This window comes from Eikenella sp. (assembly GCF_057315495.1).
In genome coordinates this window covers 1-40,820 of record NZ_DBHKXY010000009.1, presented here as the reverse complement: position 1 = coordinate 40,820, position 40,820 = coordinate 1, and the positions used below count along the sequence as shown (strand labels likewise).

The following is a 40,820-nucleotide window of genomic DNA, read 5'->3' as shown; positions in this document are numbered from 1 at the left end:
AAATCATCCATAGTAATTACCTTTGAAATATAACAGTTGAAATCTTTGTTTTAGCAAGCCGTAGCCTGCATCCCCATCAACCGCGTGCGTGGCTACGCCACACACCTTACCTGCGGGCGGCACAAACTTTAAAACCAACGTATAGGGTGTGTGCGGTACGCACGCGTTCTTTGCTTGAGGCAGCCTGCACCTGCGTAGACATAAATACCTACCCTATATTCCCCAATAAAGCAGCCTGCACTTTGAAACATCTCTAAAGTGCAGGCTGCTTTTCTGTTCGCGGCGTTACCGCTTATTCAATAACGACCCGTGCATTCAGCGGCTGTACAGGGCGGTTGTTGTGCGAACCGACGGCGCGGGTGAATTTCTCCGCTTGCGCCTGGTCGATGTGGTCATAGGATTTCAACACCAACCATGATACGCCCTCGGTGCATGGCGGCGTGGTCAGCGAACCGGCGAAGCGGTAGTAACGCAGGTTGCGCGGCAGCAGGGATGCGGCATTGAATGGCTGATCCAGTTTCACTTTTCCTGCCGTCATCGGCATGGCGTTCCAGATGGAAGACAGGCGGTTGTTGGTTCTGCCTGCTTCATACAACACTGCCAATACCAAAGGCTGTTTGTTTTCGTCTAAGTGGACGAAGTGGGCTTCCATTGGGAAGGTACGACCTTTGATTTGGTTTTCGCTCGGCACGTGGAAATGGAACTGTTTCAGGGTGTAGGTGCGGCCGTTCACAGTCAGGATGTTGCCGCCTTCAGGATAATTAACCTGGATGGTATGGCCGTTGTTTTCAACTTCTACGGCGCTCGGACGGTAATTAACTTGAATGGCAGGCAGTCTGCCGGAAACGGTTTCGGTAATGTTTACAGGCGATTGGTTCTTGCCTGTAGAGCACAGGCGGAACTCTTCAGACAGGTTGCCCCAGCTTTCGGGAGAGTCATGTCCGGTGTAGCCCCAATGGGTATGGTCATGAGCGGCAGCGGAAACAGCTGTGCAGGCCAACAGCAGGACAGCGGTCAGGCGCGGTAAAGTGCGGGGGAAACGCGGCATTGCAAGATCCTTTCTATTAAGGAGTGGAAAAAAGCGTTGCAGTGCGTATGTAAATATTTTCATTTTTTTTTGAAAGATAGTTATATTAAATGGTTCGGTCAAGCTTTCCCGGCCTCCAAACTATTAGAGTAATGAAGTTAAAACAAATTCATTTCACCACCACCCTACTTTATTTTGAATTACTATTAGGCAGGCTGCCCTTATATCCGAAAAACCATTAATATCTGCGCCGAAAGTATCCAATTTGATTCAAATTCTGTCGAAATACTAGATAGCGGCAGCATCCGCTACTGCATCTTCCGATACAGCCCCGACAAAATCCTGTATTGTTTCTTAAACGCTTTACCGCAGTAGGTTTCAAACTGGAAACCGACACTCAACGCGATAGATTAAGACAAAATCGGCAGCTTGGCACAGGCAGATTTGCTGTTTCCACGCCATACGCTGCTAGCCTTCCATGCCGATCAATACTGAAAAGGCTACCTGAAACTGCAGGTGGGGTTTTCAGGTAGCCTTTGCCTACAATTGAACATGCTTTAAAACCAATACCTGCCTATATTTCGAACATACCCTGCACCCCAGAGAGCCGCGCAAGCCTCGGGGCAATACTGCTATAATGCGGCGTTTTGTATCGTTATTCCGGCTGCCTGCCCTATTCGGCTTTACCGAAGCCGAGGTTTTCAGGTAGCCCCATCGTTAATATGAGCAATAAACCTTCCCGCAAAGCAAGCAAATCGAGCAAACCTGCCAAACCGAAGCCAAACCGGCACAACCCGCCTACCAAGGCTGCACGCCGGGCGGCCGTGCCTTCAGCCGCGGCGGCGGCTTCGCAATCCATTTCGCTTTTGGCCGACATGCTATGGTTGCTAGTGCTGTTGTTTTCCGTGTGCCTGGCTTTGGCGCTGGCAAGCTTCACCATGGACGACCCGGCCTGGTCGCGCAGCATCCCCACCGGCAACGAGCCGCACAATCTGGCCGGGCTCTTGGGCGCATACACTGCGGATGTGGCCTATTATCTGTTCGGGCTGTCGGTGTGGTGGCTGCTGCTGGCGGCGGTGGTATGGCTCTACCGCAATTTCCGCAGCGTGAAGCAGAGCAGCGAGAAACCGTATCACTTGGGCATGGGCTTGGGCGGGGCGGCATTGCTCTTGTTTGGCAGCCCGCTTTTGGAGGCGGCGGCCTGGTCGGCAGAGTTGCACGACAGCCTGCCGATGGGCGCGGGCGGCTTAATCGGCCAATCGCTCGGCAGCGGCTTTACGCGGCTGCTGGGGGTTTCAGGTAGCCTTTTGGTGCAGGTGGTGCTGATTGTGGCGGGACTCTCGCTGCTGTTGCAGGTATCGTGGCTCACCCTGCTGGAAAAAGCGGGGGCGCAGCTGGAATGGCTGTGGTATCGGCTGATCCGCCAGCCGCACCAGTTTGTGCGCGACATACCGAACGCGAAGTTTGCCCGCCGCATGGTGCGCACGGCGAAAACCATCACCGCCGAAGAAGTGGCAATGGTGGAAGGCGCCAGCAGCAACCGCAAGCCGGTGGCGGTGCAGATTAACCAGTCTGCCAGCCAAGGGCTACCTGAAAAACAAAAAACCGCGCCCGAGCGGCAAAAAGATTTGTTCGCTCCCAAACGGCAAGCCGAAGACGGCGAATATCTGCTGCCGGAATTGGATTTGCTCACGCGCCCGCAGGAACACACGCCGGAAATCAATCCCGAAGCCCTGCAGCACATGGCCGAGCGCATCGAGGCCAAGCTGGCCGAATTCGGCATTCAGGTTACCGTGGTGAGCGCCACCGCCGGGCCGGTGATTACGCGTTTTGAAATCGAGCCGGCGCAGGGCGTGAAAGGCAGCCAGATTACCAATCTGGCCAAAGATTTGGCGCGTTCGCTTTCCATGCAGTCGGTGCGCGTGGTGGAAACCATTTCGGGCAAGAGCACCATGGGCATCGAAGTGCCAAACGAGAAGCGGCAGGAAGTGCTGCTGCGCGAAATCCTGTCCTCGCCGGTGTTTGCCGCCGCGCCGTCCAAGCTCACCGTGGCTTTGGGCAAAGATATTGCCGGGCAGCCGGTGGTGGCCGATTTGGGCAAAATGCCGCATCTTCTGGTGGGCGGCATGACCGGCTCGGGCAAATCGGTGGGCGTGAATGCCATGATTATGTCGATGCTGTATAAGGCCGCGCCGGACGAGGTGCGCTTTATCATGATCGACCCGAAGATGCTGGAGCTTTCCGTATATGAAGGCATTCCGCACCTGCTCTGCCCGGTGGTAACCGATATGCGCGAGGCCGGGCAGGCGCTGAATTGGTGCGTGGCCGAAATGGAAAAACGCTACCGCCTGCTCGCCCATGCCGGCGTGCGCAACCTGGCCGGCTTCAACCAAAAAGTGGCTGAAGCCGCCGCTTCCTGCAAGCCCCTGCCCAACCCCTTCAGCCCCAATCCCGACGAACCCGAGCCGCTGCAAAAGCTGCCCTATATCGTGATTGTGATTGATGAATTGGCCGATTTGATGATGACCGAGAAAAAGGCGGTGGAAACGCAAATCGCCCGCCTGGCGCAAAAAGCCCGCGCTGCCGGTATGCACCTGATTGTGGCCACCCAGCGCCCCAGCGTGGACGTGGTAACCGGCCTGATTAAGGCCAACATCCCCACCCGCATGGCCTTCACCGTACAAAGTCGCATCGACAGCCGCACCATCCTCGACCAAATGGGCGCGGAAGACCTGCTCAAATATGGCGACCTTCTCTTCCTCCAGCCCGGCAGCGCCGAGCCCGTGCGCCTGCAAGGCGCGTTTGTGAGCGACCACGAAGTGCACGAAGTGGCCTCCTTCGCCAAACGCCAGCAGGGCGCCAACTACATCGAAGGCCTGCTCTCCGGCGAAGCCGCGCAGGAAACCGTCAACGCCGTTAACCCCAATGCCGGCAGCGACGAACTATTCGACCAAGCCGTGGCCTTCATTCTGGAAAGCCGCAAAACCTCCATCTCCTCGCTGCAACGCCAACTGCGCATCGGCTACAACCGCGCCGCCAACCTGATGCAGGCCTTGGAAGACGCAGGCATCGTCTCCCCCGCCGACGTAAGCGGGGCGCGTAAGATATTGGCTAGAAAGGATGATTTGTAGGCAGTATTTTTCAGGTAGCCTTCTATCAAACAAATATAAAGGCTACCTGAAACCCTATTCAGCTTTTTCAGGTAGCCCACTAAAAACACACCCAAGGAACCCCCATGCCCCACTTCCAACCCGAGCCGCCGCACGGTGCGCATCAGCAAGCCAGAGTCGGCATCCTGCTCATCAACCTCGGCACGCCGGCCGCACCCACGCCCGAAGCCGTGCGCCCTTTCCTGCGCGAATTTTTGTCCGACCAACGCGTGGTCGAGCTGCCGCGCCTGTTGTGGCAGCCCCTGCTGCGCGGCATCATCCTGCCCTTCCGCGCTAAAAAAAGCGCACACGGCTACCGCCAAATCTGGCAACACGAAGGCTCGCCGCTGGCCGTGATTACCGCCAAACAGGCTGCCGCCCTGCAAGCCGAGCTGCCGCAAGTGCTGGTGGGGCACGCCATGTCCTACGGCGAGCCGGCCGTGGCCGATGCCATCGCCGCCATGAAAGCCCAAGGCATAGACCGCCTGCTCGCCATCCCCCTCTATCCGCAATACGCCGCCAGCAGCAGCGGTGCCGCGCTGGATAAGGTGTTGAACGAACTGCTCAAACAACGCAACCAAATCAGCCTGCGCACCATCAGCCGTTTCTACAACCATCCCGACTACATCCAAGCTATGGCCGCACATATCCGCGCCTACTGGCAGCAGCATGGCCGCGGCCAGCGCATCCTGTTCAGCTTCCACGGCATCCCCGAAGCCGCCGTGCAGCAGGGCGACCCCTACGAAATCGAATGCCGAGCCAGCGCCCAACTGCTCACAGAAGCCCTGCAACTCTCCGCCCAAGAATGGTATATCAGCTTCCAAAGCCGCTTCGGCCGCGCCCGCTGGATAGGCCCGGCCACATCCGACCTGCTCACCGAACTGCCCGCCAAACAGCGAATCCGCGAGCTCGACGTATTCTGCCCCGGCTTCGTGAGCGACTGCTTAGAAACCCTGGAAGAGATCGCCATCCAAGGCCGCGAACAATTCCACGAAGCCGGCGGCCAAACCTTCCGCTTCATCCCCTGCCTCAACGATAACCCTGCCTTCATCGCCGCCCTGGCCGATATTGCACAGGAAAACCTGGGCGGCTGGATATAGTGGTGAGTGAGGCTACCTGAAAATAGATAAAGGCTACCTGAAACACTTTCAGGTAGCCTTTATCTTATCTTTCCGGCACTCAAGCTTTCAGGTAGCCATATACCGTAAAGCAAAACTCGTTCTCCACATACGGAATGGTAAACTGCTCCAAAATCGCGCGGATGCCTTCACTATTATCCACAATTTCCCGCGCAATCAGATGCCCGCGAAACACCGAGCGCAATTTCCGGATTTTCACCCATTCGATATCGAACATCGGATAAAAATGCTCATAGCCCCAATCGCCGATTGCCACCGTCGTTTCAGCTACGGCTTGCTCAACGTCCGCTTCCGATTTTTCATCAAACAAATACTTGATTTCATAGGCCGGCGCATTTTCCCACCCATCCATTGCCTCGCGCAGCTCCCGCCATTTGGTGTTATTCATCGCGCCCACCAGCCTGTTTTGCTGCACAAATTCGCGCACGCGGCGGCGGTAGCGTTCTTGTTTGCTGTTGCGCTCCGTCCTTTCGTCTGTTGGCATCGCCATCTCCATCAGGCTACCTGAAAATCAATCTACTGTTTTCAGGTAGCCTTTTCCCATTCTCACTCAAACAACACCCCGGCCAAGCCCAATGCGTTGTTTACCATATGAATCAAAATCGGGTATTTCAAATCTTTGGTGTGCAGATAGGCCGCACCGAGCACCAGGCCCATGGCAAAATACAGCAGGAAATCGTAATGCACCGGCAGGCTGTGCAGGCTGCCAAAGACGAAGGCAGACAGCACCAGCAGCAGCCAGCGTTTGCCGCGGTTTTCGATGCTGCCGAAGCTTTGAAAAAAAATGCCGCGCAGCAGCAACTCTTCCAAAACTGGCGCAAACAGCACGATATAGGCCGTCATCGTCAGCGGGGCGCGTTGTAGCATTTCCATAACCATGCGTTGGTTTCGCAGGTTGTCCACGCTGCTTTCCATGCCCAGCGCGGCCATCAGCATTTCGTAGAGCGGATTGGTGGCCAGCATCAGCGCAATATAGCCTGCCGCCCACAGCAGCTTTTTGCCGGAAAACCGGCTTTGCCAATCCTGAAAATAGCCGTCTGCCTGCTTACGGTAGATCTGCAGGCACAGCCTGCACATGGCCACGGCGGCAACCGTAAACAGCAGTGCGGCCAAGGCCTGGGCGGCTAGGCTTTTACCCATGCCGCTGAGCAGCAAAACCAAGAGCGGTAACACCTGCATCAGCATCAGCAAGCCGATGAGCCGCAAAACCGACACCAGTCTAGAGCGCACCGCAGCCTCCGGTTTTCGGCTTGCTGCCCAAAATGTTAATCACTTTGCGTGCGGGTTTTTCAGGTAGCCCTTCGTCTTCGTCGTCGCGCGGGGCTTTAAAGGAAACGGTTTCGCTGTCGAAGGCCAAATCGCCGCCGTGTTTCAGGGTCTGACCACGTTGCAACCCCGCGAAATCAAACAGTTCGGTATCGGCCAAATGCGAGGGCACTACGTTTTGCAAGGCGGAAAACATACTTTCGATGCGGCCGGGGAAGCGTTTGTCCCAGTCTTTCAGCATTTCGCTCACCACCTGCCGCTGCAGATTGGGCTGTGAGCCGCACAGATTGCAGGGAATAATGGGGAATTGCTTGATTTCGGCGTATTTAATCAAATCCTTTTCTTTCACATAGGCCAGCGGGCGGATCACGATGTGCTCGCCGTTGTCGCTCACCAGCTTGGGCGGCATGGCTTTGAGTTTGCCGCCGTAGAACATGTTTAAAAACAGGGTGGCGAGGATGTCGTCGCGGTGGTGGCCGAGCGCGATTTTGGTGCAACCCAGCTTTTTGGCCGTGCGGTAGAGGATGCCGCGCCGCAGTCGGCTGCACAGCGAGCAGGTGGTTTTGCCTTCATCGAGCACGCGCTTCACGGTGGAATAGGTATCTTCTTCCACAATTTTGAAGGGCACGCCGATAGAAGTCAGATACTCCGGCAATACGTACTCGGGAAAGCCGGGCTGTTTTTGGTCGAGGTTTACTGCCACCAGCTCGAAATCGATCGGCGCGGAGGCTTGCAGGTGGCGCAGGATGTCTAAGAGGGCATAGCTGTCTTTGCCGCCGGAGAGGCAGACCATGACTTTATCGCCCTGTTCAATCATATTGAAATCGTTAATCGCATGGCCCACGGCATGGCGCAGGCGTTTGTGCAGTTTGTTGGCTTCGTGTTCGTGTTTGGGTTTATTAGACATAATGGTGTGTTGGCAACGTAAAGTGCGGGATTGTAACGCAATGTAGGCTGATTTTATAGCAGGTAAAGTATCGGCCCGGCAGCTGAAAGTATGCAAAGAATACGGTACACTGCGTTTCGTTTTAAACAAAAAGCAGAGAAAGGAAACGAATGTTTGCAAATCGAGTGTTGGCCCTGTTAGCTGCCGTGTGGTTTGGCGCATATCTTTTGGCCGGCTACGGTGTGGCGCCGCTATTGTTCCAATCTCTGCCCAAAGAGCAGGCCGGAAGCCTGGCCGGTGTGCTGTTTAGCGCAGTGAACTATATCGGGCTGTTTGTGTGGGCCATCCTTTATTTGGCCGGCCTCTCGGCGCAGCAGCGCAGCTACGGCCAACGCAGCAAACTCAGCTCGCGCACCGTTGCCCTCACCTGGCTGCTGCTGGCTATTTCACAATTTGCGCTGGTGCCGCTTATCCGTGCCCTGCGCAGCGGGCAGACGCATTGGCTATCCAACCTGCTCGGCGGCGAGCTGTCTTTCTGGCACAGCATGTCCAGCAGCCTGTATGTGTTCATCAGCCTGCTCGGCCTGTTTTTAATCATGCGCCTGTTGCGTTTCGAGTGGCAATAAGTCTGATTGAAAAGGCTACCTGAAAGTTTAGCCGCGTTTCAGGTAGCCTTTAACCGCTTGCCGCCCCATGCCCGCACTTATACAATGCGCCCATCCCAACCCTTCAAAAATAAAGGAAACCCCATGCTGGCCAAACAAATCCTCGACGAACTCGCCGGAAAAATCGGCGGCGCCATCGCTGAAAGCCCGGTGAAAGACGTGGAAAAAAACGTGAAAACCCTGCTCGGCAGCACATTCAGCAAGCTCGATTTGGTAACGCGCGAAGAGTTCGACATCCAACAGCAGGTGCTCATCAAAACCCGCGAAAAACTGGCTGCCTTAGAAGCGCGCCTGGCCAAGCTGGAAGCCGACGCTCCGGCCACCCTGCCCAACCCTTCCGAACAGCAATAGGAAGCGCAGCATGAGTTTGGCGGTGGTATACAGCCGGGCGCTCAGCGGCATGGCCGCGCCCTTGGTGGAAGTGGAATCCCACTTGGCCAACGGCCTGCCCGCGTTCAATATCGTCGGCCTGCCCGATACCGAAGTGAAAGAAAGCCGCGACCGCGTGCGTGCCGCCATCATTCAAAGCGGCTTCGATTTCCCCGCCAAAAAAATCACTGTCAATCTTGCCCCGGCAGATTTGCCAAAAGAATCCGGCCGTTTCGACCTGCCGATTGCCGTGGGCATTCTCGCCGCCTCCGGCCAAATCGCCATTTCGCCCGAAGAATTGGCCAAATACGAACTGGCTGGCGAGCTGGCTTTGTCCGGCCTGCTGCGCCCGGTGCGTGGTGCGCTGGCCATGGTGTGGCAGAGCACGCAGGCGCGGCGCCGTTTTATTTTGCCGCAAGAGAGCGCCGAGCAGGCCGCGTTGATTGAACGCGCCGAAGTATTGGCTGCCGAAAGCCTGGTGGCCGTAGCCGCCCACCTCAACGGTATTGCCGCCCTGCCCCGCTGCCAAGCCCGTGCCGAAGCGGCCGAAGAAGCGCCCTATCCCGACCTGCAAGACGTAAAAGGCCAGCACACCGCGCGGCTCGCGCTTGAAATTGCCGCTGCCGGCGGCCACAGTATCCTGATGAGCGGTCCGCCCGGCACCGGAAAATCCATGCTGGCACAACGCCTGCCCGGCATCCTGCCGCCACTCTCCGACGACGAAATCACCGAAACCTGGGCACTGCGTTCGCTGCTGCACCAGCAACACAGTTTCTCCCGCCGCCGCCCCTTCCGTTCGCCACACCACAGCGCCAGCGCCGCCGCCATGGTGGGCGGCGGTTCCGATCCCAAGCCAGGCGAAATTTCCCTGGCGCACAACGGCGTATTGTTTCTCGACGAATTGCCCGAGTTCGACCGCAAGGTGCTGGAAATGCTGCGCGAGCCGCTGGAAAACGGCCTTATCCACATTTCCCGCGCCAGCCGCCAAGCCACCTATCCCGCCCGCTTCCAGCTGGTCGCCGCCATGAACCCCTGCCCCTGCGGCTACCTCGGTCACCCTGCCAAACCCTGCCGCTGCACGCCCGAAAGCATTGCCCGTTATCGCGGCAAAATTTCCGGCCCGCTCTTGGACAGGATTGATTTGATTATCGAAGTGCCCGCCCTCTCCGCCGCCGAGCTCACCCAAGCCACACCCGGCGAGCCCAGCGCCGCCGTGCGGGAACGCGTACTGGCCGCACGCGAGCGCCAACAGCGGCGGCAAGGCAAAAGTAACGCCCTGCTCAACGTAACCGAGCTAGACGAGCTAGCCGCCATCGAGCCCGAAGCCAAAGCTGCCCTCTCCGCCGTGTTGGAAAAACTCTCGCTTTCCGCCCGCAGCTACCACCGTATCCTGCGCATCGCCCGTACCCTGGCCGACTTGGCCGGCAGCGACACCGTAAACCAGCGCCACGTCATGCAGGCCGTGAGCTTCCGCCGCACCCCGTCTTGAAAAGACGGCTGGCTGTAAGTACACACAGCCAGGCGAACCAATGCAACAGTATGCTCCATTTAGATTCACTCTTTAAAGAAACGGATTTTCAGGTAGCCTCCCCCCGTGCTTCCCCCAGGCTACCTGAAACCGCCCGTCCGCCTGAAAGAACATGTAAAAAGCTTCCGCCGCAGCAAACGGTTTTGATAAAATGCGGCACCTTTTTAGCAATCCATTTCCCCCATGCAAAACAAACCCTACGGTAAAGGCCTTTCCGGCTTTATATTCGGCCTCCTGCTTGCCACCCTCATCATCGGCGTGGTTTTGTATTTCCTCAACAACACGCCCTCCGGCATCAAACAGCCCGAAGCGCCGAAAACCGAAATCCAGCCCGAAATCCTCACGCCGCGCCAAGGACACCAGCCCGAACAGCGCCCGAACGATACCACCACCGCCGGTTCCGACAGCGGCCACTATACCCTGCCGCCCGGCGACATCACCGACAAACCGCCCGTAGCCGCCTCCGTGCCGCAGCAGGCCAGCACGCCTGCACAGCGCCAGGAAGACAAGCCCGCGCAGGAAGACAAACCCGTACAAACCAAACCGCGCGAGCCGCAGCGCAAACCCGAACCGGAAGCCAAGCCCACGCCCGAGCAGATTTTGGAAAGCGGCAACGTAGAGCGTGCCCGCGAGCAAGCCCGCCGCCAGCGGCGTGAAGCCGAAGCCAAAGCGGCACGCGAAGCCGAAGCCAAAGCCGCCGAGCAGCGTGCCCAACGCAATGCCGAAGCGCACAGCGGCGGCAACGGCCGCTATATCGTGCAGATGGGCTCCTACAACAACCCGGAAGCGGCCGACACCCAACGCGCCAAACTCGCCATGCTCGGTGTGAACGCCCGCGTGGCCAGCAGCAAACGCAGCGACGGCCAAACCGTATATCGCATCCAAAGCGGCCGCCTCAACCGTGCCGAAGCCCAAGCCCTCAGCGAACGCCTGCGCGGCAACGGCATCGACACCCTGACTCGCCAAGCCGATTAACCCGCACGTCATCAAACCTCATATAACGAAAGACCAACATGAAACTGAAAGCCCTACTTCTCTCCGCCCTTACCGTCTTTGCCGTCACTGCCGCCCAAGCCAAAGCCGTGGAAGGCACCGACTACATTGTGCGCAGCAATGTGATTAAACCCGTGCAGCCCAATAAAATTGAAGTAACCGAATTCTTCGGCTATTTCTGCATCCACTGCCAACACCTTGAGCCGACTATCGAACAGCAAAGCAAACGCTTCGCCTCCGACACCGTATTGCGCCAAGAGCATGTGGTGTGGCAGCCTGCCCACCAAACCCTCGCCCGCCTGGCTGCTGCCGTGAAATCCACCGGCCTCTCCCGCCAAGCCAATCAGGCCATCTTCAAAGCCCTGATGGACGGCGTTGTAACCGACGAAACCAGCCTGAAAAACTGGATTCAGCAGCAACCCTACGGCAGCCGCCTGCTCGCCGCCTATAACAGCCCGCAGGCCGCCGCAGCCGCCCAAACCATGCAGCAGCAAACCGTTACCTACAACATCACCAAAACCCCGACGGTGGTGGTGGGCGGCAAATACGAGCTGACCGACTCCAAAAACATGGCCGTGATGCAAGAGCTGATTGAAAAAGTACGCGCCGAACGCGGTATGCCCGCTCCCGCTCCGCGCACCATGGTGCGCAGCCGCGGCGCAGCCATCGCCGGCCAAGCCAACCGCTAAAGCGGCGCATCAATTTTCAGGTAGCCCGTACTCCGATACAGGCTACCTGAAAAACATTGACCCCACGTTTTAAGAGTTTGACCAATGAACCTGCTCCTCGCCTTCAAAGCCCTCTTCCTCGGCATCATCGAAGGCCTCACCGAATTTCTGCCCATTTCCAGCACCGGCCACCTGATTGTGGCCGGCAGCCTCATCGGCTTCGATGCCGAAAGCCATGCCGTATTCAACATCGCCATCCAACTCGGCGCCATCCTCGCCGTGGTGTATGAATACCGCACCCGCTTTACCCATGTGCTCACCCATATCGGCAAAGACCGGCTATCCAACCGCTTCGTGCTCAACCTGGCCATCGCCTTCATTCCTGCCGCCGCCATCGGCCTGCTGCTCAACGACTTCATCGAAAAAGTGCTGTTCAACCCCGTGAGCGTGGCTGCGGCGCTGGTGGTGGGTGGCTTTTTGATTTTGTGGATTGAAAAACGGCAAAGCCGCGTGCCACCGAAAGTGCGCAGCGTGGACGATATGCGCCCGCGTGATGCGCTGGCCGTAGGTCTGTTCCAAATTTTGGCTCTGATTCCCGGCACTTCCCGCTCCGGCAGCACCATCATGGGCGGCATGGTATGGGGGCTCGACCGCAAAACCGCCACCGAATTCTCCTTCTTTCTCGCCGTGCCGATTATGGTAGCCGCCTCCGGCTACAGCATTTTAAAAAACCTCAGCGCCTTTTCCTCGCAGGAGCTCGGCCTCATCGCCATCGGCTTTGCCGCCGCCTTCGCTTCCGGCCTCATCGCCGTAAAAGCCCTGCTGCGTTTTGTGTCCAGCAAAAATTTCGTGCCCTTCGCCTACTACCGCATCATCTTCGGCGGCATCATCCTGCTCACTTGGCTGTGCGGCTGGGTTAATTGGTAGAACACCCAATTAGGCAAGGCTGGCTGAAACAGGCTCATTTATCTTTTTCAGGTAGCCTCAAACCCAGCAACCATAAAGGCTACCTGAAATAAGCAACGCAAGTTAAAGCAAAGCTAAAACGGCAACACTATTTTTCAGGTAGCCTCCGCACCAAGGCTGCCGCCCACACTAACCATGAAACACAAATCCATCTTTTTCGGCCTAGCCGCCCTCCTCGCCATTCTGTTCGGCCTGTCCTCCTGCGCCAAACAGGCCTTTTACTATCCCGACCATACCGACTACGGCTCGCCCGCCCAATCCGGCCTGCCCTACGAAAACGTCTCCTTCCAAAGCGCCGACGGCACACCCCTGCACGGCTGGTTTGTGCCCGCACGCGGTGTGGCTGACGCCAAACAAGCCCGCGCCACCATCATCCACTTCCACGGCAACGCGCAAAACCTCACCGCCCACTGGCAGGCCGTGAAATGGCTGCCCGAACACGGCTACAACGTTTTCCTGTTCGACTATCGCGGCTACGGCCAATCCGCAGGCGAGCCCAACCCCGAAGGCCTGTTTGCCGACGGCAACGCCGCGTTGGATTATGTGCGCAGCCGCCCCGATGTAAACCCCGAACGCCTGCTCGTGTTCGGCCAAAGCCTGGGCGGCACCAACGCCATTGCCGTGGTGGGCGCAGGCAACAAAGCCGGCGTGCGCGCCGTGGCCATCGAATCCACCTTCTCTTCCTACTCCAGCATCGCCAACGACAAACTCCCCGGCGCCGGCATCCTGGTGGGCAACCGCTACAGCGCCCGCCGCTTCGTGGCGCAAATCAGCCCCATCCCCCTGCTGCTGATGCACGGCACCGCCGACCAAGTCATCCCCGCCAAACACTCGCAAATCCTATTCGATCTCGCCCAAGAGCCCAAACAGCTGATCCTCATCCCCAACGGCACCCACCTCGGCCTATCCGGCAAAGGCGGCTACGAAATGCAGCTGCTGAATTTCTTCAATCGGCACAGCGAATAGAACCCGCAATCGCGTATAGCGGCACTCCTGTAATTGCAGCCCAGGAATGCCGCTATTTTTCTTTTTCAACATTCCGTTTTTTCAGGTAGCCCTTGCCGCCGAAATCAGCGTAAAATTGCCCCGGCATTACCCTTTCCGTTTAATTGTTCCACCCGATAAAAAAGGAAGACACCCATGTTTCGGCACGTTGAGTTCTACCCCGGCGACCCCATCCTCGGCCTGATGGAAAAATACAACCAAGACCCGCGCAGCGAAAAAGTAAACCTCGGCGTGGGCGTTTATTACGACGGCGAAGGCCGTCTGCCCGTGCTCGAGTGCGTGAAAACTGTTGAACGCGCCCTCGCCGACAGCCCGCGCCCGCGCGGCTACCTGCCCATGGAAGGCCTGGCTGCCTACCGCAGCGCCTGCCAAAACCTGCTGTTCGGCGCCGACCACCCCGCCGTGAAAGAAGGCCGCATCGCCACCATCCAATCGCTCGGCGGCTCCGGCGCGCTGCGTGTGGGTGCCGATTTTATCCACGCCTGGTTTCCGCAGGCCAAGTGCTACGTGAGCGACCCAACCTGGGGCAACCACATCGGCATTTTTGAAGGCGCCGGCTTCGAAGTGGGCAAATACCCCTACTACGATCCCGCCACCATCGGCGTGAAATTCGAAGAAATGAAAGCCTTCTTCCGCACGCTCAAGCAACACGACGTAGTGGTGCTGCACCCCTGCTGCCACAACCCCACCGGTGTGGATTTGAGCCGCAGCCAATGGGACGAAATCCTGCAAATCGTGAAAGAAGTCGGCCTCATCCCCTTTATGGACATCGCCTACCAAGGCTTCGCCGAAGACATGGAAAGCGACGTGTACGCCATCCGCCGAGCCGTCGAGCTCGGCTTGTCTGTTTTCATCAGCAACTCCTTCTCCAAAAACCTCTCGCTCTATGGCGAACGCGTGGGCGGCCTCTCCGTGGTGTGCCCCAGCGCCGAAGAAGCCAAGCTCGTGCTCGGCCAGCTCAAATTCACCGTGCGCCGCATCTATTCCAGTCCCCCTGCCCACGGCGGCTTTGTGGTAGACGGCGTAATGAACAATGCCACCCTGTTCAAACAATGGGAAGGCGAAGTATACGAAATGCGCGACCGCATCCGCGCCATGCGCCAAAAGCTGCAGGAAGTGCTCAGCGCCAAAGTGCCCGGCCGCGATTTCAGCTATTTCACCAAACAACGCGGCATGTTCAGCTTCACCGGTCTCTCGCCCGAACAGGTAGAACGCCTGCAAAAAGAGTTTGCCGTTTATATGGTGAGCAACGGCCGCATGTGCGTAGCCGGCCTGAACGAGCAGAATATCGACTACGTGGCCAATGCCTTCGCCGAAGTATTGAAATAAACGCAGGCAGGCTTGAATAAGAAGGCTACCTGAAAACGGTGTAGACCGATTTTCAGGTAGCCTTTCCCCAAAGCGCCCAATCTCACCGAGAAAACCATGAAGAAACCCGCCAGAAGCCATATCAAACTCTTGATCAAGAGTTTGCTGATAACCCTCATCTTGCTGATATTAGCAGGCTATTTCCTGATTACTCTCACCCAAAGCAAGTATTATTCCATCAACCTGCTGCACAACAACCAATCTGGCACCCCATATCTGGAAAAACTCGAAATCAACAATAAAACCTACATCATCAACCAAGACATACCGCCCGACAGCACCCCTTCTCATTTCGATGAGAGCAGATCGATCCTGGATTTTAAAGGAAAAAGCAGGCTGAATATCACCTTCACCATCCGAAACAAAGAAAACCATCAAATCATCACACCATCTTGCAGCGTAACATTTGAAGCAGAGGTGAATTACTGTTTCCTGCACGCATATTTGAAAAATGATCAAGTGTTCTGTATTTGCAATTTCTAGAGCAAGCTTCACGCCGCCAGTGCCAACTATTTTTCAGGTAGCCCCAAGCCGCGCAAAGGCTACCTGAAAACATCCCGCCTCCCCTCATCAGAAAGCCCTGCCATGCCAGCCATCCGACGCATCTACGGCTACACGCCCTCTGCCGTCCCCGCCATTTTCTGCGACCGCCTCTACCCGCGCGGCATCCGCAAAGAAACCTTCGCCGCCGTGCAGTGGCTCAAAGACATTGCGCCTTCCGCCGAGCTGCGCCGCTGGTATCACGCCGCACCGCAAGAGCGTTTCCCCGAATTTGCCGCGCGCTACACCGAAGAGCTGCAAAGCGGCAGCGCCCATGCCGCGCTGCTGGCTCTGAAAAAGCAGCTTACCGCCGCGCCGGATACCGTGTTGCTCACCGCCGTGCGCTGCCCGCAGCAGAGCCATCTTTCAGTATTGGCCGAGGTGTTGGGCTGGAAAAAGGTGGATTGGGGCGATGGCGCTTGAGGCGTTTGAACTGTTTTAACTTCGTTGAAGCTCACACTTTCAGGTAGCCTCAAACGCCGCATTCTCGGTAAAATAGAGCTTTCATCCCATTCACACACGCACAGCATGAATATTTTCGACACCGCCCTGCCCGATGTGAAAATCATCGAGCCCGAAGCCCACGGCGACGAGCGCGGCTTCTTTATGGAAACCTTCCGCGACAACTGGTTTCGCGAGCACATCGGCCACCACACTTTCGTGCAGGAAAACCACTCCCGCTCCGAGCATGGAGTGCTGCGCGGCCTGCACTATCAAACCGTTTGCCCGCAAGGCAAGCTAGTGCGCGTGGTGGCGGGCAGCGTGTTCGACGTGGCCGTGGATTTGCGCCGCTCCTCGCCCACTTTCGGCCATTGGGTGGGCGCGGTGCTTTCTGCCGAAAACCGCTACCAAATGTGGATTCCGCCCGGCTTCGCCCACGGCTTCTACACCACCGACAATCACGCCGACATCGTGTATAAATGCACCAACTACTACCAGCCCGACCACGAACACACCCTGTTTTGGCACGACCCCGCCGTGGGCATCGACTGGCCGCTGGCCGCCCCGCCGCTGCTTTCCGGCAAAGATGCCGCCGGCAGCCTGCTGGCACAGGCCGTATTATTCGATTAAAGGCTACCTGAAACCATGAAACTCATCATCCTCGACCGCGACGGCGTGCTCAACCAAGACCGCGACGATTTTGTGAAATCCGAAGACGAATGGATTCCCCTGCCCGGCAGCATGGATGCCGTGGCGCTGTTCAAACAGGCCGGCTACACCGTTGTAATCGCCACCAACCAATCCGGCATCGGCCGCCGCTATTTCTCCATGCAAGACCTCAACGAAATGCACGAAAAAATGCACCGCCTGGCCAATGAAGCCGGCGGCAGCATCGACGGCATCTGGTTTTGCCCGCACACCGATACCGACCACTGTTCCTGCCGCAAGCCCAAGCCCGGCATGGTGGAAGACATCCTCAACCGCTTCAATACCGACGCACGCGGCGTTTATCTCGTGGGCGACAGCCTGCGCGATTTGCAAGCCATCGATGCCGTGGGCGGCCTGCCCGTGCTCGTGCTCACCGGCAAAGGCAAGAAAACCCTCGCCGCCGGCGGGCTACCTGAAAACACCCAGGTGTTCGACGATTTGCTTGCCTTCGCCCATCACCTTATCCAAACCAGCCACGAGCAGGAGGCCTAATGTTCTCACTCTGGATACGCAATCTCGCCTACTGGCTGCTGATGGCCATCATCACACCGCCCCTGTTCCTCTTGATGCTGCTCACCGCCCCCATCCCGGGCGCCCTCCACACCCTCGCCACCCGCTGGGCGCTGATGCTGATGTGGCTTTTGGAAAACATCGTCGGCCTCAAATACCGCGTGGAAGGCGCAGAAAACATCCCAGAAGGCCCCGCCATCATCTGCTGCAAACACCAATCCGGCTGGGAAACGCTGGCCACGCAGAAAATCTTCCCGCCGCAGGTATTCGTGGCCAAACGCGAGCTGTTCCGCATTCCCTTCTTCGGCTGGGGGCTCAAGCTCGCCGGCACCATCGGCATCGATCGGCGCAACCCCGGCAAAGCCTCCGCCCAAATCATCGAACAAGGCAGCAAACGCAAAGCGCAAGGCTATTGGATTACCATTTTCCCCGAAGGCACGCGCATGCCGCCCGGCAGCAAAGGCCGCTATAAAAGCGGCGCCGCCCGCACCGCCCAGCTGCTGGAAATGGATATCGTGCCCGTCGCCCTCAACAGCGGCGAATTTTGGCCGAAGAACTCTTTCCTCAAACACCCCGGCGAAATCAGCGTCATCATTTGTCCGCCGATTAAACATACCGCCGGCGATATCCCCGAACTTACCGCCGCCATCGAAGAAGCCATCGAAAGCCAAATGCCCCGCATCACCGGCCGCGGCCCCTGCTACGGTGGCGCCAAACCGGGCATCGAGCGGCAAGGCGGCGCGGCATGAAGCCGAAGATGGACGGCGATACCATCGGTGCCATCGCCTTTGCTCTGGCCTCCCTTCTTTTCGTGTGGCGCTATCTCGCCGCCGATTTGCGGCACAGCGAAATCCACCCCGTCTGGCGACAGCTCATCATCGGCAGCGGCATCGCCATCATCGTGGCCAGCCTACTGTATTATTTGGGCATCTTCGGCTAAAACCGCTATCCAATAAGCTTTCAGGTAGCCTTCAAGGCTACATGAAAATATTTCCGCGTACTCCGCGGCAAGTTGCACCTTGTTTCCACAACAAACAAAAGGCTACCTGAAACGCGTCTGCTGTATTTTTTCAGGTAGCCTATCCCATGCCTGCCGATTACAATATCCTTTTTCCCCTTGCACCGAACACCAAACCCGCCATGAACCCACACCTATCCCAACTCCAGCCCTACCCCTTCGCCCGTCTGCGCGAAGCCATGCAAGGCGTGAATCCGCCCGAGGGCGTTGTACCCGTGCCGCTGCAAATCGGCGAGCCCAAACACCCCGCCCCCGCCGTGATTACCGATGCGCTCACCGCCGCCCTGCCGCGCCTCGATGCCTATCCGCAAACTGCAGGCCTGCCCGAACTGCGCCAAGCCTGCGCCGGCTTCCTGCAACGCCGCTACGGCCTCGCGCTCGATCCCAGCAGCGAAATCCTGCCTGTGCTGGGCAGCCGCGAAGCCCTATTTTCCTTCGTGCAAGCGGTGTTGGGCGGTAACGAGCAGGAACAGCCCGTGGTGGTGTGCCCCAATCCGTTTTATCAGATTTACGAAGGCGCCGCGCTCCTGGCCGGGGCGGAAACCGCGTTTGCCAACTGCCGCGCCCCGCACTTTAAGCCCGATTGGAGCAGCATTCCTGAGACCGTGTGGCAGCGTGTAAAGCTGGTGTTCGTTTGTTCGCCGCACAACCCCTGCGGCAGCGTGATGCAAAAAGCCGACTGGGCAGAACTCTTTGAATTGCAAAGCCGTTACGGCTTTATCATCGCCGCCGATGAATGCTATTCCGAAATTTATTTCGAAGGCGAGCCGCCCATCGGCTGCCTGCAGGCCGCTGCCGAATTGGGGCGCGATTTCAGCAAACTGGTGATGTTTACCAGCCTCTCCAAACGCTCCAACGTGCCCGGCCTGCGCTCCGGCTTTGTGGCCGGCGATGCCGCGCTGCTCAAGGATTTCCTGCTCTACCGCACCTACCACGGCAGCGCCATGGGCATTCCCGTGCAGATGGCCAGCATCGCCGCCTGGAACGATGAAACGCATGTGCTGGAAAACCGCCGCCTGTATCAGGAAAAATTCGCCCACGTGCTGCCGATTCTGGCGCAGGGTTTTGAGGTAACGCGTCCGGATGCTTCGTTCTATATTTGGCTGCAAGCGCCCGACGGCGACGATTTGGCCTTCGCCCGCACCCTGTGGCGCGAAGCCGCCATCCAAGTGCTGCCTGGCCGCTTTCTGGCGCGCGACACCGTGCAAGGCAACCCCGGCACGGGCTATGTGCGCATCGCGCTGGTCGCCCCCGTGGCCGACTGCGTGGCAGCGGCGGAAAAGATTGTGGCAATCCGCCGGCGTTGTTATCCATAGTACCCAAAGGCTACCTGAAAGCGTGAGCTTCAACGCAGTTAAAACGAACGAAGTGAGTTTCTACGAAGCTAAAGTGCAGCTTTAACACTGCTAAAACCGTTCCACCCTTTGCGCCAATATCAATAAAGGCTACCTGAAAAACCACAATCCGGTTTCAGGTAGCCTTATCGCATCCATTAAGCCACGCTATCTCCTTATGCCAGCATAGCGGGCTAGCAACACTTAAAACCAGGCGGCACGACGCAGACAGCACACACACGGCCAGCGAGCCAGCTCCGCAGTATCCTTATTTTAATTCACGATATAAGCCAAGCAGCCGCGGCAAATCAGTTATAATCCCGCTGTTTCAGTCCCACGTTTCTGCTCCGGATTTTCGGTTATGAGTACACCCGATCCCGCCAAAACCCCGCTGTTGCGGCGGCCTTGGTTTGCCTTCTTCAGCTCCATGCGCTTTGCCGTGGCGCTGCTCTCGCTGCTTGCGCTCGCTTCAGTGATCGGCACGGTACTGCAGCAAAATCAGGCGGAGGTGGCTTATGTGGTGGAATTCGGGCCGTTCTGGCATCAGATTTTCCGTTTCCTCGGCTTGTATGATGTGTATTCCGCGCCGTGGTTTGTGGCTATTTTGGCATTCTTGATGCTCTCCACCGGCCTGTGCCTGTGGCGCAATATCCCGCCTTTCCTGCGCGAAATGAAAAGCTTCCGCCTGAGTGCTTCCGCCCGCTCGCTGGCCGCCATGAAACATAGCACCCTGCTCGCTGCCGCGCCCGCGCCCGAAATTGCCGAACGCTACCTGAAAGTTTCCGGCTTCGCCGTACAAAGCCGACAGCGCGAAGACGGCAGCTTCATCATTGCGGCAAAAAAAGGCAGCCTCAACAAGTGGGGCTACATCTTCGCCCATGCCGCCATCATCGTGATTTGCCTGGGCGGCCTCATCGACAGCAATCTGCCGATTAAGCTGGCTATGTTTTCAGGTAGCCTCAAGCCCAATAAAACTGCCCAGTTCTCCAACGATTTCGGCAAAGAAAGCCGCTTGGGCAGCAATACCTTATCGTTTCGCGGCAATGTAAACATCCGCGAAGGGCAAACCGTGCAGGAAGTGTTTCTCGACACGGGCGACGGGCTCTTGGTGCAGGAATTGCCGTTTAGCGTAACCCTCAAGCAATTCCATGTGGATTACTACGAAAACGGCATGCCGAAAAACTTTGCCAGCGATTTAATCGTAACCGATCGGCAAAGCGGCCAAATCTACACCCCCACCGTGAAAGTGAACCACCCCTTCACCCTGCACGGCATTTCGCTCTACCAGGCCAGCTTCGGCGACGGCGGCTCCGGCCTTACCTTCCGCGCCTGGAACTTGGGCACGCCCTCCGCCGCCAGCACCGAACTCAAAGCCGCCTCGCTCAGCGCTTTCCCGCTGCGCCTGGGCCAAAATCAAAACCAACAATACACGCTCGAATTCACCGAACTGCGCCCGCTGAACGTGGAAGACGAAGAGCAAACCGATAACGCTGCCTCGCAGCCGGCCAATCTGCGACACCGCCTCAACGAGGCACGCAGCGTACAGCAGTCCGATGCCCTGCGCAACGTCGGCCCCACCATCACCTTCCGCCTGCGCGACCAAGCCGGCCAGGCGCGCGAATATGTCAACTACATGCTGCCCCTGCGGCGCGGCGGCGATTTCTACTTCGCCACCGGCGAGCGCGGCAGCAACAGCGAAGACTACCGCTGGCTGATGATTCCGGCCGATAAAAACGGCAAGCCCGACACCTTCATGCACTTGCGCGCCGTGCTGCTTCAGCCTGAGCTGCGCGAAGCTGTGCTCGACCGTGCTGTGGCCGATATGCCCGAGCCTTCCAAAACCCGCTTCCGCGAAGCCTTGCGCAATATTTTGGAGCTGTTCGCCCGCGAAGGTTATGTGGGCATCAACCAATTCGTGGAAAACAAAATCCCCGCTGCCGAACAAGATCGGATGCGCGAATTGTTCTACCAAATGCTGTTCGGCGCTGGCAATATCGCCCTCGAGCAAGCGCTGTCCGAGCAAGGGCTGGACTGGCCGCAAAGCGAAGAGCGCAACCGTTTCCTCATCAACAGTTTCGATGCCTACACCGGCCTCACCCGCTTCAGCTCACCGGTGTTGCTGCAATTAAACGGCTACAACGAAGTGAAATCCTCCGGCCTGCAGATGACCCGCTCGCCCGGTCAAGGCTTGGTGTATCTGGGCTCTGTACTGCTGATTTTGGGTACGGCGCTGATGTTTTACCTGCGCGAACAACGCGCCTGGCTGCTGTATGACAACGGCCAGGCCCGCTTCGCCATGAGCTCTGCCCGCCTCAAACGGCAGCTGGAGCCGATTTTCGCCACACACACACAACACCTCACGCGCCTGGCGCAGGAACTGAACCATGACCAACCCTAACACGCCCGATGCCCTGTCGCAAAAACAGGCAGCCAGTGCCCCACGCTGGCTACCACAGCACGAGCTTTTGCAGGAGCAGCGTTTCTGGAAGCTGCTTTCGGTAGCCGACTGGCTGTTTGCCGCCCTGATGATGGCCATTGCCGCTGCGGTGCAGATTCTGCTGCCGCACCGCATGGACATATATGAAGTGTGCATTTTATGGCTCAGTGCCGCCGCCGCCGTGTGGCTGGGCTGGTTTTACAAACCGCTTCGCCTGCTGATGCCACTGTGCATCGCCCTGGCCTATGCCGCCACCGTGCTCTACGCCGGGCAGATGGCCAACGGTGAACGCTTCCTGCTGCGCTATTTCTTAGCCAGCCAATCGGCTATCGGCTGGCTGTGCGCCCTGGTGCCGATGGCTTGGCTGTGCTACGCGCTCGGCTTGCTCGGCGGCAGCAAACAAGCGGAGACAGACAACACGCCGGCCGTACCCATGCTGCTGCGCATCGCCCGCTACTTGGCTTGGGTGGCCACGGCCATCGGGCTCACCGGCATGCTGGTGCGTTGGCATGAAAGCTATCTGCTCACTCCCGGCAACGGCCATATCCCGCTGTCGAACCTGTATGAAGTGTTCATCCTGTTTATCGTCATCACGGCTTTGATGTTTCTGTATTACGAAGGCAAGTTCCGCCTACATCGGCTGGGCGTGTTTGTGTACACCCTGCAGCTGATTTTAGTCGGCTTCGTGCTGTGGTATACCTTCAGCTACAACGCCCAGCAAATCCGGCCGCTGATTCCCGCCCTGCAATCGTGGTGGATGAAGCTGCATGTGCCGGCCAATTTCATCGGCTACGGTGCATTTTGCTTGGCCGCCTTCCTTGGTGTGGCCGAATTGATGAAACTGCGCCGCCCCTCGTTGAGGCTACCTGAAGCCGAAGTGATTGAAGAAGCCATGTATCAGGCCATCGCCATCGGTTTCCTCTTCTTCACCGTAGCCACCGTGCTCGGCGCACTGTGGGCAGCCGATGCCTGGGGGCGTTATTGGAGCTGGGACCCGAAAGAAAACTGGGCGCTGGTGGTGTGGCTCAACTACGCAGCCTGGCTGCATATCCGCCTGGTGCGCGGCTGGGGCGGCAAGCCATTGGCGTGGTGGGCGATTATCGGCTTCTTCATCACCGCCTTTGCCTTCGTCGGCGTAAATATGTTTTTGGGCGGGCTGCATTCCTACGGCGGGCTGTAAACCGCAAAAAGGCTACCTGAAAGCGCAGCTTCAGGTAGCCTGAATATATAGAGGGATTCATAAAGACCACGGGGAACACCCAGCAGCATCAAAAATCCCTCTATGAGAACTAAACACATCTTTAGTCATGCACAGCTATGAGCTACAAGCAATACATAAGTGTGGCAAGACACACCAATATTGAAACAATCGAAGTGCTCTAGCCATAAAACAAAGCCCCGCTTTTGCGGGGCTTTTGCTTGGTCTCAAACCGCCAAATTATTTGGCAGCGCTGGCAGCAGCTTCAACAGCAGCAGTAGCTTGAGAAGCGGCACCTTCAACGGCAGTAGTAGCAGCAGAAGCAGCACCTTCAACGGCAGCAGTAGCTTGAGAAGCAGCACCTTCAACGGCAGCAGTAGCCTGAGAAGCAGCACCGGCAACATCAGAAGCCATTGCAGCAGCGCCAGAAGCAGCAGAAGCAGCAGAAGCATCAGAAGCGGCAGGAGCCGGAGCAGAACCACCACAAGCAGCCAAGAACAAAGACATCAGGGCAGCGGCCAATAAAGATTTTTTCATGTTGAATTACCTCTAACAAAGTTCAAGTTATAACTTAAAAAATTCCCTATCTGCAGACCTCTAGCCGTCTCACAGATAAATTCCAATCAAGAATTGCCGCGTATTATCCGCTGTTTGGTGGCAGCTGGCAATTAAACTGCCTACTCTACTTACCGCACGCAAGCATCTGCCGCCAAAATCGTTCTTATCTAATGCACTGGGCAAACAATACTATTAATTAACGAATGCCGCCCCGATAAGAATAGTGCTCTACCCCAATCAGAAAAAATAATATATTTTTCATGCCAATACTGACCAAAACCACCTATCGCCCACCTCATTACCATACCTCCCGCCTAGCTGCAAATTACACACAATTAACCAAAATTAACTTGTGCGAAAAAACAACAAGGTCTATTCCTGTCTGCATTAGCCGACATTTTCCCACACCACTTCATTTGAGGTGTATGTCAATCTGTCCGTCCGCATGAACCCCGCCCTCAGCATGAGTGCACACCGCCATTTCCTGCCTAGCAAGCCAACACCATAGCGAAAGCCAAGTTGATTTGCTATAAAATACAGCCTTTGATTTTTCAGGTAGCCTTCTATCATGCTCGTTCTCGGCATCGAATCCTCCTGCGACGAAACCGGCGTGGCGCTCTACAGCACCGAACACGGCCTCATCGGCAACCAGCTGCACACCCAAATGGCCATGCATGCCGAATACGGCGGCGTAGTGCCCGAGCTGGCCAGCCGCGACCACATCCGCCGCCTCGTGCCGCTCACCCAAGCCTGCCTGCACGAAGCCGGCAAAAACTACGCCGACATCGATGCCGTCGCCTACACCCAAGGCCCCGGCCTTGGCGGCGCGCTCTTGGCCGGCTGCGCCTATGCCAACGCGCTCGCCTTTTCGCTGGGCAAACCCGTGATCCCCGTACACCACCTCGAAGGCCACCTGCTCTCTCCGCTGTTAGCCGAAGAAAAACCCGCCTTTCCCTTCGTTGCCCTGCTCGTATCCGGCGGCCACACCCAATTCATGGCCGTGCGCGGCATCAGCGACTACGAACTGCTCGGCGAAAGCGTGGACGATGCCGCCGGCGAAGCCTTCGACAAAACCGCCAAACTGCTCGGCCTGCCCTACCCCGGCGGCGCAAAACTTTCCGAATTGGCCAAGCTCGGCCGCCCCGATGCTTTCACCTTCCCCCGCCCGATGCTGCATTCGCGCGATTTGCAAATGAGCTTCTCCGGCCTCAAAACCGCCGTGCTCACCGCAGTACAAAACGTGCGTGCCGAACATGGCGGCAGCCTGCCGGACACCATCCGCAACGACATCTGCCGCGCCTTCCAAGACGCTGTGGTGGACGTGCTGCTGGCCAAATCCCGCCAAGCCCTGCTGCATACCGGCTACCGCACCCTTGTGGTGGCCGGCGGCGTGGGCGCCAACTGGAAACTGCGTGCCGAACTCGCCGCGCTGCAAGTGCGACCCGGCCCCAAAGCCAAGCCCGAAGCCGTGCGCACCTATTTCCCGCCACTGCCGCTGTGCACCGACAACGGCGCCATGATAGCCTTCGCCGGCGCCATGCACCTGCAACAGGCACAGCCTGCGGCCGGCTTCAACGTGCGCCCGCGCTGGCCGCTGGCAGAAATCGTGCGCTAAACCATCGCATACCTATTTTCAGGTAGCCTTGATGCAATCCGGCACAGGCTACCTGAAAAACATTTAAGGGCTGCCCCAAACATGTGAAACAGCCCTTTTGTATCGCCATCCAACACCGCTGCTAATCGAAATCCCACTTCTTATCAAACACTGCTTTCTCCATAAATTCTTAAAAGCTGTCGGCCACCAGCTCCGTGTACATTTCACCGTATATCAGCCAAATGCGCTGTATGTGGTTTCCCAGATGGGAAAAACAGCATGCCGACACCACAGTAGCCGAAAGGAAACACTGTGCGCAGCACCTCGAATTGCTGCAGTTTATCCACGCTCGCCCCATCCAACCCCCGCCAAACAGCATCTTTAGTTAAGTTGGTTTGCTATAGAGGCAGCGCCGGATGATACCGCGCCACCTTTACACTTTTCAGGTAGCCCGCCCCTTGTCCCCAAACCCTGCTTTCTTGTATCCTTCGCCCTTCCTGTTAAAAATTGCAAAAAACCATCATGACAGCTTTACAAAGATTCAGCCGCTTCATCGGCAACACCTTTGCCCTGTGGGCAGCGCTGTTTGCCATGGCCGGCTTCTTGGCGCCTTCCCTCTTCACCAGCTTCATCGCCCCCTACATCCCCTGGCTTTTGGGCATCATTATGTTCGGCATGGGGCTCACCCTCGCCCCCTCCGACTTCAAAATCCTCGGCCAACACCCCAAAGCCGTGCTCATCGGCGTGGTGGCACAGTTTGTGATTATGCCCACCACCGCCTACTTGCTCTCGCGCACCCTTAATCTGCCGCCGGAAGTGGCCATCGGCGTGGTGCTGGTGGGCGCCTGCCCCGGCGGCACCGCCTCCAACGTAATGACCTTTCTCGCGCGCGGCAACGTGGCGCTCTCCGTGGCCGTTACCTCCATCAGCACCCTGCTCGCACCCCTGCTCACCCCGGCGGTGTTCTTCCTGTTTGCCAACCAATGGATCGATGTTTCCGCCACCACAATGCTGGTCTCCATTTTGCAAATGGTGCTGCTGCCCATCGTGCTGGGCGTGGTGGCGCACACCCTGTTCCGTAAGCAAACCGCCGCCGCTCTCGATGTGCTGCCGCTGATTTCCGTGCTTGCCATCGTGCTGATTATCGGTGCCGTGGTGGCCGGCAGCCGTGCGCAGATTATTGAAACCGGCCTGTTGATTTTCGGCGTGGTGGTGCTGCACAACGCCATCGGCTATGCCTTAGGCTTCCTCGCCGCCAAACTCTTCGGCCTGCCCTACGACGCGCAAAAAACCCTCGCTATCGAAGTCGGCATGCAAAACTCCGGCCTCGGCGCGGCGCTGGCCAAAGCCCACTTCGCTATGATGCCGCTGGTGGCCGTACCCAGCGCCATCTTCAGCGTGTGGCACAATATTTCCGGCTCCCTCCTCGCCTCCTATTGGGCCACCAAAGCCGAAAAGCAGACACAGGCCGCACAAAAGGAAAACACTGCCGCCAAGTAAGCCACACCGGCTGCTGGCAGCAAAAGGCTACCTGAAATTTTCAGGTAGCCTTTTGGCACTCCACATCTAACTCTATCCCTCGTTATCAATCAGGCTTCTTAACAATCTATGTGCAAACGGTTGGGTCTATCTCCCCTCTGCTGGCACAGCCGAACGAAGCACAGTTTTTCGGGGAACAAGGGCTTGCATGTTCGAAGCGGCGCAGCCGCAAGTTGCGAGCCCGCCCGAAAAACTGTGCAGAGTGAGGGAAGTTTAGCGAAGCTAAACCTTTGCCCGCAGTCGCCTTTCTTTTGCTTCCTTTTCTTTGGCGAAACAAAGAAAAGGAAGTGCCTGCGCCGGCATAAGGCGCAAAGGCGAACAGGAAATAAATGGAAAAGGCTACCTGAAACTTGGTAAGCCGCAAGAAACACTGCCTATACCACATGAACACAAAGCATTATGCGATTAAGGTTAGAGAGAAGCCTTTTTGTAGAGCGCCCAAGCACACCGCCGAATCTGATACAATCCGCACCTTTCCCGCCAACTGCCGCCCGGCCCACTGCTATGACCCAACACACCGCCCGCAAACGCTTCGGACAGAACTTTCTGCAAGATTCCCGCATCATTGCCGACATCGTCCAGGCCGTGCGGCCGCAGCCTGCCGATACCGTAGTGGAAATCGGCCCCGGCCTCGGCGCGATTACCGAACCCTTGGCCGCCAAGCTCGATTGCCTGCACGTGTGCGAAATCGACCGCGACATCATCGGCTACCTGAAAACCAGGCCCTATGCCGGCAAGCTCGTTATCCACGAAGGCGACGTATTGCAGTTCGATTTCGCCAGCGTGCCCGGGCGCAAAAAAATCGTCGGCAACCTGCCCTACAACATCTCCACCCCGCTGCTGTTCCACCTCAGCCGCTATGCCGACGAAGTGGAAGACATGCACTTTATGCTGCAAAAAGAAGTGGTGGAACGCATGGTGGCCGAGCCCGGCAGCAACGATTTCGGCCGCTTGAGCGTGATGCTGCAATACTTCTTTGAAATGGAAAAACTGCTCGACGTACCGCCCGAGGCCTTTTCCCCCGCGCCCAAAGTCGATTCCGCCGTGGTGCGGCTGATTCCAGCCAAATACCGCATCGGGCAGGCGCAGGATTTCGAGCAATTCGCCGCCCTGGTGAAACAAGCCTTCCACCAGCGCCGCAAAACCATCCGCAACAACCTCAAAGGTATTGCCGATGATGGCGATTTGCAGGCTGCCGGCATCAGCCCGCAAGAACGCGCCGAACATATCGCGCCCGAAAAATATGTAGCCTTGGCCAACCTGTTAGCCCAAAAGGCCAGCTAAAACACAATCCCGCCCCGCGCCGATTGTTTCAACCGACAACCCAGCCGTTCCGGAAATAGAAAATGATTAAATTCAAAAATGTAAACAAATGGTTTAAAGAACTGCACGTTCTGAGCGACATCAACCTCGAAGTGAAAAAAGGCGAAGTGGTGGTGGTGTGCGGCCCATCCGGCAGCGGCAAATCCACCCTTATCCGCACCGTAAACCAGCTCGAGCAAATCCAAAGCGGCGAAATCTGGGTGGACGGTGTAGACGTGGCCAGTCCCGCCACCGACCTAAACAAAATCCGCGCCGAAGTCGGCTTCGTGTTCCAACATTTCAACCTGTATCCGCATTTGAGCGTGCTGGAAAACATCGTGCTCTCACCGATAAAAGTGAAAAAGCAAAGCCGTGCCCAAGCCGAAGAAAAAGCGCTGCAACTCTTGGAGCGCGTGGGCCTGGCGCATAAAAAAGACGCCATGCCCGGCGAGCTTTCCGGCGGCCAGCAGCAGCGCGTGGCCATTGCCCGCGGCCTGGCCATGGAGCCGCAAGTGATGCTGTTTGACGAGCCCACCTCCGCGCTCGATCCGGAAATGGTGGGCGAAGTGCTTAAAGTGATGAAAGACTTGGCCGAAAGCGGCATGACCATGATGTGCGTTACCCACGAAATGGGCTTTGCCCGCGAAGTGGCCGATCGGATTATCTTCGTGGATCAAGGCAAAATCGTGGAAGTGGACACGCCGGAAGTGTTCTTCACCAACCCCAGCAGCGAGCGGGCGAAGCAGTTTTTGAAACAGGTGATGAAGGCTTAATCAACTGAATTTTCTAGATAAGAAAAGGCTACCTGAAACTTTCAGGTAGCCTTTGTCGCATTGGGCTACACGCTGAAATATTGGAACATAAAGGCCGGCTTTTGGCCGTTTAAAAAATATTCGCCCACGATATAGCCGATGTGTTGCGCTTCGCCCTCTTCATACAGTTTGGCTTCCACGCCCACAGATTCTTCTTCGCTTTCCAGCTCGGCTTGCTCACCCTCTTCATCATCGCTCAAATCGCCGAAGATGCTCAGACCAGTGCTGCCGCATTCAAACTTATCCATCTCCTCCAGGGAAACGAGATATAGCTTGGTTTTGTCTTCAATGAAATCCAGCATATCGTCAATTTCTTCCAGAACCTCGCCGTGAATATCGAATTGCTCGGCCAAGGTTTGGGTGTCTTGCCGCTTGTAGGCATCTAAAAATACTGCAATGGCTTGGTAAATTTCGGTTTTCGGTTTTAACGGGTACATGGCTGCCACTCCGACAATGGAAGATGGATGCTGCTGCGAGCCGGAGGCTACCTGAAATTCCCGGCTTTGCGGAAACTTCGCGGCACTGCATTTTGGCAAACTCCGCTGTGCTCGTTTTAGCGAAACTCGCTTCGTTCGTTTTGGCGAAACTCGCTTTGCTCGTTTTAGCTTCGCAGAAACTCACTAACGTTCGTTTTCAGGTAGCCTTTTCCACATTCGAACGGCAAGCACCAGAACGGGAAATCAAGCCCACGGCTCTTGGTTTACCTGCTGTTCGTAATCTGCCGGCTCTTCGGCTTCTGGCACGGCTTCGTAGCCATTGGTGCCTTGGCGGTACACGGCGGCGCGGTAGGGAAAGCGGGCTATGATTTCGGCAATGGCGGCATCGAGCTCGGCTTTGGTTTCCCACACTTGGCCGCAGTCGTCGCACATAAACAGCGAGCCGTCTTCGGGGTCGAGCTGGGTTACCCAGCCGGTGCAGTGCGGCAGCGGGCAGCGGATTTTGAAGGCTTGGTTCATGATTGGGTTTCCTTGTGTTGTTAGTTAGCGGTTTTCAGATAGCCTTTTGGTTGGCTACCAAATTGTTTGTAAACGATATGGCTTGCTGCAGTTTTCAGGTAGCCTCCGGCGGGAACAGTTTGCCGGGGTTGAACAGGTTATGCGGGTCGAGCTGTCGCTTAATGGCGCGCATCAGCTCGATTTCCACGGGGCTGCGCACGCTGGGCAGCCAGTGGTTTTTCACTTGGCCGATGCCGTGTTCGGCAGCAATCGTGCCCTGGCAGGCAAGGGTGTCTTGATAGACGATGCGGTTGATGCCGTCTTCGTACTCGTAGGCCTGGTTGCTGCGGATGTGCGGCAGGAAGGTATTGAAATGCAGGCTGCCGTCGCCAAGGTGGCCGAATACGATGATTTCGATGCCCTCATAGGCCTGCTTGAGCGCGGCGGAGGCGTTGGCCACCAATTCGGCCACGCGGGCGATGGGCACGGCGATGTCGTGTTTGATGCTGGCACCGAGCGCTTTTTGCGCGACGGAGATGTCTTCGCGCAGCCGCCACAGTTCGGCGCGTTCGCCCTCCGACTGCGCCAGCACGGCGTTTTCCCAGCCACCAGCAAACAAAAATTCGGCCACATCATTAGCCAATTCAGGCTGGAGCAGGCTGTCGTTCAATTCGAGCAAGACATGCCACTCGGCATCAATCGGCGGGCTGAGGCGGCTATAGGCGGCGGAGAGGGCAAGCGCGGAGCGGCTTACCAGCTCGAAGCTGCACAGCCGCTCGGCGAAACGGCCTTGGATGTGGGTGAGCAGGCGCACGGCTTCTTCAATACTGTCTAAGCCAACCCAGACGGTAGCGGTGGTTTGCGGCGGGGAGAAGAGCTTAAGCGTGGCGGCGGTGATGATGCCGAGCGTGCCTTCGCTGCCGATGAAGAGCTGGCGGATGTCATAGCCAGTGGTGTTTTTGTGCAACGGGGCAAGGTGGGAGAGCAGGCTGCCGTCGGGCAACACCACTTCCAGCCCGAGCACCAAATCACGCGTGGTGCCGTAGCGCACCACGTTCAGCCCGCCGGCGTTACAGGCGATGTTGCCGCCGATTTGGCAGGAGCCTTCGCTGGCGAGGCTGAGCGGAAACAGCCGCCCGGCTTGGGCTGCGGCTTCCTGCACGTTTTGCAGAATCGCGCCGGCTTCCACGGTTATGGCGTTGTCGGCCAGGCTGAGGCTGCGGATGCGGTTGAGCCGCGAGAGATTGAGCAAAATACCGCCGTTTGGCACAGCCGCGCCGCACAGGCCGGTGTTGCCGCCCTGCGGGGTAATCGGCACGCGATGTTCGGCACACCAGCGCACCAGCTTCTGCACATTTTCCACGCTATCGGGCATCACCGCGGCGGCAGCCTGGCCGATATAACGGCCGCGCCGGTCGGCAAGCAGCGGAGCGGGGTCGGCAATGATTTCGCGTTCGCTGAGCAAAGCACGCAGGGCTTGCGGAATATGGGCGGGATTCATTTGAGGCTACCTGAAAGATTGGGATGGGCAGTATTGTAGCGGCAAGACCGAGGTTTCAGGTAGCCTTCAGCCATCGGCAGGCTACCTGAAAACCGAATACCGAATATTGCTTAAAAGTAATTTTTCATCACCACTAATCTAACTTTACTTTTCCAGCCAAGCGCCGTATAGTCGACCAAGTTTTAGCACCCACACCCCAAAGGAACCCTAATGAACAACACCCCGCAAAACCCCGTAAGCTGGTTTGCCATCAACGTGCAGGATTTGGTACGTGCCGCCCGCTTCTACGAAACCGTGTTCGGCCTGCCCCTGCAAGAAGTGCCCGGCAAAAACCCGCAGCACAAGATGTATCTGTTTACCCCCGCTTGGGAACAACACGGCATCGGCGGCATGCTTTGGCACGACCCTGCCGCACAACCCGCCGGCCAAGGCGGCATTACCGTGTTTTTCAACTGCGCCGACTGCACCGAAACCGCCCGCGCCGCCGAAGCGGCCGGCGGCAAAATACTCACCGCCAAATTTCCCATTGCCAACGGCTTTGCCGCCTTTATCGAGGATAGCGAAGGCAACCGCATCGGCCTGCATTCGCCCGCTTAAAATTTCAGGTAGCCCATGCCCAGCCCTATCAATATTGCCGAACTGCGCCGCCGCAACCTGCGCGAATGGATCGACCGCCTGCACCAAGGCCGGCAGATTGATTTCGTATCCGCCACCGGCATCAACCAAGGCGAACTCTCCGCCCTGCTGAAAAACAAGCCGTTCGGCGAGCGCAAAGCCCGCAAAATCGAACACAGTGCCGGCATGCCCGCGCTGTGGCTCGATACTGACCACAGCCAGCCCGCATCTGCTCCACAACCCACCCACAGGAACACCCATCCCATGTCCGCCCCCATTTCCACCATCCCCGAAATTCTGGCCGACCTCAAAGCCGGCAAAATGGTCATCATCACCGATGCCGAAGACCGCGAAAACGAAGGCGACCTGCTCATGGCCGCCCAATTCGTTACCCCCGAAGCCATCAACTTCATGATCAAACACGCCCGCGGCCTGGTGTGCCTGCCGATGGCCGAAGAGCTGGTAGACAAACTCAAACTCCCCCTCATGACCCAGCACAACGGCGCGCAATACGGCACCAACTTCACCGTATCCATCGAAGCCGCCCATGGTATTTCCACCGGCATTTCCGCCGCCGACCGCGCGCTCACCATCCAAACCGCCGTCTCCCCTGCCGCCCGGCCGGAAGACATCGTCCAGCCCGGCCACATCTTCCCCCTGCGCGCCCAAAAAGGCGGCGTACTGGTGCGCGCCGGCCACACCGAAGCCGGTGTTGATTTAGCCCAAATGTGCGGCCTCATCCCCGCTGCCGTTATCTGCGAAATCATCAACGACGACGGCACCATGGCACGCATGCCCGAGCTCACCGAATTCGCCCGGCAGCACGGTCTTAAAATCGGTACCATCACCGACCTCATCGAATACCGCAGCCGCACCGAAACCCTGCTCGAAGAAATGGGCAGCAGCCCCATCCACACCCCTTGGGGCGATTTCCGCCAGCACGTCTATGTAGACAAACTCTCCGGCGAAACCCACCTCGCCTTGGTGAAAGGCAGCCCCCAGCCCGACACCGAAACCCTCGTGCGCGTACACGAGCCCTTCAGCGCCATGGATTTCCTGCAAACCAACCCCCGCCACTCCTGGCCGCTGCCGCAAGCCCTCGAGCGCATCCAAGCCGCCGAACACGGCGTCGCCATCCTGCTGCACCGCACCGAAGACGGCGCCGCCCTGCTCGACCGCACCCTGCCCAAAGGCCAAAGCCAAACCCGCCAATGGGACAGCAAAACCTACGGCATCGGCGCGCAAATCCTCGCCAACCTCCACGTGAAAAAAATGCGCGTGCTCGGCCAGCCATCCTCCCTCACCGGCCTCACCGGCTTCGGGTTGGAAGTGACCGGGTTTGAGAGCATGGAATAAAAGCGATCGTTGCAAGCAAAGGCTACCTGAAAACGAACGTTAGTGAGTTTCTGCGAAGCTAAAACGCAGCGCAGCAAAGTTTCTGCGAAGCCAAAACTTTCAGGTAGCCTTTGCTTATCCACCAATTTATATGGCGATCGGCACATCACCAGCCCGTAGCAAGATGTGCAACCTCTCTCATGCAAAACTCTCCCCATTACTGTAAACCGTAGATCAGGCATTTATGTCCAATAGTCCACAACCGAGAAACTTAAAATAAAGGCTACCTGAAAACCAAATTTTGCACTTTCAGGTAGCCTCTCATCCGCGGCCATTGCCTTTATCTATCGGGCACAAACGACAAGCGCCAAGCGGGCTGACAAGGGTTTCGGCCACGGCGTATAATCCCCTATGCTGTTCAACCGCCCTGCCGACAAACTATTTGCCACACCAATTGGCAGCTAAACAATTAATAAACAATAACAATTTTAGAGCAATCCAAAGGAACACCCTCATGGCACAACCCGCAGCCCAACCACCCAAAGAACAGGTGATTTCCCTGTATCAGGGCGCGAAACGTATTCATCCCAAGCTGGCCAAAGGCCGTTTTGCCAACCTGCGCCTGTGGGCTATTCTGGCCACGCAGTTCGTGTTTTATGTTACCCCCTGGTTCAATCTGCACGGCCGCCAGGCAGTGTGGTTCGACATTCCCGGCCGCCGCTTCCATATCTTCGCCTTCACCCTAGTGCCCAACGATTTGATCTACCTCACCGGTCTGCTGCTTCTCTCGGCTTTCGGCCTGTTTTGGTGGACCACCATCGCCGGGCGCTTGTGGTGCGGCTATGCCTGCCCGCAAACGGTCTATACCGAAATCATGCTGTGGATCGACCACTTGGTAGAGGGCGACCGCAACAAACGGCTCAAGCTCGATAAATCGCCGTGGAACTTCACCAAAATCCGCATTAAAGCCACCAAATATCTGCTGATTTTTCTGGTATGCGCTTGGACGGGCATCACGTTTGCCGGCTGGTTCAGCCCCATCCGCGCGCTGGTAACCCACATCTTCACCTTCAACTGGGCGGCCGTTTCTGGCGCAGCACTGATTGCCGCCACGCTGTATGGCGGGGCTACTTGGCTATTTGCCCACATCATGCGCGAACAGGTGTGCAAATACATGTGCCCCTATGCCCGCTTCCAAAGCGCCATGTTCGACCGCGACACGCTGATTATTTCCTACGACCCGGCACGCGGCGAGCCGCGCGGTGCGCGTAAGAAAAACGTGCAGCGCGAAGACTCCGATTTGGGCGACTGCATCAACTGCACCTTGTGCGTACAGGTATGCCCGGTGGGCATCGACATCCGCAATGGCCTGCAATACGAATGCATCGGCTGTGCCGCCTGCATTGATGTGTGCGATGAGGTGATGGACAAAATGGGCTATCCGCGCGGCCTCATCCGCTACACCACCGAAGGCGCGTTGGAAAAAGACTATCCGGAAAACAAAATCCCGCGCCGTATGTTGCGTCCGCGCGTATTGGGCTATGGTGCGGTGTTGGCCGCAGTGGCCGTTGGCTTGGTGGTCGGCCTTCTGCTGCGCCAGGATGTGCACATCGACATCATCAAAGACCGGGGCGTGATGGTGCGCCAAAACCAAGACGGCTGGCTGGAAAACGCCTATAACCTGCGCATTACCAATGCCAGCGAACACACCAAAATCCTTACCGCGTCAGTGGCCGGCTTGGAAGACATCAAAATCACCGGCCTGCCTGAAGGCGGCCTGCGCCTCAACGGCAGCGACAGCATTTCCATTCCTGTTCAGGTAGCCGTGCTGCCCGATTATGCCGAGCCGGGCAGCAACCCCATCGTCTTCACCTTCCGCTATGCCGATCCCGAAAAGCCGAACGAAGCCGAAACCATCACCACCAAAAGTACCTTCACCGGAGAATAAGCGCATGAGCACGCCCACCCCGCCCCACGCTGGCCGCAGCCCGGCCAAACCGTGGTACAAATATCCTTGGCCATGGCTGCTGATGGCCGGGCCGGCTATCGTGGTGGTGGCCGCTTTCTACACTTATCACCTTGCCGCCACCCGCAACAATCCTTCGTTGGTTACCGACGATTACTACCGAGAAGGCAAAAATATCGCGCTGCAAATGGAACGCGATGAAGAAGCCGAACGTCGGCAAATCCGTGCCGAATTGCTCATCAGCCCCGACAACAACCGCGCCAAAGTCCTGCTCAGCGGCAATATCGAGCCCAATGTACCGATCAAACTGCTGTGGCTGCATCCCGCCCGCAGCGAATACGACCAAACCGTAGAGATGCAGCAACAGGGTAGTGCCGCAGTAGCAGCGAATCGGGTAGAATATGCCGCCGTTTTCCAATCCCTCCGCCCTGCCGACCATTGGTATGTGCGCCTGGAAGACAGCACTGGCAAGTGGCGTGTGCAAGGCATTTGGTATCCCAAACGCGGCAACAGCCTAAGCTTGGTGCCGATGCCGCAGCCGGTGGCGCCCAATCCGCCGAAAACCGAGCAATCCAGCTAAAACCCTGCTTGCCTTCTAACAATCCGGCTCTCCCTGGATGAAGCAAGAACTGCTGCGGCGATCGTTGCTTTATTCGGCGTAGCGGCGCAGATTACGATTTTATTTTATTGGCACCTCCACTTTCAGGTAGCCTTACTCCTCCACCCCATCATTAAGGACTATATTCCATGGACGATATGCTGAAACAAGCCGCCCTCGATTTTCACCAATATCCGCAGCCCGGCAAAATTCAGGTAGCCCCCACCAAAGCGCTGGCCACCCAGCACGACCTGTCGCTGGCCTATTCTCCGGGTGTGGCCGCTCCCTGCCTGGAAATCCAAGCCAATCCGCAGGATTCCTACAAATACACCGCACGCGGCAACCTGGTGGCCGTGGTTTCCAACGGCACGGCCGTGCTCGGTTTGGGCAATATCGGCGCCGAGGCCAGTAAACCGGTGATGGAAGGCAAAGGCGTATTGTTTAAAAAATTCGCCGGCATCGACGTGTTCGATATCGAAATCAATGAAACCGACCCCGAAAAACTGGTGGACATCATCGCCTCGCTCGAGCCTACTTTCGGCGGCATCAACCTGGAAGACATCAAAGCGCCCGAATGCTTCTACATTGAGAAAAAACTGCGCGAACGCTGCAAAATCCCGGTATTCCACGACGACCAACACGGCACGGCCATCATCACCGCCGCCACCGTTCTCAACGGGCTGCGCCTGGTGGGCAAAGACATCGGCCAAGTGCGCTTGGTATGCTCCGGCGCCGGTGCTGCCGCCATTGCCTGCCTCGACTTGCTCGTGGCTTTGGGCATGAAACGCGAAAACATCACCGTGTGCGACTCCAAAGGCGTGATCTACCAAACCCGCGAAGACCGCGAACGCATGGATGCCAGCAAAGTGCGCTATGCCATTGAAGACAAAGGCTGGCGCAAACTTGGCGATGCCGTGCCCGGCGCCGACATCTTCCTCGGCCTCTCCGGCCCCAATGTGTTGAGCACCGATATGCTCAAACAAATGACCGCTTCGCCCATCGTGCTGGCCATGGCCAACCCGCAGCCCGAAATTTGGCCGCCGGAAGCCAAAGCAGCCCGCCCCGATGTGATTATCGGCACCGGCCGTTCCGACTTCCCCAACCAGGTGAACAACGTTCTCTGCTTCCCTTTCATCTTCCGCGGCGCACTCGATGTGGGTGCCACCACCATCAACGAAGAAATGAAGCTGGCTGCCGTGCGCGCCATTGCCGATTTGGCCATGGCCGAGCAAAACGACAAAGTTGCCACCGCCTACACCGGCGCCGAGCTGAAATTCGGCCCCGAATACCTGATTCCCAAACCCTTCGACCCGCGCCTGATTTCCCGTGTAGCGCCTGCCGTGGCCAAAGCCGCCATGGATTCCGGCGTGGCCACCCGCCCGATTGCCGATTTCGCCGCTTACGAAGAAAAGCTGAACGAATTTGTTTATAAATCCGGCCTGTTTATGAAACCCATCTTCGCCCAAGCGCGCCAAGCCCTCAAACGCGTGGTGTTGGCCGAAGGCGAAGACGAGCGTGTGCTGCACGCCACCCAACAGATTGTGTCTGCCAAACTGGCCACGCCGATTCTCATCGGCCGCCCTGCGGTGATCGAAGCCCGTATCCAAAAAATGGGCCTCACTATCCGCGCCGGCAGCGATTTCGAAATCGTCAACAACGAAAACGCCCCCCGCTTCCGCGAATACTGGCAAACCTACTACAACCTGCAAAAACGCAACGGCATCAGCCCCGATTTGGCGCAACGCCACGTGATTGCCAACCCCACCCTCATCGGCGCGCTCATGCTGCACTTAGGCCACGCCGATGCCATGGTGTGCGGCACAGTCGGCCACTTCCGTCATCATTTGGATGTTGTTTCTAATGTTGTCGGCTACAGCAACCCCGAACACACCGCCTGCGCCATGAACGCGCTGATTTTCGGCGGCCAAAACTTGTTCATCGTCGATACCTATGTAAACGCCAATCCGACCGCCGAGCAGATTGCCCAAAGTACGCTGATGTGTGCCGAAGAAATCCGACGCTTCGGCATCACGCCCAGGGTCGCGCTGTTGTCGCACTCCAACTTCGGCTCCGTGCCCTCTGACAGTGCCGAAAAAATGCGCCATGCGCTTGAACTCATTCGTCAAGCCGCCCCGCAGCTGGAAATCGACGGCGAAATGCAGGGCGATGCCGCCTTGGTGGAAAGCCTGCGCCAGCAAAGCATGCCCGACTCCACCCTGAAAGGCGCTGCCAACCTCCTGGTGATGCCCAATGTGGAAGCCGCCAACATCAGCTGCAACCTGCTGCGCGTCGCCAGCCCCGACGGCGTAACCGTGGGTCCGATTCTGCTGGGCATGAAAAAACCTGTGCACATCATCAACCAGCTCGCCTCCGTGCGCCGCTTGGTAAACATGGTGGCACTGGCCGCCGTGGATGCACAGCGCCAAGGCTAAACCAGCTGCAACAGTAAAAATCAAGGCTACCTGAAATTTCAGGTAGCCTTTTCTGCCGCCACACTTTTGCCTCCCACAAACACCGAATTAGCTTATAATCCGGTCTTCAAACACATACCCCCCGTTGCGGAGCAGAATAATGAACTTTTTCGAACAAGCCCGATTCAACATGGTCGAACAGCAAATCCGCCCTTGGAGCGTATTGGATTTCGATGTTCTCGACGCCTTGGCCGAAGTGCCGCGCGAACAATTCGTTGCCCCCGAACAGCAAGCCTGCGCCTACGCCGATCTCTCCCTGCCCATGCCCAACGGCAGCGCCATGCTTGAGCCCAAAGTGGTTGCCCGCCTGATTCAAGGCCTGAAGCTCACCAAACAAGACACTGTGCTCGAAATCGGCACCGGTTCCGGCTACGCCACCGCCGTGCTGGCCAAACTTGCCGGCCGCGTCATCACCGTAGACACCGACGAAGCCCAACAGCAAAAAGCCAAAGCCGTGCTCGACCGCCTCGGCCTCACCAATATCGACTACCGCATCGGCGACGGCCTGGTGAACCCGCCCATCGCCACCGTGAGCGCCATCTACGTGGGCGGCTCCTGCCCCGTGATGCCGGAAACCCTGCGAAATAAATTAACCGCCGGCGGCCGCATGGCCGTAATCGTCGGCCAAGAACCCGTAATGCGCGCCCTGCTCGTGCAATGCAACGGCGAAGCCGGCTGCGAACAAAGCGTGATGTTCGACACCGTTGCCCCTGCCCTCGGCGGCCCCGCCGTGAAAAAACCCTCATCGTTCCGCTTCTAAAAACTTTCAGGTAGCCTCACTGGAAAGGCTACCTGAAATTTATAGTCGTCAGCTGGTATAAAAATAAGGTGAATCAACACCATATCATGCCATTTTAAAAACGACCAAGCAACAAAAAGGCAGCCAACCGGCTGCCTTCCCAAATAACTGGCGCACCCAACAGGGATCGAACCTGTGACCTTCAGCTTCGGAAACTGACACTCTATCCAACTGAGCTATGGGTGCGAGAAGCGCGTAAGATTAACCCAAAACCGGCACAAAGGCAAAAAATTTTGTCTCCTTCCGGCGGCAAAGCGGCACAGAATAGAATTTTACGATTGGAAGCTATAAGCGAATTCAGTATAATTTCGCACAATCTTACAAACCGAAACCAAACCTGTATCAGCCGGATTGAACGTGAATCCAAAAGAAGCGTTCAATAATCTGATTATGTGAAGGTTTCACACCAATAAACAAGCATGCTGCCGCATGCGCCCATAACGACCACAAACCATAAAGCCCATACCATGAACACCACTGCTAACAACATCAAAGGCTCAGCCGCCATCACCTTTATCGGCGGCCTGCTCGTTTTGCTGATTACCCTCTTCCTCCTGGTTAAGCTTGCCACCACCGGCTACTACAGCAACGTTTCCGATATGCAGCCCAGCGCTGTGGAAACCCGTATTCAGCCCACTGGCCGCCTCACTATGGGTGACGGTACGCCTGTTGGCGAACGCGAAGGCAAGCAAGTGTTCGATAAAGTCTGCATCCAATGCCACGGTGCCGACAAAAACGTTGCCTTCGCGCCCAAAGTTACCCATAACGACGAATGGAGCGCCCGCATCGCCAAAGGCTTCGACACTCTCGTTGTCCACGCCATCAACGGCTTCAATGGCGCAGGCCAAATGCCAGCACGCGGTGGCGACAGCACCCTCACCGATGATGAGGTAGCCCGCGCCGTGGCCTACATGACCAACCAATCCGGCGGCAACTTTACCGCCCCCGCCGTGCAAAAAGGCGATGCCGCCGCCTCTGGCGCATCCGCCCCGGCCGGCCAATCTGCCGCCGCCAATGGCGAAGCCGTGTTCAACAAACTGTGCATCGCCTGCCACGCCGCCAATTCCGCCTTCCCCAACTCGCCCAAAATCACTCACAACGACGAATGGGCACCGCGCCTGGTACAAGGCCGCGCCACCTTGGTGCAACACGCCATCCAAGGCTTTAAAACCATGCCTGCCCGCGGTGGTGATGCCAACCTGAGCGATGCCGACGTGGAAGCTGCCGTGGTGTATATGGCCAACCAATCCGGCGGCAAACTGTAAGTCTGTCCTTCCATCATAAAGGCTACCTGAAAATTTTCAGGTAGCCTTTATTTCGCACATCAATCAAGCGGCCTGGCTATCCTGCCGCTTGCAAAAACGCCGCCATCCGTCGCTCGAATGCCCGCACTGCCTGCCGATCGGCACGCGGCGCCATACACAACTGCGCTTGGTGGTAGCCGTTCAACAGTCGGCAGCACATGCCTACCATACTTATCCCAGCCGAGGCAGACCTGCAAACCACGCCAGTTAAACAGGAAATCTTGGCATAAGTAACAAAAAAGGTGCTATTTCAGAGAACCTTGCCAGTAAGTAACA

General features: G+C 57.4%; 40 protein-coding genes and 1 tRNA gene. 31 read left to right on the top strand and 10 right to left on the bottom strand.

The annotated features are described in order from the left end of the window. Positions 1 to 292: 292 nt before the first annotated feature. Both cah and ACO6EE_RS01315 read right to left on the bottom strand, forming a co-directional pair. Positions 293 to 1,048 carry a carbonic anhydrase gene (gene cah / locus ACO6EE_RS01320; RefSeq protein WP_485958723.1) on the bottom strand — a complete coding sequence of 252 codons (756 nt, stop codon included), beginning with the start codon at positions 1,046 to 1,048 and terminating at the stop codon, positions 293 to 295. 652 nt (positions 1,049 to 1,700) lie between these two features. After that, positions 1,701 to 1,904: a hypothetical protein gene (locus tag ACO6EE_RS01315; protein ID WP_485958722.1), complete on the bottom strand. Its 204-nt coding sequence runs from the start codon at positions 1,902 to 1,904 to the stop codon at positions 1,701 to 1,703. Here ACO6EE_RS01315 and ACO6EE_RS01310 point away from each other — a divergent pair. Next, complete coding sequence (locus ACO6EE_RS01310; protein ID WP_485958721.1) at positions 1,903 to 4,158, top strand: DNA translocase FtsK; 2,256 nt, start codon at positions 1,903 to 1,905, stop codon at positions 4,156 to 4,158. The genes ACO6EE_RS01315 and ACO6EE_RS01310 overlap by 2 nt on opposite strands. A 104-nt stretch (positions 4,159 to 4,262) precedes the next feature. Next, entirely contained in the window at positions 4,263 to 5,276 is a 1,014-nt protein-coding gene (hemH, locus tag ACO6EE_RS01305) for a ferrochelatase (RefSeq protein WP_485958720.1), read from the top strand. A gap of 79 nt (positions 5,277 to 5,355) precedes the next feature. Here hemH and ACO6EE_RS01300 read toward each other — a convergent pair whose 3' ends face one another. The 3 genes from ACO6EE_RS01300 to ttcA all read right to left on the bottom strand — a co-directional run bounded on the left by ACO6EE_RS01300 (position 5,356) and on the right by ttcA (position 7,488). Further along, entirely contained in the window at positions 5,356 to 5,799 is a 444-nt protein-coding gene (locus tag ACO6EE_RS01300) for a DUF6678 family protein (RefSeq protein ID WP_485958719.1), read from the bottom strand. 62 nt (positions 5,800 to 5,861) lie between these two features. Continuing rightward, positions 5,862 to 6,545, bottom strand: a complete 684-nt coding sequence (locus ACO6EE_RS01295) for a CPBP family intramembrane glutamic endopeptidase (RefSeq protein WP_485958718.1) — start codon at positions 6,543 to 6,545, stop codon at positions 5,862 to 5,864. Then, a complete protein-coding gene (ttcA, locus tag ACO6EE_RS01290) occupies positions 6,535 to 7,488 on the bottom strand; it encodes a tRNA 2-thiocytidine(32) synthetase TtcA (protein ID WP_485958717.1) in 954 nt (317 codons plus the stop codon). Before ttcA ends, ACO6EE_RS01295 begins: the two co-directional genes overlap by 11 nt. Positions 7,489 to 7,637: 149 nt before the next feature. Here ttcA and ACO6EE_RS01285 point away from each other — a divergent pair, with 149 nt between their 5' ends. The 17 genes from ACO6EE_RS01285 to ccsB all read left to right on the top strand — a co-directional run bounded on the left by ACO6EE_RS01285 (position 7,638) and on the right by ccsB (position 23,197). Then, complete coding sequence (locus tag ACO6EE_RS01285; RefSeq protein WP_485958716.1) at positions 7,638 to 8,093, top strand: DUF4149 domain-containing protein; 456 nt, start codon at positions 7,638 to 7,640, stop codon at positions 8,091 to 8,093. A gap of 123 nt (positions 8,094 to 8,216) precedes the next feature. Further along, positions 8,217 to 8,483, top strand: a complete 267-nt coding sequence (locus tag ACO6EE_RS01280; RefSeq protein WP_485958715.1) for an accessory factor UbiK family protein — start codon at positions 8,217 to 8,219, stop codon at positions 8,481 to 8,483. A gap of 10 nt (positions 8,484 to 8,493) precedes the next feature. After that, positions 8,494 to 9,990, top strand: coding sequence for a YifB family Mg chelatase-like AAA ATPase (locus ACO6EE_RS01275; protein ID WP_485958714.1), 1,497 nt, complete (start codon positions 8,494 to 8,496; stop codon positions 9,988 to 9,990). A 222-nt stretch (positions 9,991 to 10,212) separates the two neighbouring features. Further along, a complete protein-coding gene (locus ACO6EE_RS01270) occupies positions 10,213 to 11,004 on the top strand; it encodes an SPOR domain-containing protein (RefSeq protein ID WP_485958713.1) in 792 nt (263 codons plus the stop codon). 38 nt (positions 11,005 to 11,042) lie between these two features. Beyond that, positions 11,043 to 11,711, top strand: coding sequence for a thiol:disulfide interchange protein DsbA/DsbL (locus ACO6EE_RS01265; protein WP_485958712.1), 669 nt, complete (start codon positions 11,043 to 11,045; stop codon positions 11,709 to 11,711). 84 nt (positions 11,712 to 11,795) lie between these two features. Then, complete coding sequence (locus tag ACO6EE_RS01260; protein WP_485958711.1) at positions 11,796 to 12,617, top strand: undecaprenyl-diphosphate phosphatase; 822 nt, start codon at positions 11,796 to 11,798, stop codon at positions 12,615 to 12,617. Positions 12,618 to 12,791: 174 nt separating this feature from the next. Then, positions 12,792 to 13,622 (top strand): alpha/beta hydrolase, encoded by an 831-nt coding sequence (locus ACO6EE_RS01255; RefSeq protein ID WP_485958710.1) that lies wholly within the window; start codon positions 12,792 to 12,794, stop codon positions 13,620 to 13,622. 174 nt (positions 13,623 to 13,796) lie between these two features. Continuing rightward, positions 13,797 to 14,990, top strand: coding sequence for an amino acid aminotransferase (locus ACO6EE_RS01250; protein ID WP_485958709.1), 1,194 nt, complete (start codon positions 13,797 to 13,799; stop codon positions 14,988 to 14,990). Positions 14,991 to 15,086: 96 nt separating this feature from the next. Continuing rightward, positions 15,087 to 15,512, top strand: coding sequence for a hypothetical protein (locus tag ACO6EE_RS01245; RefSeq protein WP_070632006.1), 426 nt, complete (start codon positions 15,087 to 15,089; stop codon positions 15,510 to 15,512). A 102-nt stretch (positions 15,513 to 15,614) separates the two neighbouring features. Next, positions 15,615 to 15,992: a DUF488 domain-containing protein gene (locus ACO6EE_RS01240; RefSeq protein WP_485958708.1), complete on the top strand. Its 378-nt coding sequence runs from the start codon at positions 15,615 to 15,617 to the stop codon at positions 15,990 to 15,992. Between the two features lie 105 nt (positions 15,993 to 16,097). Beyond that, positions 16,098 to 16,640 (top strand): dTDP-4-dehydrorhamnose 3,5-epimerase, encoded by a 543-nt coding sequence (gene rfbC, locus ACO6EE_RS01235; protein ID WP_485958707.1) that lies wholly within the window; start codon positions 16,098 to 16,100, stop codon positions 16,638 to 16,640. 15 nt (positions 16,641 to 16,655) lie between these two features. Further along, complete coding sequence (gmhB, locus tag ACO6EE_RS01230) at positions 16,656 to 17,210, top strand: D-glycero-beta-D-manno-heptose 1,7-bisphosphate 7-phosphatase (RefSeq protein ID WP_485958706.1); 555 nt, start codon at positions 16,656 to 16,658, stop codon at positions 17,208 to 17,210. After that, the gene (locus tag ACO6EE_RS01225; RefSeq protein WP_485958705.1) at positions 17,210 to 17,977 is read left to right on the top strand and encodes a lysophospholipid acyltransferase family protein; all 768 of its coding nucleotides are present in this window, start codon (positions 17,210 to 17,212) and stop codon (positions 17,975 to 17,977) included. The genes gmhB and ACO6EE_RS01225 overlap by 1 nt, the downstream gene beginning before the upstream one ends. After that, positions 17,974 to 18,168: a hypothetical protein gene (locus tag ACO6EE_RS01220; protein WP_153711460.1), complete on the top strand. Its 195-nt coding sequence runs from the start codon at positions 17,974 to 17,976 to the stop codon at positions 18,166 to 18,168. Before ACO6EE_RS01225 ends, ACO6EE_RS01220 begins: the two co-directional genes overlap by 4 nt. A 200-nt stretch (positions 18,169 to 18,368) precedes the next feature. Continuing rightward, positions 18,369 to 19,562 (top strand): succinyldiaminopimelate transaminase, encoded by a 1,194-nt coding sequence (dapC, locus tag ACO6EE_RS01215; protein WP_485958704.1) that lies wholly within the window; start codon positions 18,369 to 18,371, stop codon positions 19,560 to 19,562. 379 nt (positions 19,563 to 19,941) lie between these two features. Then, complete coding sequence (locus ACO6EE_RS01210) at positions 19,942 to 21,978, top strand: cytochrome c biogenesis protein ResB (RefSeq protein ID WP_485958703.1); 2,037 nt, start codon at positions 19,942 to 19,944, stop codon at positions 21,976 to 21,978. After that, positions 21,965 to 23,197 carry a c-type cytochrome biogenesis protein CcsB gene (gene ccsB, locus ACO6EE_RS01205; RefSeq protein ID WP_485958702.1) on the top strand — a complete coding sequence of 411 codons (1,233 nt, stop codon included), beginning with the start codon at positions 21,965 to 21,967 and terminating at the stop codon, positions 23,195 to 23,197. Before ACO6EE_RS01210 ends, ccsB begins: the two co-directional genes overlap by 14 nt. A 245-nt stretch (positions 23,198 to 23,442) precedes the next feature. On the opposite strand, the gene ACO6EE_RS01200 is transcribed toward ccsB, so the two are convergent. After that, positions 23,443 to 23,700: a hypothetical protein gene (locus ACO6EE_RS01200; protein WP_485958701.1), complete on the bottom strand. Its 258-nt coding sequence runs from the start codon at positions 23,698 to 23,700 to the stop codon at positions 23,443 to 23,445. 641 nt (positions 23,701 to 24,341) lie between these two features. On the opposite strand from ACO6EE_RS01200, the gene tsaD reads away from it, so the two are divergent. The 5 genes from tsaD (at position 24,342) to ACO6EE_RS01175 (ending at position 28,981) form a co-directional block, all read left to right on the top strand. Further along, a complete protein-coding gene (gene tsaD, locus ACO6EE_RS01195; RefSeq protein ID WP_485958700.1) occupies positions 24,342 to 25,388 on the top strand; it encodes a tRNA (adenosine(37)-N6)-threonylcarbamoyltransferase complex transferase subunit TsaD in 1,047 nt (348 codons plus the stop codon). 230 nt (positions 25,389 to 25,618) lie between these two features. Continuing rightward, positions 25,619 to 25,756 carry a hypothetical protein gene (locus ACO6EE_RS01190; protein WP_485958699.1) on the top strand — a complete coding sequence of 46 codons (138 nt, stop codon included), beginning with the start codon at positions 25,619 to 25,621 and terminating at the stop codon, positions 25,754 to 25,756. Between the two features lie 133 nt (positions 25,757 to 25,889). Next, complete coding sequence (locus tag ACO6EE_RS01185) at positions 25,890 to 26,867, top strand: bile acid:sodium symporter family protein (RefSeq protein WP_485958698.1); 978 nt, start codon at positions 25,890 to 25,892, stop codon at positions 26,865 to 26,867. 543 nt (positions 26,868 to 27,410) lie between these two features. Then, positions 27,411 to 28,190, top strand: a complete 780-nt coding sequence (gene rsmA / locus ACO6EE_RS01180; protein ID WP_049258683.1) for a 16S rRNA (adenine(1518)-N(6)/adenine(1519)-N(6))-dimethyltransferase RsmA — start codon at positions 27,411 to 27,413, stop codon at positions 28,188 to 28,190. 62 nt (positions 28,191 to 28,252) lie between these two features. Continuing rightward, a complete protein-coding gene (locus ACO6EE_RS01175; protein WP_003822169.1) occupies positions 28,253 to 28,981 on the top strand; it encodes an amino acid ABC transporter ATP-binding protein in 729 nt (242 codons plus the stop codon). 65 nt (positions 28,982 to 29,046) lie between these two features. On the opposite strand, the gene ACO6EE_RS01170 is transcribed toward ACO6EE_RS01175, so the two are convergent. From ACO6EE_RS01170 to ACO6EE_RS01160, 3 genes are all read right to left on the bottom strand, one after another. Continuing rightward, positions 29,047 to 29,457: a hypothetical protein gene (locus ACO6EE_RS01170; protein WP_485958697.1), complete on the bottom strand. Its 411-nt coding sequence runs from the start codon at positions 29,455 to 29,457 to the stop codon at positions 29,047 to 29,049. 243 nt (positions 29,458 to 29,700) lie between these two features. Continuing rightward, complete coding sequence (locus ACO6EE_RS01165) at positions 29,701 to 29,976, bottom strand: hypothetical protein (RefSeq protein WP_485958696.1); 276 nt, start codon at positions 29,974 to 29,976, stop codon at positions 29,701 to 29,703. Between the two features lie 94 nt (positions 29,977 to 30,070). Beyond that, the gene (locus ACO6EE_RS01160; protein WP_485958695.1) at positions 30,071 to 31,456 is read right to left on the bottom strand and encodes an FAD-binding oxidoreductase; all 1,386 of its coding nucleotides are present in this window, start codon (positions 31,454 to 31,456) and stop codon (positions 30,071 to 30,073) included. Between the two features lie 210 nt (positions 31,457 to 31,666). Between ACO6EE_RS01160 and ACO6EE_RS01155 the strand changes: the two genes are divergently transcribed. The 6 genes from ACO6EE_RS01155 to ACO6EE_RS01130 all read left to right on the top strand — a co-directional run bounded on the left by ACO6EE_RS01155 (position 31,667) and on the right by ACO6EE_RS01130 (position 39,201). Continuing rightward, on the top strand, positions 31,667 to 32,053 hold the full coding sequence (locus tag ACO6EE_RS01155) for a VOC family protein (RefSeq protein WP_485958694.1): 387 nt from the start codon (positions 31,667 to 31,669) through the stop codon (positions 32,051 to 32,053). Between the two features lie 15 nt (positions 32,054 to 32,068). Next, on the top strand, positions 32,069 to 33,427 hold the full coding sequence (ribBA, locus tag ACO6EE_RS01150; protein ID WP_485958693.1) for a bifunctional 3,4-dihydroxy-2-butanone-4-phosphate synthase/GTP cyclohydrolase II: 1,359 nt from the start codon (positions 32,069 to 32,071) through the stop codon (positions 33,425 to 33,427). Positions 33,428 to 33,920: 493 nt separating this feature from the next. After that, positions 33,921 to 35,354 carry a cytochrome c oxidase accessory protein CcoG gene (ccoG, locus tag ACO6EE_RS01145; protein WP_485958692.1) on the top strand — a complete coding sequence of 478 codons (1,434 nt, stop codon included), beginning with the start codon at positions 33,921 to 33,923 and terminating at the stop codon, positions 35,352 to 35,354. 4 nt (positions 35,355 to 35,358) lie between these two features. Next, positions 35,359 to 35,952 (top strand): FixH family protein, encoded by a 594-nt coding sequence (locus ACO6EE_RS01140; RefSeq protein ID WP_485958691.1) that lies wholly within the window; start codon positions 35,359 to 35,361, stop codon positions 35,950 to 35,952. A gap of 167 nt (positions 35,953 to 36,119) precedes the next feature. Continuing rightward, the gene (locus tag ACO6EE_RS01135; RefSeq protein WP_485958690.1) at positions 36,120 to 38,402 is read left to right on the top strand and encodes an NADP-dependent malic enzyme; all 2,283 of its coding nucleotides are present in this window, start codon (positions 36,120 to 36,122) and stop codon (positions 38,400 to 38,402) included. Positions 38,403 to 38,541: 139 nt separating this feature from the next. After that, positions 38,542 to 39,201 carry a protein-L-isoaspartate O-methyltransferase family protein gene (locus ACO6EE_RS01130; RefSeq protein WP_485958689.1) on the top strand — a complete coding sequence of 220 codons (660 nt, stop codon included), beginning with the start codon at positions 38,542 to 38,544 and terminating at the stop codon, positions 39,199 to 39,201. Positions 39,202 to 39,349: 148 nt separating this feature from the next. On the opposite strand, the gene ACO6EE_RS01125 is transcribed toward ACO6EE_RS01130, so the two are convergent. Continuing rightward, positions 39,350 to 39,426, bottom strand: a tRNA-Arg gene (locus ACO6EE_RS01125). A gap of 281 nt (positions 39,427 to 39,707) precedes the next feature. Between ACO6EE_RS01125 and ACO6EE_RS01120 the strand changes: the two genes are divergently transcribed. Beyond that, positions 39,708 to 40,505: a c-type cytochrome gene (locus ACO6EE_RS01120; protein WP_485958688.1), complete on the top strand. Its 798-nt coding sequence runs from the start codon at positions 39,708 to 39,710 to the stop codon at positions 40,503 to 40,505. The last annotated feature ends 315 nt before the right edge of the window (positions 40,506 to 40,820 follow it).

Bases quoted from the DNA above. Each gene is read 5' to 3' on its own strand.
- ACO6EE_RS01245 (WP_070632006.1), top strand. From the start codon at position 15,087: ATGAAGAAACCCGCCAGAAGCCATATCAAACTCTTGATCAAGAGTTTG.
- tsaD (WP_485958700.1), top strand. From the start codon at position 24,342: ATGCTCGTTCTCGGCATCGAATCCTCCTGCGACGAAACCGGCGTGGCG.
- cah (WP_485958723.1), bottom strand. From the start codon at position 1,048: ATGCCGCGTTTCCCCCGCACTTTACCGCGCCTGACCGCTGTCCTGCTG.
- dapC (WP_485958704.1), top strand. From the start codon at position 18,369: ATGAACCCACACCTATCCCAACTCCAGCCCTACCCCTTCGCCCGTCTG.
- ACO6EE_RS01135 (WP_485958690.1), top strand. From the start codon at position 36,120: ATGGACGATATGCTGAAACAAGCCGCCCTCGATTTTCACCAATATCCG.
- ACO6EE_RS01265 (WP_485958712.1), top strand. From the start codon at position 11,043: ATGAAACTGAAAGCCCTACTTCTCTCCGCCCTTACCGTCTTTGCCGTC.
- ACO6EE_RS01170 (WP_485958697.1), bottom strand. From the start codon at position 29,457: ATGTACCCGTTAAAACCGAAAACCGAAATTTACCAAGCCATTGCAGTA.
- ACO6EE_RS01285 (WP_485958716.1), top strand. From the start codon at position 7,638: ATGTTTGCAAATCGAGTGTTGGCCCTGTTAGCTGCCGTGTGGTTTGGC.
- ACO6EE_RS01120 (WP_485958688.1), top strand. From the start codon at position 39,708: ATGAACACCACTGCTAACAACATCAAAGGCTCAGCCGCCATCACCTTT.
- gmhB (WP_485958706.1), top strand. From the start codon at position 16,656: ATGAAACTCATCATCCTCGACCGCGACGGCGTGCTCAACCAAGACCGC.
- hemH (WP_485958720.1), top strand. From the start codon at position 4,263: ATGCCCCACTTCCAACCCGAGCCGCCGCACGGTGCGCATCAGCAAGCC.
- ACO6EE_RS01130 (WP_485958689.1), top strand. From the start codon at position 38,542: ATGAACTTTTTCGAACAAGCCCGATTCAACATGGTCGAACAGCAAATC.
- ACO6EE_RS01165 (WP_485958696.1), bottom strand. From the start codon at position 29,976: ATGAACCAAGCCTTCAAAATCCGCTGCCCGCTGCCGCACTGCACCGGC.
- ACO6EE_RS01140 (WP_485958691.1), top strand. From the start codon at position 35,359: ATGAGCACGCCCACCCCGCCCCACGCTGGCCGCAGCCCGGCCAAACCG.
- ACO6EE_RS01160 (WP_485958695.1), bottom strand. From the start codon at position 31,456: ATGAATCCCGCCCATATTCCGCAAGCCCTGCGTGCTTTGCTCAGCGAA.
- ACO6EE_RS01210 (WP_485958703.1), top strand. From the start codon at position 19,942: ATGAGTACACCCGATCCCGCCAAAACCCCGCTGTTGCGGCGGCCTTGG.
- ACO6EE_RS01185 (WP_485958698.1), top strand. From the start codon at position 25,890: ATGACAGCTTTACAAAGATTCAGCCGCTTCATCGGCAACACCTTTGCC.
- ACO6EE_RS01310 (WP_485958721.1), top strand. From the start codon at position 1,903: ATGCTATGGTTGCTAGTGCTGTTGTTTTCCGTGTGCCTGGCTTTGGCG.
- ACO6EE_RS01240 (WP_485958708.1), top strand. From the start codon at position 15,615: ATGCCAGCCATCCGACGCATCTACGGCTACACGCCCTCTGCCGTCCCC.
- ACO6EE_RS01250 (WP_485958709.1), top strand. From the start codon at position 13,797: ATGTTTCGGCACGTTGAGTTCTACCCCGGCGACCCCATCCTCGGCCTG.
- rsmA (WP_049258683.1), top strand. From the start codon at position 27,411: ATGACCCAACACACCGCCCGCAAACGCTTCGGACAGAACTTTCTGCAA.
- ACO6EE_RS01175 (WP_003822169.1), top strand. From the start codon at position 28,253: ATGATTAAATTCAAAAATGTAAACAAATGGTTTAAAGAACTGCACGTT.
- ACO6EE_RS01255 (WP_485958710.1), top strand. From the start codon at position 12,792: ATGAAACACAAATCCATCTTTTTCGGCCTAGCCGCCCTCCTCGCCATT.
- ACO6EE_RS01275 (WP_485958714.1), top strand. From the start codon at position 8,494: ATGAGTTTGGCGGTGGTATACAGCCGGGCGCTCAGCGGCATGGCCGCG.
- ACO6EE_RS01315 (WP_485958722.1), bottom strand. From the start codon at position 1,904: ATGTCGGCCAAAAGCGAAATGGATTGCGAAGCCGCCGCCGCGGCTGAA.
- ACO6EE_RS01225 (WP_485958705.1), top strand. From the start codon at position 17,210: ATGTTCTCACTCTGGATACGCAATCTCGCCTACTGGCTGCTGATGGCC.
- ACO6EE_RS01260 (WP_485958711.1), top strand. From the start codon at position 11,796: ATGAACCTGCTCCTCGCCTTCAAAGCCCTCTTCCTCGGCATCATCGAA.
- rfbC (WP_485958707.1), top strand. From the start codon at position 16,098: ATGAATATTTTCGACACCGCCCTGCCCGATGTGAAAATCATCGAGCCC.
- ACO6EE_RS01220 (WP_153711460.1), top strand. From the start codon at position 17,974: ATGAAGCCGAAGATGGACGGCGATACCATCGGTGCCATCGCCTTTGCT.
- ccsB (WP_485958702.1), top strand. From the start codon at position 21,965: ATGACCAACCCTAACACGCCCGATGCCCTGTCGCAAAAACAGGCAGCC.
- ACO6EE_RS01270 (WP_485958713.1), top strand. From the start codon at position 10,213: ATGCAAAACAAACCCTACGGTAAAGGCCTTTCCGGCTTTATATTCGGC.
- ACO6EE_RS01190 (WP_485958699.1), top strand. From the start codon at position 25,619: ATGTGGTTTCCCAGATGGGAAAAACAGCATGCCGACACCACAGTAGCC.
- ACO6EE_RS01155 (WP_485958694.1), top strand. From the start codon at position 31,667: ATGAACAACACCCCGCAAAACCCCGTAAGCTGGTTTGCCATCAACGTG.
- ttcA (WP_485958717.1), bottom strand. From the start codon at position 7,488: ATGTCTAATAAACCCAAACACGAACACGAAGCCAACAAACTGCACAAA.
- ACO6EE_RS01300 (WP_485958719.1), bottom strand. From the start codon at position 5,799: ATGCCAACAGACGAAAGGACGGAGCGCAACAGCAAACAAGAACGCTAC.
- ribBA (WP_485958693.1), top strand. From the start codon at position 32,069: ATGCCCAGCCCTATCAATATTGCCGAACTGCGCCGCCGCAACCTGCGC.
- ccoG (WP_485958692.1), top strand. From the start codon at position 33,921: ATGGCACAACCCGCAGCCCAACCACCCAAAGAACAGGTGATTTCCCTG.
- ACO6EE_RS01280 (WP_485958715.1), top strand. From the start codon at position 8,217: ATGCTGGCCAAACAAATCCTCGACGAACTCGCCGGAAAAATCGGCGGC.